At 68.1% G+C, this 48142-nt stretch carries 53 protein-coding genes and 2 pseudogenes; 12 read left to right on the top strand and 43 right to left on the bottom strand.

Annotated features, from left to right (window positions below):
* Both ACWEK3_RS34905 and ACWEK3_RS34900 read left to right on the top strand, forming a co-directional pair.
* On the top strand, positions 1-638 hold a 638-nt coding region (locus tag ACWEK3_RS34905; protein WP_453251523.1), incomplete at its 5' end, for an SRPBCC family protein.
* On the top strand, positions 635-1021 hold the full coding sequence (locus tag ACWEK3_RS34900; RefSeq protein ID WP_376550150.1) for a gas vesicle protein: 387 nt from the start codon (positions 635-637) through the stop codon (positions 1019-1021). The genes ACWEK3_RS34905 and ACWEK3_RS34900, both read left to right, overlap by 4 nt.
* A gap of 293 nt (positions 1022-1314) precedes the next feature.
* Here ACWEK3_RS34900 and ACWEK3_RS34895 read toward each other — a convergent pair whose 3' ends face one another.
* The 21 genes from ACWEK3_RS34895 to ACWEK3_RS34795 form a co-directional block, all read right to left on the bottom strand.
* Complete coding sequence (locus ACWEK3_RS34895; protein ID WP_453251522.1) at positions 1315-2901, bottom strand: Na+/H+ antiporter; 1587 nt, start codon at positions 2899-2901, stop codon at positions 1315-1317.
* A 283-nt stretch (positions 2902-3184) separates the two neighbouring features.
* Positions 3185-3538 carry a Tn3 family transposase gene (locus ACWEK3_RS34890; RefSeq protein ID WP_453251521.1) on the bottom strand — a complete coding sequence of 118 codons (354 nt, stop codon included), beginning with the start codon at positions 3536-3538 and terminating at the stop codon, positions 3185-3187.
* Between the two features lie 94 nt (positions 3539-3632).
* A complete protein-coding gene (locus ACWEK3_RS34885; RefSeq protein ID WP_453251520.1) occupies positions 3633-3878 on the bottom strand; it encodes a hypothetical protein in 246 nt (81 codons plus the stop codon).
* Positions 3879-3882: 4 nt separating this feature from the next.
* Positions 3883-4101, bottom strand: a complete 219-nt coding sequence (locus ACWEK3_RS34880; protein WP_453251519.1) for an Acb2/Tad1 domain-containing protein — start codon at positions 4099-4101, stop codon at positions 3883-3885.
* A gap of 7 nt (positions 4102-4108) precedes the next feature.
* Positions 4109-4993 (bottom strand): glycoside hydrolase family 25 protein, encoded by an 885-nt coding sequence (locus ACWEK3_RS34875; protein WP_453251518.1) that lies wholly within the window; start codon positions 4991-4993, stop codon positions 4109-4111.
* Positions 4994-5054: 61 nt separating this feature from the next.
* Positions 5055-5417 (bottom strand): hypothetical protein, encoded by a 363-nt coding sequence (locus tag ACWEK3_RS34870; RefSeq protein WP_453251517.1) that lies wholly within the window; start codon positions 5415-5417, stop codon positions 5055-5057.
* Positions 5418-5512: 95 nt separating this feature from the next.
* The gene (locus ACWEK3_RS34865) at positions 5513-5686 is read right to left on the bottom strand and encodes a hypothetical protein (protein ID WP_453251516.1); all 174 of its coding nucleotides are present in this window, start codon (positions 5684-5686) and stop codon (positions 5513-5515) included.
* 2 nt (positions 5687-5688) lie between these two features.
* Positions 5689-8076, bottom strand: coding sequence for a hypothetical protein (locus tag ACWEK3_RS34860; protein ID WP_453251515.1), 2388 nt, complete (start codon positions 8074-8076; stop codon positions 5689-5691).
* Between the two features lie 6 nt (positions 8077-8082).
* Complete coding sequence (locus tag ACWEK3_RS34855; protein ID WP_453251514.1) at positions 8083-9171, bottom strand: hypothetical protein; 1089 nt, start codon at positions 9169-9171, stop codon at positions 8083-8085.
* A 1-nt stretch (position 9172) separates the two neighbouring features.
* Entirely contained in the window at positions 9173-10114 is a 942-nt protein-coding gene (locus ACWEK3_RS34850) for a hypothetical protein (RefSeq protein ID WP_453251513.1), read from the bottom strand.
* A gap of 10 nt (positions 10115-10124) precedes the next feature.
* Entirely contained in the window at positions 10125-11024 is a 900-nt protein-coding gene (locus ACWEK3_RS34845) for a phage distal tail protein (RefSeq protein WP_453251512.1), read from the bottom strand.
* Positions 11021-15838 carry a phage tail tape measure protein gene (locus tag ACWEK3_RS34840; protein WP_453251511.1) on the bottom strand — a complete coding sequence of 1606 codons (4818 nt, stop codon included), beginning with the start codon at positions 15836-15838 and terminating at the stop codon, positions 11021-11023. Before ACWEK3_RS34840 ends, ACWEK3_RS34845 begins: the two co-directional genes overlap by 4 nt.
* Positions 15839-16144: a hypothetical protein gene (locus tag ACWEK3_RS34835; protein WP_453251510.1), complete on the bottom strand. Its 306-nt coding sequence runs from the start codon at positions 16142-16144 to the stop codon at positions 15839-15841.
* A 26-nt stretch (positions 16145-16170) separates the two neighbouring features.
* Positions 16171-16776, bottom strand: a complete 606-nt coding sequence (locus tag ACWEK3_RS34830; RefSeq protein ID WP_453251509.1) for a hypothetical protein — start codon at positions 16774-16776, stop codon at positions 16171-16173.
* Between the two features lie 17 nt (positions 16777-16793).
* Complete coding sequence (locus tag ACWEK3_RS34825; RefSeq protein ID WP_453251508.1) at positions 16794-17288, bottom strand: phage tail tube protein; 495 nt, start codon at positions 17286-17288, stop codon at positions 16794-16796.
* 127 nt (positions 17289-17415) lie between these two features.
* Positions 17416-17859 (bottom strand): hypothetical protein, encoded by a 444-nt coding sequence (locus ACWEK3_RS34820; protein WP_453251507.1) that lies wholly within the window; start codon positions 17857-17859, stop codon positions 17416-17418.
* A complete protein-coding gene (locus ACWEK3_RS34815) occupies positions 17860-18108 on the bottom strand; it encodes a hypothetical protein (RefSeq protein WP_453251506.1) in 249 nt (82 codons plus the stop codon).
* Positions 18105-18512, bottom strand: a complete 408-nt coding sequence (locus ACWEK3_RS34810; protein WP_453251505.1) for an HK97 gp10 family phage protein — start codon at positions 18510-18512, stop codon at positions 18105-18107. Before ACWEK3_RS34810 ends, ACWEK3_RS34815 begins: the two co-directional genes overlap by 4 nt.
* Positions 18512-18898 carry a hypothetical protein gene (locus tag ACWEK3_RS34805; RefSeq protein ID WP_453251504.1) on the bottom strand — a complete coding sequence of 129 codons (387 nt, stop codon included), beginning with the start codon at positions 18896-18898 and terminating at the stop codon, positions 18512-18514. The genes ACWEK3_RS34810 and ACWEK3_RS34805 overlap by 1 nt, the downstream gene beginning before the upstream one ends.
* Before the next feature lie 34 nt (positions 18899-18932).
* Entirely contained in the window at positions 18933-19349 is a 417-nt protein-coding gene (locus tag ACWEK3_RS34800) for a DUF6093 family protein (RefSeq protein WP_453251503.1), read from the bottom strand.
* A gap of 3 nt (positions 19350-19352) precedes the next feature.
* The gene (locus ACWEK3_RS34795) at positions 19353-19775 is read right to left on the bottom strand and encodes a DUF6093 family protein (RefSeq protein ID WP_453251502.1); all 423 of its coding nucleotides are present in this window, start codon (positions 19773-19775) and stop codon (positions 19353-19355) included.
* Between the two features lie 67 nt (positions 19776-19842).
* On the opposite strand from ACWEK3_RS34795, the gene ACWEK3_RS34790 reads away from it, so the two are divergent.
* Positions 19843-20304 (top strand): hypothetical protein, encoded by a 462-nt coding sequence (locus tag ACWEK3_RS34790; protein WP_453251501.1) that lies wholly within the window; start codon positions 19843-19845, stop codon positions 20302-20304.
* Complete coding sequence (locus ACWEK3_RS34785; protein ID WP_453251500.1) at positions 20301-21203, top strand: YceI family protein; 903 nt, start codon at positions 20301-20303, stop codon at positions 21201-21203. The genes ACWEK3_RS34790 and ACWEK3_RS34785 overlap by 4 nt, the downstream gene beginning before the upstream one ends.
* 512 nt (positions 21204-21715) lie before the next feature.
* On the opposite strand, the gene ACWEK3_RS34780 is transcribed toward ACWEK3_RS34785, so the two are convergent.
* On the bottom strand, positions 21716-24382 hold the full coding sequence (locus ACWEK3_RS34780; RefSeq protein ID WP_453251524.1) for an ABC transporter substrate-binding protein: 2667 nt from the start codon (positions 24380-24382) through the stop codon (positions 21716-21718).
* Positions 24383-25146: 764 nt separating this feature from the next.
* Here ACWEK3_RS34780 and ACWEK3_RS34775 point away from each other — a divergent pair.
* A pseudogene (locus ACWEK3_RS34775) lies at positions 25147-25297 on the top strand (IS701 family transposase); the annotation flags it as partial.
* Between the two features lie 163 nt (positions 25298-25460).
* On the opposite strand, the gene ACWEK3_RS34770 reads toward ACWEK3_RS34775, so the two are convergent.
* The 10 genes from ACWEK3_RS34770 to ACWEK3_RS34725 all read right to left on the bottom strand — a co-directional run bounded on the left by ACWEK3_RS34770 (position 25461) and on the right by ACWEK3_RS34725 (position 32243).
* On the bottom strand, positions 25461-26012 hold the full coding sequence (locus tag ACWEK3_RS34770) for a PadR family transcriptional regulator (protein ID WP_453251499.1): 552 nt from the start codon (positions 26010-26012) through the stop codon (positions 25461-25463).
* A gap of 47 nt (positions 26013-26059) precedes the next feature.
* Entirely contained in the window at positions 26060-26539 is a 480-nt protein-coding gene (locus tag ACWEK3_RS34765; RefSeq protein ID WP_453251498.1) for a hypothetical protein, read from the bottom strand.
* A 1112-nt stretch (positions 26540-27651) separates the two neighbouring features.
* Entirely contained in the window at positions 27652-27837 is a 186-nt protein-coding gene (locus ACWEK3_RS34760; RefSeq protein ID WP_453251497.1) for a hypothetical protein, read from the bottom strand.
* 67 nt (positions 27838-27904) lie between these two features.
* Positions 27905-28120, bottom strand: coding sequence for a hypothetical protein (locus tag ACWEK3_RS34755; RefSeq protein WP_453251496.1), 216 nt, complete (start codon positions 28118-28120; stop codon positions 27905-27907).
* A 77-nt stretch (positions 28121-28197) separates the two neighbouring features.
* Positions 28198-29340, bottom strand: coding sequence for an ATP-grasp peptide maturase system methyltransferase (tgmC, locus tag ACWEK3_RS34750; RefSeq protein ID WP_453251495.1), 1143 nt, complete (start codon positions 29338-29340; stop codon positions 28198-28200).
* Positions 29337-30308, bottom strand: a complete 972-nt coding sequence (tgmB, locus tag ACWEK3_RS34745; RefSeq protein WP_453251494.1) for an ATP-grasp ribosomal peptide maturase — start codon at positions 30306-30308, stop codon at positions 29337-29339. The genes tgmC and tgmB overlap by 4 nt, the downstream gene beginning before the upstream one ends.
* Before the next feature lie 11 nt (positions 30309-30319).
* Positions 30320-30595, bottom strand: a complete 276-nt coding sequence (gene tgmA, locus ACWEK3_RS34740) for a putative ATP-grasp-modified RiPP (RefSeq protein ID WP_453251493.1) — start codon at positions 30593-30595, stop codon at positions 30320-30322.
* Between the two features lie 214 nt (positions 30596-30809).
* On the bottom strand, positions 30810-31433 hold the full coding sequence (locus ACWEK3_RS34735; RefSeq protein WP_453251492.1) for a hypothetical protein: 624 nt from the start codon (positions 31431-31433) through the stop codon (positions 30810-30812).
* A 76-nt stretch (positions 31434-31509) separates the two neighbouring features.
* Positions 31510-31695: a hypothetical protein gene (locus tag ACWEK3_RS34730; RefSeq protein WP_453251491.1), complete on the bottom strand. Its 186-nt coding sequence runs from the start codon at positions 31693-31695 to the stop codon at positions 31510-31512.
* A complete protein-coding gene (locus ACWEK3_RS34725; protein ID WP_453251490.1) occupies positions 31692-32243 on the bottom strand; it encodes a hypothetical protein in 552 nt (183 codons plus the stop codon). The genes ACWEK3_RS34730 and ACWEK3_RS34725 overlap by 4 nt, the downstream gene beginning before the upstream one ends.
* Before the next feature lie 286 nt (positions 32244-32529).
* Here ACWEK3_RS34725 and ACWEK3_RS34720 point away from each other — a divergent pair, with 286 nt between their 5' ends.
* Positions 32530-33777: a helix-turn-helix domain-containing protein gene (locus ACWEK3_RS34720; protein WP_453251489.1), complete on the top strand. Its 1248-nt coding sequence runs from the start codon at positions 32530-32532 to the stop codon at positions 33775-33777.
* Positions 33778-33790: 13 nt separating this feature from the next.
* Entirely contained in the window at positions 33791-34267 is a 477-nt protein-coding gene (locus tag ACWEK3_RS34715) for a hypothetical protein (protein ID WP_453251488.1), read from the top strand.
* 102 nt (positions 34268-34369) lie between these two features.
* On the opposite strand, the gene ACWEK3_RS34710 is transcribed toward ACWEK3_RS34715, so the two are convergent.
* The 8 genes from ACWEK3_RS34710 to ACWEK3_RS34675 all read right to left on the bottom strand — a co-directional run bounded on the left by ACWEK3_RS34710 (position 34370) and on the right by ACWEK3_RS34675 (position 40122).
* Entirely contained in the window at positions 34370-34900 is a 531-nt protein-coding gene (locus ACWEK3_RS34710; RefSeq protein ID WP_453251487.1) for a RipA family octameric membrane protein, read from the bottom strand.
* Positions 34897-36195 carry a hypothetical protein gene (locus ACWEK3_RS34705; protein WP_453251486.1) on the bottom strand — a complete coding sequence of 433 codons (1299 nt, stop codon included), beginning with the start codon at positions 36193-36195 and terminating at the stop codon, positions 34897-34899. Before ACWEK3_RS34705 ends, ACWEK3_RS34710 begins: the two co-directional genes overlap by 4 nt.
* A 123-nt stretch (positions 36196-36318) precedes the next feature.
* On the bottom strand, positions 36319-37137 hold the full coding sequence (locus tag ACWEK3_RS34700; protein WP_453251485.1) for a hypothetical protein: 819 nt from the start codon (positions 37135-37137) through the stop codon (positions 36319-36321).
* Positions 37137-37457, bottom strand: coding sequence for a hypothetical protein (locus ACWEK3_RS34695; protein WP_453251484.1), 321 nt, complete (start codon positions 37455-37457; stop codon positions 37137-37139). The genes ACWEK3_RS34700 and ACWEK3_RS34695 overlap by 1 nt, the downstream gene beginning before the upstream one ends.
* Before the next feature lie 74 nt (positions 37458-37531).
* On the bottom strand, positions 37532-37843 hold the full coding sequence (locus ACWEK3_RS34690; protein ID WP_453251483.1) for a hypothetical protein: 312 nt from the start codon (positions 37841-37843) through the stop codon (positions 37532-37534).
* A gap of 1 nt (position 37844) precedes the next feature.
* Positions 37845-38894, bottom strand: a complete 1050-nt coding sequence (locus tag ACWEK3_RS34685; RefSeq protein WP_453251482.1) for a major capsid protein — start codon at positions 38892-38894, stop codon at positions 37845-37847.
* Positions 38895-38907: 13 nt separating this feature from the next.
* The gene (locus ACWEK3_RS34680) at positions 38908-39318 is read right to left on the bottom strand and encodes a head decoration protein (protein ID WP_453251481.1); all 411 of its coding nucleotides are present in this window, start codon (positions 39316-39318) and stop codon (positions 38908-38910) included.
* A 114-nt stretch (positions 39319-39432) separates the two neighbouring features.
* Positions 39433-40122, bottom strand: coding sequence for a hypothetical protein (locus ACWEK3_RS34675; RefSeq protein WP_453251480.1), 690 nt, complete (start codon positions 40120-40122; stop codon positions 39433-39435).
* Positions 40123-40304: 182 nt separating this feature from the next.
* On the opposite strand from ACWEK3_RS34675, the gene ACWEK3_RS34670 reads away from it, so the two are divergent.
* The 4 genes from ACWEK3_RS34670 (at position 40305) to ACWEK3_RS34655 (ending at position 43633) form a co-directional block, all read left to right on the top strand.
* Entirely contained in the window at positions 40305-40994 is a 690-nt protein-coding gene (locus ACWEK3_RS34670; RefSeq protein WP_453251479.1) for a hypothetical protein, read from the top strand.
* Between the two features lie 40 nt (positions 40995-41034).
* A complete protein-coding gene (locus tag ACWEK3_RS34665; RefSeq protein ID WP_453251478.1) occupies positions 41035-42132 on the top strand; it encodes a helix-turn-helix domain-containing protein in 1098 nt (365 codons plus the stop codon).
* A 497-nt stretch (positions 42133-42629) separates the two neighbouring features.
* Positions 42630-42797 (top strand): hypothetical protein, encoded by a 168-nt coding sequence (locus ACWEK3_RS34660; protein WP_453251477.1) that lies wholly within the window; start codon positions 42630-42632, stop codon positions 42795-42797.
* Positions 42794-43633 (top strand): serine/threonine-protein kinase, encoded by an 840-nt coding sequence (locus ACWEK3_RS34655; RefSeq protein WP_453251476.1) that lies wholly within the window; start codon positions 42794-42796, stop codon positions 43631-43633. The genes ACWEK3_RS34660 and ACWEK3_RS34655 overlap by 4 nt, the downstream gene beginning before the upstream one ends.
* A 651-nt stretch (positions 43634-44284) precedes the next feature.
* Here the strand turns inward: ACWEK3_RS34655 and ACWEK3_RS34650 are convergent.
* From ACWEK3_RS34650 to ACWEK3_RS34640, 3 genes are all read right to left on the bottom strand, one after another.
* Entirely contained in the window at positions 44285-46144 is a 1860-nt protein-coding gene (locus ACWEK3_RS34650; RefSeq protein ID WP_453251475.1) for a hypothetical protein, read from the bottom strand.
* A 64-nt stretch (positions 46145-46208) separates the two neighbouring features.
* Positions 46209-46529: a hypothetical protein gene (locus ACWEK3_RS34645; protein WP_453251474.1), complete on the bottom strand. Its 321-nt coding sequence runs from the start codon at positions 46527-46529 to the stop codon at positions 46209-46211.
* Positions 46530-46731: 202 nt separating this feature from the next.
* Entirely contained in the window at positions 46732-47082 is a 351-nt protein-coding gene (locus ACWEK3_RS34640) for a MerR family transcriptional regulator (protein WP_453251473.1), read from the bottom strand.
* Between the two features lie 522 nt (positions 47083-47604).
* On the opposite strand from ACWEK3_RS34640, the pseudogene ACWEK3_RS34635 reads away from it, so the two are divergent.
* Positions 47605-47977, top strand: a pseudogene (locus tag ACWEK3_RS34635) (hypothetical protein).
* Positions 47978-48142 lie beyond the last annotated feature (165 nt).

The following is a 48142-nucleotide window of genomic DNA, read 5'->3' as shown; positions in this document are numbered from 1 at the left end:
CCTACGACCAGTGGACCCAGTTCCAGGACTTCAGCACCTTCGCCAAGGGCGTCAAGAGCGCGAGCCGCGCCGACGACACCTCCTCCGACTGGCAGTTGAAGGTGTTCTGGTCCAGCCGAAGCTGGAAGGCCCACACCACCGAGCAGGTGGCCGACCAGCGCATCCAGTGGACGTCGGAGGGAGCGAAGGGCACCACGAAGGGCGTCGTCTCCTTCCACCGCCTCGAGGAGAACCTCACCCGGGTCCTGCTGGTCATGGAGTACTACCCGAGCGGCTTCTTCGAGAAGACCGGCAACATCTGGCGGGCCCAGGGCCGCCGCGCCCGGCTGGACCTGAAGAACTACGTCCGCTTCGTCACCCTCAAGGGAGAGGCCGACGAGGGCTGGCGCGGCGAGATCCGCGACGGCGAGGTCGTCCGCAGCCACGAGGACGCGGTCGCCCAGGAGCAGCAGGAGGCCGCCGAGGGCGAGGAGGAGCCGTACGCCGAGGAGGAGAACGCCGAGTACGAGGCCGAGGAGGAAGAACCCGAGGAGGAACTTGAGGAAGAGGCCGAGGAGGAGCCTGAGGAAGAGTACGAGCCCGAGGAAGAAGAGGAAGCGCCCGGGTACGAGTACGCCGAGGGCGGGAGCCGCCGATGACGACGCCCGGCCGACTGCCCGAACCGTACGGTCCGAGCAGCGGCGCCAACCTCGCCGACATCCTCGAGCGCGTGCTCGACAAGGGCATCGTCATCGCGGGCGACATCCGCATCAACCTGCTCGACATCGAACTGCTCACCATCAAAATCCGGCTCATCGTCGCCTCGGTCGACAAGGCCAAGGAAATGGGCATCGACTGGTGGGAGAGCGACCCTGCGCTCTCCTCCCGCGCCCGCCGCGACGAACTCGCCCGCGAGAACGCCAAGCTGCATGAGCGGCTGGCGCGACTGGGGGAACTGGAGCTGGACCGCGGCCGACCGGAGCCGGACCGCCTGGCCCGGGGCCGCGTGGACCAGGACCGTGCCCGCAAGGAGGCACCATGACCGGACTGCGGTACGTCTACGCCGTCTGCCGCCCCGTCGGCGTGCCCCTGGGCATCCGCTGGGGCGGCAGACCAGCCCTCGCCTCGTGATCGAACAACTCGGCGAATGTTGTCGGGCACGCTGTCACGCTTGGCGGAGCGACGAGAGGAACGCGCACCGGGTCGGGCTTGGCACTTCGCCGGGCGTGATCGGCAGGCTTGATCCACTCTGGGGAAGCCGTCCGGGGCCGACCACAGCCGTTCCGGCGAACGTCCCCGGTCAGAGAAGTAGCTAGGGATTACCGGGACTGCTGGTCAGCCGCGGGCGCGGAGGCTGGCTTCTTCGAGGTCGAGTTCCCGCTGGATCCGGCGCCGGGTGGCATTGCTGATCTTGTTCGCTTTGTAGAGGCGCTGGAGCTCGGCCGCTTCGATTGCGATGAGTGTCCGACGTACCTCGCGGTAGGCGTCGGCAGGACGGGCGTCCGGGTCGCTGTGGTGGGCATCTTCGGCCTGGTGGATGCGCGCCTCCAATTGGCGACGGGCCTGTCTCAAGGCGGTCTCGGCGGCGGCACCCAGATCCGCGAGCTGATCCAGATCGCCAAGCTGTTTGAGCTCTTCGAGAGCGGCCTTCGCAATGTGTCGGCGGGTCCGGACCTCCTCGCGCACGGAGTGCTCCGGCTCCAGAGCGATGCCGGAGAGGCGTACGACAGGGGCGAGGGTGAACCCCTGGAAGATGAGGGTGAGCGCGACGGTCCCGGTGGTGAGCATGAGGATGAGGGCCCGGTGCGGCAGCGGCGCCCCTGTGTGGGTGGTCAGAGGGATGGAGAGTGCGGCGGCCAGCGGCATGACACCTCGGGTGCCTGCCCAGGACAGGACGGCCGGAACGCGCCAGGAGAGGCGACTTTCGCCCTCTCTGTGCCGGTATTGGATCAGGGCGGAGAGCGGGAAGATCCACAGCAGGCGGATCGTGAGCAGAGTGAAGACGATCACCGGGACCCACAGCGGCCAGCCGTGCTCGTCGTGCGCGAGCTGACGGACGAGAGAGGGGAGTTCGAGGCCGATGAGAGCGAAGACGACGCTCTCCAGCAGGAAGGTCACGGTGTCGTAGACGGCGTGGACCTGGAGGCGGATGGGGGCGCTGCTGAGTTTGTGGCCGGCGCTGCCGAGGACGACCCCGGACACAATGACGGCAGTCACTCCGGAGGTGTGCGAATCGTCCGCGATGACGTACGAGGCGTACGGGGTGACCAATGCGATCACGGTCTCCAACATGGGGTCCTCGGTCCGTCTGCGGATGAGAGTCACCACTGCGGCGACAGCCGCGCCGATGAGGGCTCCTCCGCCCGCGAGGATCAGAAACTGTCCGACGGTTCCGGACACGGTGACGGCGCTGCTGGAAACCGCGGTGGCCACGGCGACCTTGTACAGGACCAGGGACGTGGCATCGTTGAACAGGCTTTCCGCCTGCACCATCACCTGCACACGGGGTGGGAGGGAAAGGCGCCGACCGAGCGCGGAGACCGCCACGGGGTCGGTGCTGGCCAGGACAGATCCGAGGATGAATGCGGACGCCGTGGTGAGCGGTGTGATCGCTCGCGCGACGTACCCGACAGCGATGGCTGAGGCGAGAACCAGGCCGAAGACCAAGCCGGTCACAGGCCGCCACACGGTGCGCAGGTCACGGACAGAGATTTCCCCGGCCGAGGCGAAGAGTAGTGGCGGCAGCACCAACACACTGATCACGTGCGGCGGCAGGCGGACCCCGGGGACCCAGGGCATCAACCCAACGATCAGACCGGCAACCACCAGGAGCGAAGGGGCGGGCATACGCCAGCGCCGAGCACCGGTCGTCACGGCTGTGGCCAGGACCACGAGCAGCAGGATGACGGTCAGGCCGGTCATGGAACGTCCCCGGTGGGTTACGGCTTGTTACCCCCTCTGACCAGGTGCTTTATCAACGTAACCGACCTCGGGCCATGATGCAGCTCACATGGAGCCGCGACCGTCCAGGGTGCGGCAGTCGTTACGGCGGCGCACCGCCGGCTTCCGTCCGGCGAGGCACCGGTTCAGCGCCGTGGTGCCGTCGGCCCTTTCGCTGCCCGGCCTTGGGCCAAGGCCCGATGCCCACCGACTTCCACTCGACGTGCCAGTAGATCACCACACCCGGGCCGCGGTAGCGCTGGTGTCACTCGGCCATCAGGTTCGAGGACCAGAAGTCGAACCTGCCGCTGGCGGAGACGCACGCCGTGCCGCTGCCCCACCACATCTCGTCCCGGGCAGCGAAGGTGGCGTTCACCAGCTTCACCAGCGCGGCACGCATGTTGGCCCGGTTGGCAAACATGTGCCGCACCCGCCGCAGCGTCGCCTCGCTCTCTCCGTGCTTGCCGGTCACCGCGACCACGCTCGATGCCCATGTTGGTGCCCAGTCCGAACAGACCGGGGTGACGGCGTCCCGGCCAAGCCGCTCCACCACCACGGCCTGGTCGCCGTCATCAGCGAGGTGCCGGAACGGGACTTCGTCGAGGAGCCGCTGCGACAAGGGGACGCCGGTTCCGGCACTGCTACGCTGGAGCCCTCCAAGAGGTCGAGGCCCCCGCTGGGAAGCGGGGGCCTTGGTCATGTCCGGGGCCGGATCAGTCCTGCGGGCTCTTGTACTCAGGCGGTGCCGCCCAGCCCAGCAGCCACCCGAAGCGACGGCTGATGTGGATCTCCGCCAGACGGAACACCGCGTAGTAGGCGATGGCGAACCCGGCCGTCATCAGCGACACCAGCTTCGGCCCGTCCAGGGGCACACCCAGGCGCAGCGCCTGCGTGATCAGCCACCCGGCGACGACCGGCCCGAACGTCCGCACCAGCGACAGCAGAAACGCGTACAGCACCTTCTCACTCCCTGGGTTGGCGGGCGATCGACGCGTTCGCCCAGAACATGACTTCCTCGAGGCGGAACATCGCCGACTGCTTCTCCGCGCCAGCGGGCAGCTCGTTGTGCAGCATCAGCGCCAGCTCCAGGCACGCGGACCGGATGTCCTCGTGGGCCTGGCGGCGCTCGGCGGTGTCGGCCGGATGGAACGTGAACCGGCGGATGACGTCAGCAGCGTCCACCACGGCCTCACTTACGGCCGTAGGCGAGGGTGAACAGGAAGTTCCAGCCCTTCGGCCCGATCGCCACATCGTTCGGCTTGCCCTTGGTGCGGAACTGCGGGTGCGCGGCGAAGAACCGGCCCACACCGCCCTGCGTGCGCGGCCCGTACGTGGCCGACAGGTCTCCGTCGCTGATCTTCAGGAACCCGGCCGCGCGCAGCGCCTTCTGCAGCGGCTTCGCCGACGGCTTCGACTTCCCCGGCGCCAGACCGGCCGGGAACGCCGGCGGCACGTAGGGCTTCGACGCGGGCGGCCCCGGCACCGGGCGCTGCGCCGGCGGCTCCTCCACCGGCGCGGGCACGCCCGCCCAGTCCTTCCACGCCTGCACCGTGGCGAAGTTGACCACGTTGACGTCGGTGTTGTTCCGGATGCCGTACTGGTGGATCAGCCACGGGTGCTGCACGCGCGGCTTGCCCGCCGCGGCACCCGGGTCGGCGATCCACAGGCCGTCACCGCACTGCGAGGTGGTGTCGCGCCGCTTCCAGTAGTCCAGGTTGCAGTATAGGATGACCCGCAGCTTGGGCCGCAGCTTCTTCACCGCGGCGAGGAACGCGTCCTTGTCCGCGCACGACGGCACGGTGTTCGAGGTCGTCGTCTCCCAGTCACACGCCAGGACGTCGCCGGGCTTGGGGTCGGCGCACTTGATGAAGTACTCGGCCTGCGCCTGGATGTTGTCCGGCCACAGGAAGTGGTACCAGGCGACCAGCTTGCCCGCCTGCCGGGCGGCCTTCTCCTGGTCGCGCCGCAGCGGGTTGGCGTAGGTGCGGCCCTCGGACGCCTTGATGATGACGAGGTCCACACCGTCCAGCTTTGGGTGCGGCTGCAGACTGCTGATGTCGATGGCGTTGAGCATCGGTCTTCCCTTTCGGCCCCCGCGCCGATGAACAAGCTCTGATGCTGTAGGCGGACGCCAGCTACGGGCCGCCGCCCTGCCTGCTGGTCAGCCACAGCTGGACCAGCATCAGCAGCAGCGGCGAAATGAACGCCGACACCACCCACTTGCGGGTGGCGGCCGCATGCTGCCGGTCGGTGTCGCGGGCCTGAATCGCCGTCTTGTGCCCGTCCTCCAGAGCTTTCAGCCGCTGGGCCACCAGCCGCTGATCGGCCTGGTAGACCTCCTTGGTGACGGTCTCCTCGAAGCGGGCGCTCATCGCGGCCAGGTCGCCGCGCAGATCGTCACGGAGCTGCTTGATGCCGTCGCTCTGGTCTTCCCGCAACAGCTGAAGTGTGCGGTGCAGCTCCCACAGGGTGGGCTCGGCACTCGGCGGCTGTGTCACCGCGCACTCCTCAACTCGGCGTGCCCCGCGCCACGCAAGAGTCTACGGGCACGGGGCGACGCCGTGTCAGGCAGCGGAGCGGAGACCGCGCATGCTTACGCCGGCACCAGGTCGGCGACCGTCTGCCCGCACTGCCCGCAGACGGCGCGGAACGTCGGAGGGCTGGCGTTGGGGCACATGGGCTCGGTGAACGTCTCCTCTGCTACCGGACACCCCACGGTGTGGCAGGTGATCTTCATCATCACCGGTTCGACTTCATCTTCGTCCATGATCATCTCCCGTAGACGGCCCAACCGACCGTCGTAGCAGCTGTATTCGACCGTGTGACCCACACGATCAGCGAAGTGCCCGACACGGATGACACTCCGACACCGGCCAGGGTCGTACCGGGCACGGTGGTAACGGGGGTGGCGAATCCGGTGAAGGACTTGCCGCGCACATTGAGACCGCTCACGGTCACGGATGTCGGAGTGTTGGCCACCGGGGTGATGGTGACCCGCCCCCACTCCATGTTCCGCGGCAGCAGGATGCCGGACACGTCCACCACCATGTCCGCGTTCTTGGGCCCACTACTGCCGTCCCACAGCAGGGCGATGTACGGTGCGCCGTCGCCGGCGGCGAGCGGGCTGTCTCCGCTCGCCAGGATGATGTGCGCCTGCGCACCGCCCGAGATCACGCCGGACTGAAGGTGCAGGGTCCCGCCGGACGCCTCGCCGGTCATGCCGGTCGGCAGGAGCTGGTTGACACCCTTCGCGCCGAACGTGACCTCCCCGGACTGCATCTGGGCGTACGTCTGGCCGTCGGCTGACGAGGTCCGGAAACCCGCCCCCCCATCGCCGACATCCGGCGCCATGACCGCGGCCACCGAGCCGTCGGGACGGACAGCCCGGACGACGGCGCCCGTGATCGTCTGCCCGTCGATGGCCCCTGCCCTGATGTTGCTCGCAGTGATGCCGCCGGACTCGACGACCTCGATGGCGAACATGTCCACCTCGGCCGTGCCATTGCCGCCCTGGTAGTTCAGGTACAGGATCGGCGTCAGGTAGCGGACGTTCGCATGGATCGCGGCAGGCGCGTTCGCGTTCGGCCTGACCGAACCCGTCGGCGTCGCCGACGTGCCCTTGATGTAGCCGGTGTACGTCACCCAGCCCGCCCCGGCCACCACGTCCTGGGCGTTGGCCGCCACGTAGAACTGGCTGCTGATGGCGTTCGCCCCGCTGACGTTGACGAAGGTGACACCGTCCGCGGCGAGGCCGGCCACGCCCGCATACAGCTTCTGGTTCGTACCCGGCGTGGAGTTGGCGACGGTCTGCCGCACCCGGACACTGACCCGGTACGTCACCGACGGGTCGAAGGGGATCTTCACATCGGGCCGGTACGCGCCCGCTACGTACCCGGCGCACCGCATCACGCTGCCACCGGACTGCGCGTCCGCGACAGCGACCGTCGCCATCGTGCCGCCACCCGTCGGGTTCAGCCACTTGGACGCCGAGTCGCCGAAGTCGTACCACTTCTGCCCGACCTGCCCGGCCAGACCGGCCGACAGGCGGTCCACGGAGATCGTCCCCGCCTTGATGGCGGCCGCATCCAGCGTGCCGGTCAGTATCGAGCCGCCGTTGATGGTGGTGGTCTGCGGTATCTGCCCCGAACCCAGCTGGGTGGGCGGCAGGGTCACCCCGGAGCCGATCGACCCGGTGACCGTGTCCGCGCTGCCCGCCGTGGCCGCCGAGGCGACCGTGCCGTTGACGTTCGCGGCCGAGACCACCAGGTTCGTCGCGTCGATCTGCGACGCCTTGATCTTCCCCACGCTGATCACCGCGGCGTCGATGGAGGAGATCACCCCGGACGCCGCGGTGATCGTCCCCACGGCGAGCTGGTCAGCGGTGACCGTGTTGAACTCCAGCCGGTCACCGGTGAGGCTCAGTGCCTTGATCTGCGCGGCGGTGATGCTGGCCGCAACGAGCCGGTCGGCGTTGACTGTCCCGGCTGCGAGGACCAGGCCGTCGATCTCCCCGGCGACGAGCTTCGGCGTGGTGACCGCGCCGTCGGCCAGGACCGTACCGTCCACCGCGCCCGCTTCGAGCTTCGCCCGGGTGACCGCACCGTCGGCCAGCGACAGCTCGTTGACGATGCCGTCCAGCACTTCCTGCGCGACCACTGGCAGCGGCCCGGCCGGGCCCGCCACCTGCGACGGCTCGGACTCGACGCCCGACGTCGACACGCACACCAGGCGCACCCACAGCGGCCTGCTGGCGGGCACGGTCATCGTGCCGCCAGCGGCCGAGTAGAACGCGGCGTACAGCTTGTCGTCGCCGAAGTCGGCAGTGGCGGAGAAGTGGACCTCCACGTAGGCGAGGTCGGCCGGGGCCTCGCTGCCGTCGGCGAACGACCCGTCCCAGGTGACGGCGACGCCCCCCAGGACGGGGGTGATGGTGGGCGTGCTCGGTATGGGCGGGGGCGGCCCGTTGACGGCCGCCATGCCGAACGTGCCATCGCCCAGTAGGCCCCAGCTGCCGCGCAGCAGGCCCAGGTCGTCGTACCAGGTCAGGGCGCCGTTCTCGATCGAGGAGTTCGCCAGGCGGCTGGAGCGTGCCAGGTCACGCACCAGACGTTCCAGGGCGGCGATCCTGCCCGCCAGATCAGCGACTGTGTCAGCCACAGCGGTTCAGCCTCCGTAAATGAAGGAGTCGGCGCGCGCGAGGCTCACCGTCATCCGTTCCTGCTGGTCCCTCTGCGCCGGCGTGAGTGTCCATCCGGTCACCCGCGCCCAACCGTCGTAGTCGGTCCACTCGTCGTGGACCTGCACCCACACGTCGTCGCCGACAGCGAACGAGCCGAACCGGGCGGCCGGATGGTCGATGAGTTCGACCTGCTCGATCGCGCCGCGCGTCTGGCTTGCGATACGCGCTGTGCGGGCCTTGGACGCCAACTGGTCCTGCCCCTTCACGGTGGGCAGGTCCAACACGTTCTCCAGGCGCAGCCGCCCGTCACGTACCGCGTCGATGGCACGCAGCCGGGCCCGCCCCTCCCCGGAGCCCAATGCGACCACGACCTGCGCGTTGGAGTCGCCGTCGTAGGTGACCGGCTGCTGGGAGGCTATGTTCACGCCGGTCGTGAACGACACATCTGTGCGGCGGGTGCCCAGGCGCGGCCAGCCGAGCCGGATGCGCCGCTCTGGCCTGTCGCCCACCCACGCCACCTGCTCGGTCCACTCCGGGCCGCCGAACACGCCGACCGCATCGGCGACGATGTCCGCGAGCGAGCGGGTCTCCCACCACGTCGACGCGTACGGTTCGGCCGGCGTGCCGATCGTCGCCTTGGAGGTGGTGGAGTCGACGACGACGCCGAGGCTGCCGTCCGGCTGCGCCTGGCAGTACGCCCACACGTCGCGGATCAGCTTGCACGGGTCGGCGTTCGTGTAGGGGCCGCGCCCCGCGAGGTTGCCGTGGGTGTCGTTCCGCTTGGCCAGGTAGGAGCCGAAGCCGGCCGCCTCGATCGGGTACTTCCCGCCCACCGGATCGGCCCGCCAGATCAGGCCGCCCCACATCAGCTTCGAGTCCCGCTCGGCGAAGATCAGCGTGTTGCCCGGGTCGACCATGCTGGGCAGGACGTGCGCCAGGTGCGGTTCCAGCGTGGCCTGCATCTGCCCCGGCCCATTCAGCTCCGGCCCGTAGGCCACGTCTGACAGCGGCAGATCCCACGCCCGGACCTGCCCGGACACCGCATCGCACGTCAGGTAGCGGTAGGAGGTCACGTCAGTACACGCCCTCCTGGAACTCCACGTCCGCGATCGCGGTCGTGGCCGTGTCCGCCTGGAGGTAGCCCGCTTCCTTGGCGGCCAGGGAGACCATGGCTTGCAGGACCTGGTTGGTGCCGCGCATCGCCGCGGGCACCGTCATGGTGTCGGCGGAGATCAGGTTGACGCGCTGGGACTTGTCGCCGCCGACGAACGCGCCCGTGTCGTAGTTGATGCTCTGGCCCTGAACCGTGCCCAGCTTGAACGTGGCACGGCCCCACACGTTGCCGCTGATGACCTGTACGGCGGCGACCGTGAAGATGATGCGGGCCTTCACCGCCCACACCGGCACGGGGATTGTCCACTTCGCAGTCGCAGGCCACTGAACGAACGTGCCGTCCTTGTTGCCCGACCAGTTCTGGTCCCCGGAGGGCGAAGCGACGTAGATCTCCCGGTCCTTGCGCGGGTTCGCGATCGACCGCAGGTCGGTGATCATCGCGTTGGTGACGGTGGCACAGTTCGCCGGCTGCGTGATGCGCGCGAGCGGTATCGCCGTCATGCCCGCAGGGGGCTGCGTCGCCGACGCCGACACATTCGACACCACGTCGAAGTAGCCGACGTTGTCCTTCGCCGGGTTCAGGCCGCCCTCGTACTCGGGGTCCAGGATCCGCAGCACGACCATGTCGGTGCGGCCCTGCGCCCCGGTAGGGGCGACGGGCACCAGGGCGGTGCCCACGTTGTACTGGGTGTACGAGCCCTGCCCCCAGGCATTGCCCCGCACGATCCCGGAACCGTCGGACACCTGCACGCCGGCACCCGGCGTGGTCTGCTGGGTCACCTTCAGGTCGTTGTACTCGGTCACGCCCTGCGATCCGCGCGACAGGTCACGGATCATCATCCGCATGGTGCGGGCGGGATGGGTGCCCCCGTTGATCATCATGGGCGGCTGGATCAGCGTCATCGTTGTGTCCTCACAGGGCCTTGTAGGCGTCGCGCCACGACACAGTCAGGCGGCAGGTGTTCGTGTAGTCGGTGGCCGTCCACCGGATCTCGCTCCGCTTCGGCGGGATCTGGAACAGGTCGAGGCGAGAACCAGCAGTCAGTGCCGGCGCCGCGTTACCGGACCCGTTGCGCAGCACCCAGCGGGTACCGGGCCGGGTCTCGATCTCGATCCACTCCCCGACCGCCAAAGTGGTGTTCAGCTGCAGGTAGCGGCCGGTCTCCACCACCCATACCTTCGGATTGGTGACCGGGCCGTCGATGCGCACCGTCGGCCACGCGGACGCGTTGCCGTTGTTGAGGACCCAGCCGGGCCGCTGCGAGGGGCTGGACACCCCGGTCGTGATCGGCGCGACCACGGGGGCTTTGAACCCCTGGGAGTCGTCGGAGATGTCCAGCGGCAGCGTCAGGGCCTGCGATTCGTCGGCGTGCCAGCGCGGGTCCGTCGCCGCGAACTCCAGCGTCAACGGGATCCACCCGTAGACGGCCTGCGACATGGAGATGGCCTCCACGCGCCGCCACCTGCCGTACACGCGCTTGACTGGCCGGCCGGGCATCTTGGCGCGCAGCACCGCGAGGGCGCCCGCCGTCTTGCGGACCTTGTCGTCTCCGGTGACCTCCTCCAGCTGGGCGAGCAGGTCGAGCGCCTTGGCCGGATCGGCGGGGCTGCGGATACCCGCCTCGATGGACAGCGTCCGCGTCCCGAACAGGTCCACACCCGGGAAGCCGCCGTCGTCGGTCGGGTTGTCGACGTCGGCGGTGCGCTGGCCGGGGGCGCCTATCCCGTTGAGGTCGCCGACCGGCACCAGCGTGCCCGTCCCGATCACCACGCCGCCGACGTCGAACTGCCAGTCGCCAAGAGCGGTCGTCACAGCTTGCCTCCTCGCTGCGCGGCACGCAGGCGCCGCATCACCTCCGCACCGATGTGCTGCGCCGTCGAGCGGCCGTCCCCGCTGCCGCTGACGGTCACCGGCATGTGGCCGATCAGCGGCCGTTCCGTCTCCTTCACCACCACGACCTGCACCGCGCCGGCCGGGTGGGCGTCCATCCGCGCGGGGCCGGTCACCCCGTGCTTGGTGAGCGTGTAGCCGAAGCGGTGGGCGACGTCCTCGAGCACCTGTGTGGCAGCCGGCCGCCTCGCCGCCCCGAGCGGGATGTACGCCTCGCCCCCGGTGCTGGGCTCGGCAAACCTGACTAGGCCGTTGCTCGTTGCGTACAGGCCGGGCGTCAGCACGCCACCGAACTCGTACGACAGGCCCTTGTTCGCCTTCGCCAGGTCGGCGAGGAACCGGGCGGCACGCTTGCCCAGGGCCTTCTGCAGCCGGGACTTGCCCGCGTTGGCGACCTCGATGATGCGGTCCTCGCCGAGCTCGGTGGCCTCGGCGACCTGGTGGATGCCCGTCTTCGACGTCTTGATCGCGCCGATGATCGTCAGCAGGTCCGCCAGGTCCTCATCGGACAGCGTCGCCGAGGCCTTCTTGGAGGCCTTGTTGGCCTTCGCGGCCTTCTTCTTGTTCTTCACGGCTTCCGCCGCGAGGTCCTGGGCGGCCTGGTCGCCCTGTGCGGCCAGCCTGGACGCCAGATCCCCGTAACCCTGCGCGGCGAGCGTCGTCAGGTTCTTCTGGAACTCGGCGGTCTGCTTCGTGGCCAGGCCGAGCTGGCTGGTGTAGTCGCTCAGGGTGGCCTTCGCTGTGGCGGCGAGCTTCTTCAGATCCGCCGACATGCTCTTGACGTACTTCGAGCTGCCGGTGGCCATCTTGCGTGTCAGGGCGACACCCTCGGCGCCCATCGCCTCCAACGCGTCGGCGACGTCCTGGCCGGCGCGGCGGGCCACCGTCCTCAGGTCCGCACGCCACCGCTGCGCGCGCTCCACCGACTTGTGCAAGTTCTTGGCGAACTTGTCGAGGTCGATGACGTCGCCCTTCTTCTTCATCGAGTCCGACGCGATCGACGACAGCGTGTACAGCTCCGGGCCGGCCGTCGGCGAATACGTCCAGTTCGAGAGGCCGCCCTGCGCGTGGTACCTGATGGACCCCCCGAACCGGTGCGCCACCTCCTCCAAGATCTGCCTGGACCGGTGCCGCTTCGACGGGGCCAGCGGGATGTACGCCTCCCCCGGGTAGGTCTCCGGCTCGGCCCACACCCGCCACGACCCGGCAGGCGCGATCTGCGCGACATGCTGCTCACGGCGCACACCGCCGTCGGCATAGAAGCTGAGCAGGCCGCCGTCCGCCTGCGGCACCGGCTTGTTCGCCCACGGCACCTTCGAGCCGGGCGCCACACGCGGGATGACCGTCACCGTCACCGGCGCCGGCGGGGTCACGGAGACGGTGATCTGCTTCGTGTTGGGGATCTCCCGCACGCTCGCGCCGATCGCATCGAGCTGCGTCTCCACGGCCGCCATGTCGCCCGACAGCAGCGCGGCGGTGAGGGCCTGCGCGGCTGCGGTGCCCTTCTGGGCGGACACCTGCTGGATCAGCTCCAGCATCGCCGACCACTCACCCTTGGCGTTGCTGCCCGCTGTTTTGAACGCGGCCACGACACCGGCCAGGTCGCTATCGGTGAGCGGCGGGTTCGCCCCCCAGATCGCATGCAGCTGGTCCATAGCTGTCGTCACATCACCCGACAGCAGGGCCCCCTGCAGGGCGGTCGCCGCAGCCGCGCCCTTCTCCTCAGCGACCTGCGCCAGCAGACCCATGCCGCGCGACAGCTGCGTCTTGGCGGCCGAGCTGCCCGCCTTCACCGCCTTCGTCATGTCATGGACGGCCATCTTCTGCATGACCCTGGCGAACTTGCCCGCGTCGTTGGTCTCGGCGGCCTCCGCGAACTCGGCGGCGATCTTCTTGCCGTAGCGGGCGGCGATCGCCGGAAGCTGCGCCAGGCCCGCACGGAACGCGTTCTGCGAGCGGGACGACGACTCGGTGACGATCGCCGCCAGCTCGTCGGCGACCTTCGTCTTGCCCTTGCCGAGCTGTGCGACCAGCTCATACAGGATCGGCGCCGAGGACACACCGAGCTTGGCGAAGTGGTCGGTGAGGTCCCCGTATCCGGCCATGGCCAGCTTGGTCAGGTTGCCCTGGAAGCCGCGCTGCGCCCGCACCTGGCCGCGCAGCTCCTTGAGATAGTCCTTCAGGCTCGCTGTGGCCTTCTTGTTGGCTTTGGCGACCTTGTCCTGCGCGGTCTGCCACGCCTTGGCCGGGTCGACGATGGCGCCAAGGGCCTGCGCCATCGCCTTCATGTCGTCGGTGTACTTCGGCAGGCCGTCATCACCGGGCGGCACCAGCAGGTCCAGCGTCCACGCCTTGCCCGCCTGGTACTTGGCCTGCAGCACCTTCGCGTTGATGATCTCCATCTGGGCGGCGAGGGCAGCCTCGTCCTTCAACGCCTTCGACCAGCGGCCGTGCGCGTCCCCCAGCGCCTTCGCCGCGTCGTCCCACTTCCCCGCGAACTCCTGGTTGCCGGGCGCCTTGCCCGACAGGACCTTCTGCTTGTACTCGATGCTCTGCGACTGCAGCTGGAGCAGCAGGCCCTGCATCTTCGACCCGCCGTTGGCGACCGCATCCACCGCATCGGTGATGTCCACACCGGCAGCGCGCATCTTCGCGGCGAAGTCACCGGAGGTCAGCTGCTCGGTCAGCTTGCGGATACCGGCCCCGCTGTCGCCCTGCTCCCGCTCAGAGCGCAGCGCCGACACCAGTTCGTCGGTGGCCTGCTTCGCCTTCACCTTCGACGCCGAGTACGCCGCGTAGGCGAGGACACCCACCGTCAGCAGCGCGGTCAGCCCCGACACGGCCAGGCCTGCGCCCTTGAGCGCGACCGGCAGCATCGATCCGCCCGCACGGGCCGCGGTCTGCGCCGCCCGGAACTCCTGCCACTGCCTCGTGAGCCTGGTCACCCCGGCCAGGGCGAACATGCTCGTCGCCGTCAGCGCCAGCAGCCCGGCGCCGATCTCCTTCAACGGGCCCGGCGCGTCCGCGAGGGCGCCCGCGAACGTCGACAGGGCGTTGCCGAGGGTCTGCATCACCGGCAGCAGCGCCCGGCCGAGGTCGATACCCAGGGCCTTGGAGCGGTTGACGAACATCTGCCACTGGCCGGCGGTGGTGTTCATCTGCAGGTCGAACGCCTTCTGCGTGGCGCCCGCCCGCTCCACCTGAATGGCGATGCCCTGGTAGGTGTCGGCGTAGTTCTTGCCGTCGTTGGCGGCCAGCGCCAGCAGAGCGCGCGTGGCCCGGATGTCGTGCATCAGGCCGGTGATGGCCTCGGCGGAGCCACCCGTCACCTTGTTGATCTTGTTGACGACGACGTACAGGCCGTCCTGCTGCACAGCCGTCGCCGTCGACTCATAGCCGAGCTTGTGGATCAGGTTGGTCAGCTCGGTGGTGGGCTGCATCAGCCGGGTCATCAGCATGTTCAGGCCGGTCGCGGACTCCGCCGCCGGAACAGCCGCCAGCGTGATCCCCGCGTACGCGGCACTCAGCTCGTCGAAGCTGATGCCGGCCGCGGCAGCCATCGGCACGATGTCGCCCAGATGCAGGGCCAGCTGCTCGAAGCTGATGACACCCTTGTTGACCGTCTGGAACATGATGTCCATGACGTCGGAGGCCTTCGATGCGGGCATGCCGTACGCCTTCAGCACACCCAGCAGGGCCGTCGCGGAGATCTCCGTCGTCGTCATGCCGGCGCTGGCGCCCCGCGCAGCGGCGCCGAGGATCGTCATCGCTTCCGCGCCGTCGAAACCGGTCGACACGACCTGGTACAGGCCCTCGGCGAGCTGGCTGGAGGACTGCGTCAGGCCCTTCGACATGTCGACGACCTGATCGGTGAAGCGGCCGACGTTCTCCGGGAGGATCTGCTCGGAGATCGTCATGACGTCCGCCATGTGCCGCTCCAGCTTCACCGCCCCCAGGACACCGGCCGCGAGGACCGCCGACAGCACCACACCGGTGCGCAGGTAGCCGTCGATGCGGGCCTGCGACGCCGCCGTGGCCTCCGCGGTGGCAGCGGCCTGCGCCTGCCGCAGCGCGGCAGCGTTCGCCGCAGCACGCTGCGCCGCGGCGGCCTCGGCCTGATTCCGTGCGGCCAACGTCTGCGCGGCCCGCGCATCGGCCGCCTGCCGGGTCTGCGAGGCCCGCGCCGCCAGCCCCGAGGCCCGCGCGGCAGCGGACTGCGCGGCAGCCGCCCGCTCCTCCTGCAGTGCCTGCGCCTGCGCCGCGCGCGTCGCCGCGGCGGCGGCAGCGTTCGCGGTGGCCTGCGCGGCAGCCGCACCCCTGCCCGTCGCGGCCTGGGCGCGAGTGGCCATGTTCTGCGCGAGGGCCTGCGCGCGCAGGGTGCGTTCGCCGGCGGCGACCGCCGCCGCCCGCTCCGCCTCCGCCCGGGCCGCCAGCCTCGCCGACAGTGCCTGCGCCCTGCCTGAACGCTCGGCCGCCGCGGCGGCAGCCCTCTGCGCGGCCACGGTACGGTTCACGGCCGCGGTGACACGCGTCTGGCCGATGACCGCGTCAGCCGACGCCGACGCCTGCAGCCGGGCGAGCCGCTGCGTCGCGGTACCCGTCTCCGCCAGCGTCCGGTTGACCTGCTGCAACTGCCCGTCGAACTGCCGCAACTGGCCAGCGGACTGCCGCAGACCGCCGGTCAGTCCGGCAGTCTGGGCCTGCAGATTGACGTACAGGTTGTAGGCGCTGCTCACCTACTGCTCCCGTCTGGGCTTGAGCCCGATCTTGACCCCGCGCCCATCCGGACCGTCCGGCACCTGCTCCCGCTCCATCGCCAGCAGCTCGCACCCCAGACAGGTGCTCGCCTCGGCGACATAGGCGAACCGGTCCCCGCCCAGGTCCGGCCGCCACTCATCCGCCCTCGTGCCACACCCGGAGCACACCGCCCGCGTGTACGCCAGCCACGCCAGGGCCTTGGCCCTGTCCAGTGCCGTCCACCGCCCGTCACCAGCCCTCGTGAACTGGCTGTGCGGTATTCCATAGATGTGGCACAGCTCCATCTCCGCCCGGAAGGAAGGGTCGGAGATCAGCCTTTTCCCAGGTCCGCGCGCAGCGTCTGGTTGACGACCAGGGCCGCCGTGAACAGGGCCTTGGCCTCCGCATCCGGCCAGGAGTCAAGCAGCTCCTGCGCGTCAGCGACGCTCATGCCCTCAAGCTCCGCCCCCTCCTCGCCGCGCTCGACATGGCAGGCGGAGATCAGAGCGGCCGGGAACGTCTCGACGTTGTACTCCATGCCCTGGTCGGCCTGCGCCTCCGTCGGCGCGTGCTCGCGCAGCAGCTGCTCCCACACCGGCCGGGGGAGCGCCCGGAACGTCAACCGCAACGTCGCCTCATCCAGGCCCTCCTGAGCGCCGGTCAGGGCCCCATCGGCAGCGACGACCTGCGGACTGGACGCCACCCAGGCGTCACGCTGATCCTCGCGGATCCCCTGCTCGGCGCACTCCGCCAACGCCTCGGCCCGGGCCTTCGCCAGCCCCAGCGCCGCCTCGCCGACAGCCCTCTTGGCGTCCTCGTTGTCGCAGATCGACAGGGTGTGCTCGGGCAGCTTCCTCGCCCGCAGCTTGGCCATCTTCGCGGCCCAGTGCGCGTCCTTGGCGACAGCGGCGGCCGGCGGTTCAATGGTGGTGGTCATGCGGCATCCCCCTCGGATCAGTCGGCCGCGGCCGGAATGGCGGCGTCGAGCGTCGGCTGGTCGCTGATGGCGTACGTCACCGTGAACTTCGCCGGATCCGAGCCCGTCGAGTACGCGGGGGCACGGCCCGCGACACGCACCGGGAAGACGTCCATCGACTTGCTCTGCGGGACGTCGCCCTTGCGCAGGATGACCACGAAGCCTTCGACGCCCTTGGACAGCAGGCTCTCGATGGTCTCGGACGCCTTGTCCTCGTAGAAGGTGAGCGTGGAGGCGTCCGCCTTGTCCTCACCCGGGATCGACGTCGTCAGCGTCGAACCGAGATCGGGAGTGTCGACGGGCGAGTTGGCCAGCGACCAGCCGGCGATGTCGGCGATCGCACCGGACAGGTCGGTGGCGTTGGCCGCCGCGAGCTCGGAACGGGTCGGCACGTTGTCGGCGGCGGCGATCGTCTTCAGGAAGAAGAACTTCGTGACGCCGCGGCGCATGAACCGCTGCTGGGTGGTACCCAAGGGGGATCTCACTCTCCGGGGACCCGGCCCCAGAGACACGGAGGCCCGTCCCCAACAGGTGGGGTCAGCCCGTGCCGTGTGGCCGGACGTCCGCGAAATGGGCCTCCGCGGTGAGGTTGCGTTCCGTTCAGGTGTTCGGCATCGACACCGTCAGTACGAAACGCTGCACGTAAGTGTAGGTGGAGCTGACGACACTGGTCCCGTCCTCACGGTCCAGCTCCCGACCGATCACCGTCCCGCCCACGACGCTGATCGCGTTGAGGTACAGCCCGCTGCCCGGCACTCGCTGCAGGAACGCCTGCCGCACCTTGTCGGCGTGCAGTGACGCCTGCTCGGCGGTGGTGCCCACCGACGACACCTGCAGCAGCACGCGGGCGTCCGCGTCGGCGTCCCCGAGCGAGGGGCCGATCCCGGACGTCTGCCCCAGCTCGTACAGCACGCTGTACGGGATCGTGTTGCCCGTCGGCAGCGACGTCGTCGTGGGCGCAGTGCCGTACCCGCACGAGCGGCCAGTCGCCGTCTGCAGCATCGTCTGTACTGCGAGCGCCACTTGGCGCCCCGACACACTCATCTACTCATCCTCCCTAGTGCCCGCCACCCTGGACGTGGTGACAAGCGCATCAATGTCGGTGACCGCATAGGCGTGCAGGCCCAGCTCGGACCACACCGGCATGTCGCCGGGGCACGACCCGCGCAGCAGCCCCAGCTCGCCGTTGTCGTCGACGAGTTCCGCCACGAACACCAGCCGCGACACCATGCCGAAGCCGTGGGCGCGCATCACATCGGAGACCGCCTGGTGCAGGTCCTCCGACATGCTCACGGCAGCCTCCCGTCGACAACCCGGCCGAAAGCCTCAACGAACAGCGGTCGTACGGTCTCCACGGCCGGGCCGACGTGCGCCCTGGGCGGCTGGTGGAAGACACGACCCAAACTGTCCGGGCCGACGTACCCGTACTCCAGACGGCGCCCCTGCGGCTTGCTGGTGCCGACAACGCCGGTCACCACGTCGCCCTCCACATGCACCTCGTGCGTCCACGAGCGCCGGTAGTCACCCGTGATCACGTTAGGGCCCGGCCGGCCGCTCGCGTTCGCTTTGACCCGGGTCTCCAGCAGCATCGCGTAGTGCCGCACCACCGACACCGTCTGCGGCAGCACCCGTTCGGCACGCGCCTGCAGGGCGGCAGCGACCTGCGCGGCGTTGCTGTACGCGCGACCCTCAGCCACTAGCCGCCCACCCCCTGCGGCTGCCACCCGCCGGACGCCCACTCCTGCAGGAGCCGCAGCATCGCCCGCGTCAGCTCGTGCGGGCCGCCGTCCATCAGGTCGTGCCGGGACAGCACATGCTTCTCCAGCTCGCCCGCATCGATGGCGGAGAGGAACGCCGCGGCGGCCGGGCCCGGGTCCGGGGGCACGCCGACGACGACGCGGGCCAGGCCCTCGAAGTCGTCCTTGGCACGCGCGTTCAGGAACAGCAACAGTTCCGCCGGCTTCCCGGCCTGCTGGCTGAGCGAGTAGCCGGACACCACGTTGGAGATGTCGCGGCCGTCGAGAGCCACCGAGCCGGTGGCGTGGTCGGCGGTGATCTGCACCTGGTGTAGCTGATCATCCATGCCGATCAGCCTACGGACGGGCGCGGACAGCCCCTCAGATCGCGGCAGCGGCCCAGGTGATCCGCTCCGTGAGCCTGGTCGTGCGGCAGATCTCCACCGTCGACGCCTCGGTGGCGTCCTCGGCCAGCCAAGTGCGGCCTGTCCGGCCGTCCGCACCAACGGTGATGACCTCGACCAGGTCCCCCGGCATGGCGACCGGCGCCCCCACAGGAGTCACCAGCCGGTACCAGGCAGCGCCCTCCGACAGCCAGTCGAAGCCGAGGATTTGAGAGACCACGATCTGCCCATGCGAGGACAGCACCGCGCCCGGCCCCTCATACACGACACTCGTCGGCGTCGCGCCGGGCTCCCCCGTCACCGGATCAAGCTCGGGCTGACCGGCCGTGCGGAAGACCCGCACCGTGTCCGTCATCAGCGCCTCAAGGTCGTTGCGTGCCTGCCCGATATCCACTGCTCAAGCTCCCGTCGACTGCGTGGACTCGTCCATCCACGTGGTGCGGACAACCCCCAACGTGTTCGCGTCAGAGAGGTCCAGAACCCGCCACACCCGGTTGAGCAGCCCCTGATCCAGGGTTGCGGCGATAACCCGCACACTGTCCTCGCGGGACGCCAGCGGAGCGTCCAACGGCGTCAGCAGCCGGTACCGGTCGCGGGTGTCGTCCGCGTACACCTGACCCGCCAGGGACAGCACCATGCCGGGCCCGCCGGCGGAGAACACCGCACCCAGCCCCTCGTACACGACGAAGTCCGGGCCCGGTATGTACACGCCAGATTCCGGGTCCAGTACCTCCGGGCCGGGCCGGAAGATCTGCACGGTATCCACCATGATCCGCGACATGATCGGCGCGAGGGCGGCCAGCGAGATGGGACTGCTCATACGTTCGAGCGTAAGCGTTCACACGGACACCCAGGCGGCCAGAAGGAAGTGATATCTCGTAGGGAAGGTGGAGCGTCTCTCAGCGAAGGCTGGTGGCCGGCAGTTCTTCTACGACACCTACCGCCGAGACCTGCGCGACCTGGGCACTCGCCCCGTCATCGCCCGCCGCGGCGTCGAGCACGGCTCCGGCCTGGGCGTCCACCGCTGGGTCGTCGAAGCGGCGTTCGCCCTCCTGCGCTGGTTCCGCCGCCTACGTATCCGCTGGGAGGTCCGCGACAATATTCACGAAGCGTTCCTCACCCTCGACATGGCCGTCATCTCCTGGCAACGCCTGAAGACCTCATTTTCACAGGACTCCTTAACAATTTCACAGGAATTCTTAACCACAGCTGAGGCCAGAGCCTCCACCCGCCTGTACGTTTACCTCGAACAGGCAAGAATCAAATGCATATCCGTCATGGGTCGCCAGCCGACGTCGCGCTGTGCGCGGCCCGCGGAGCGCGACCGCATAGGGGCACGCACACCATGATCAGCCGCCTTCTCAGCCGACGGAAGGCCTCTCATCGGAGGGGAAACCCACTCACCGGACTCACCGTGCCGCCCGGCGCAGGTCTCCTCATCTGCCGAGTCCTCGACCCCGTGGGCGAGCCCGTGGGCCAAGCTGAGTTCACGGTGAACGACAGCCACGGTCGCAAGGTAGTGCGTGGTGAGGCCGATCCCTACGGCCTGGTCGTGGCGATGGTTCCATGCGGGGAATACCGGCTGGTCGTCTCCGCCGAGGGTTTCGCCCCTTACCGGGGCAGCATTCCGGTCACCAATGACGGGGGGCCGGCCGGCCTCGGAGACATCACGCTCCAGATGGCCCCATCGCTTCCGGTGCCCGACCCCGGCGAATGGGAGATCGAACAGGCCCACACCCGGATCGGGTTCTCCGCACGTCACATCGGCCTCGCCCAGGTCTACGGCCGCTTCAACAACTTCGCTGGCGCGATCCGGATCGGCAACACCATCGAGGACTCGGCGATGCATGTCGTCATCGACGCCGCTTCGATCGATACCAATGTTCAGATGCGCGACGACCATCTGCGGTCCGCGGACTTCCTCGACGTGGAGCACTACCCCACTATGGAGTTCTACAGCGACCACTTCGTGCACCGCGGCGGAAACAACTGGGCGATCACCGGCGGGTTCACGCTGCACGGCGTCACCCGCACGGTGACCCTCGACGCCACCTATGGCGGTATGCGCACCGGCATGGAGGGTGAGACTCGCTTGGCCGTCAGAGCCACCACCGAGTTGCACCGTGAGGACTACACCATCAACTGGAAGACCATGCTGGCCCGTGGCATCGCAGTGGTTGGCTCCAACATCAAGGTTGGACTCGATATCCAGATCGTGCCCAATGGAACGCAGTTGAAGTTCAAGTAACGGCAATGCGGTCCGTGAACGATGTGAGACACCTGCTCGCGTGCGCGGCTTGTTTAGGCCTTGTCCGCAGATCAGCGACGGATCGCCAGAACGACAGGCGTTGCCGCCTTCTCGACGCCTGGTCTGCCGGGCATGCCGGTCACCAGCGTGGTCGCACTCGCCGCGGGCACCGGCTACCGGGTCTACAGTAATCGCCGCGCATCGGGCTTTGGCCCGGTAGAGCGACTCTGAGAAGGCTGTGGCTCTTCTGAAGTGAAGGTCGTGGATCACAGAACTGTCGGCTGGAACTCCTGGACCTCACGGGTGCGCGGCGACCAGTTGTGATGGGGCGTCGTCGCCGACCAGGGTGATGAGTTGCCTGAAGAGAGTGTCGAGTTCGCGGCCGACGTCGGCGATCCGTGGACCCGCCACTTCTCGGTCAGTCCGCCCCCTTGCGGATACCGCATGCAATCGGCATCCCGCAGGATTCATAGGCCCCCCGCCGACACCACGCCTTAAAGGTCAGTAATTTCCTATTTTACGCCCAACGACACATAGTCATAGCGGCCATAATAGGAGTCGGCGGTGTATGTGTTGGTCAATCGGGGGCCGCGCCACATCATGATCTTCTCATAAGTGATGGGCATGTATGCTGCATTCTCGGAGACTTTGCGGTTGATCTGTTGGTAGATTCTTCCCGCCTTGACCGGATCCCGTTCGGCAATTGCATCGTCGAACAGGGCGTTGATCTCCGGATCGTTGAGCTCGCTGTAGTTGATGTTACCCGCCTCCAGGATGAATCGCCCGTCAACCAGAGATCGCAAGAAACCCTGACCGGTTGGAAAATCTGCAGCGAAACCCTCAAGGATGATGCCGTACCCTCTATCTTTCACCCCCTTGGGTGACTTAAATAGTCCAAAGGTCGCTGCGCCGTCGATCCGGTCGATCGTGGTGGTGATATTAACTTTCTTCAGTTCCTTCTGCAGGGCCGCAGCGGTGTCCAGCTCGGCTGGTATGTTTTTACGCACGGCAATGGTCGTGGAGAAACCGTTCGGCTTGCCGCATGCCTGGAGTTCCCTCCTGGCTCTTTCAAGGTTCTGCTTGCCGTTGTTGTCGAGCACGCCGTAAAGATCGTAGGTCCGGTCGGATCCTGCAATGGATGGAGGGAGCATATTCGGAGCGATATCGCCACCGACGATTGGCCCACCTCGGGCCATTTGGAGCGCCTTATGGTCGGCGGCGAAGATGATGGCCTTGCGACAGTGAATATTATCCAGCGGCTTGACTGATTTCGGAAAGGCTGCGTATCTGATGTAGCCGGTCCTCGGATTGTCCAGATGCTCCTTGAGGTCAGCGTTCCCCAGCGCCTTGGAGATGGCGGCCTGACTGAGTCCTGTCCCGTTCAAGTCGAGATCAAATTCACCGCTGAGGAGACGGTTGTCCATATCGTTCGCATCGGTGACGAAAGTGACCTCAATGCGGTCGGGTAGCGCCGGACGGATCGGATCGGATTCCTTGTTCCACTGTTCGTTGCGGACCAGGACCAGCTTGCGGTGCGGGTCATATGCGGCGAACTTGTATGGACCCGATGAAAAAGGTTTCAGTTCGTATAGGCGGCCAGTGTCACGCTCGCGTTTGAACGGGGACGCCGTCGGCAGAGCAAGCATCTGCTCGAAGTCGCCGTTTGGCTCGGGCAGATGGAAGACGATCGTCTTCTCGTCAGGGGTCTCGATGGCCTGCAGGCCCAGCTTCTGTGGATCCTTGTCGTTATATGGCCCCTTGTAGGTTTTGTTCGGGTCGAGGGCCTTCTGGAGGTGGGCGGGGCCGCCGGAGATGACATCGTCTGCCCAGCCCCGCTCAATGCCGTACTTGATGTCCTGGGAAGTGATTCGCGAACCGTCTTCCCAGGTGATGCCGTCACGTAGTGCGTAGGTGTACGTCGTGCCACTGTCCGAGACCTTGGCCAGGCCGGCGGCAAGGTCAGGCACCAGGGCGGTGCTCTTGCGCCCTGGCTGCGGGGCGAAGGTGACCAAATTGCGGGTGTAGTAGCGGGCGAAGTCCCACACGAACCCGTAGTAGGTGCGCTGAGGGTCCCAGGAGTCGGCCTCCTGGGCGGAGACAAACCGCAGCGTACCGCCCTTGGTCTCCGATGCGTTGGCGATGCCTTTGGTGGCGGCGTTGTACCCGGCGCCGGAGTCGGCTGTCCGCTGGGCTGACTCGTGTCGCCAGTTCAGCACGACTGGAATCCCCACGGCCAGCAGACTGATGGCTGCGAGCCCAGACGTGAGAGCGCGTGTGAAACCGTGCTTGCTGCGACGCCTGTACCGCACGCTCGCCGCACCCTGGTCCGTCGGGTCCTGCGCAGTAATGGTGGCGCGGCGAGAGTGCACCACGGTAAGCAACTCATCCGGGGTGGGCCGACGGGTCGGGTTCTTGTCCAGGCACTTTTCGATGATGGGCCGCAGCGGATCAGGTAGGGCGCTCAGGTCGGGGTCGTGATGGACGATCTGGTAGGCGGTCACATATGGATGATCCGCGTCGAAGGGTCCGCGGCCGGTGGCCGCGTAGACCAAGAGCGAGCCGAGCGCAAAGACATCGGCGGCCGGACTGATTGCCGGCGGTACCTGCCACTGCTCAGGGGCCATGAACGGCGGAGTTCCGATTACTTGGCCGGTTTTGGTGTGCACTTCGCTGGCGCTGCAGTCGATGGCTTTGGCGATACCGAAATCGATGACCCGTGGCCCGTCATCGGTAATGAGTACATTGCTAGGTTTCAGGTCCCGGTGGATCACCTGGGCACGGTGGATGTCGCGCAGAGCCTCGGCTAATCCGGCAAAGAGTTGCCACAGTTCGTCCACAGGCATGGGGCCATTTTCCTGGATATGCCTCGAGAGGGTCGGGGCAGGCACATAAACCGTGGCCATCCAGGGTTGCTGGGCGTCCGGGTCGGCGTCTACCACTGGGGCGGTAAAGGCCCCACTGACTCGCCGGGCGGCCGCCACCTCTTGACGAAACCGAGCCCGGAACAGGGGATCCTCCACCAGTTGTGAGTGCACCACCTTGACGGCCACACGGCGACCCGAGGGGGAGTGGGCCAGGTAGACCTCACCCATGCCACCCGCACCGAGTCGGGAAGTCAGTCGATAGATGCCGATTGACCGATTTTCAATTCCTTCGGCGTCATTGCCTAGAATTGACATATCCTCCCCCTGCCCCACGCTTGCCGTCGGACAGAGTACGGTGCCCGCGTACCCCCAGGAGCCCGATCACCCAGGCGTGGACAGTACCGTTACAGAAAAGCGGGATCGTGCTGCACGTAGCCTGTCGCTGAACCCGAATCCACCGGTTTGATTCCGGTGATCGTTTGGGGGTTGCCTGTGGCGGTGGTCGACATGATCCGGCCGTTCGGGCAGGGAGTATCCGCTGGCCTGCCCAGCTCTTTCACTGTTCGGCGGTCTCGGGCCCTTGCGCGGGGTGGTCAGGGCTTTTCAGGCGGTGGGAGGTGGTCCGTGCATCAGGTCGAAGAACTGCGTGAAGTCGTTGGTCCAGGGCCAGTGTTGGGCTCTGCCTGAGGCCGGCCAGCTCCTCACCTGCGCCGATGGTCCGCAGGCGTCCGCGCTCGTCCGCTGTCGTACGTCGGCGTTGTCACACAGTATCGGGCTGCCGTACCGATGAATAGAGGTACTGGCCCCTCCCCAGGGGGTGCTTCACATGTGGCTCGCAGGGAGGCAGGGGACTCGATGCGCCGGGGTGGCCCCACCGGGGTCCGGCTGCCGGCCAACGTCTACTGGTCTAGTGGCCACCGTGGTCGGGGTCTGGCGGGGGTTGCGCAGGCTGTGGTCGGGTCCATGGTCGGGCGGTGCGCAGCCACGGAGTGGTGTGTGGGTATGGGTACGGCCACCGTGATCATGAACGTTTGTGAAGACGTGTCAGAACCAGATGGCCGTGGAGGCCACGATAGCCCTGCTTCGCGCGGTGTGAGGCACGTGCGGCGGCGGCAAAGATGATCACGGCGCTGTTGGCGGAGGTGGACACGCGCAACTGCTGGACCCTGGCCGAGGCGCTGGGTCATCCGGGTCCGCACCCGGCTGCAGCCCCTGCTCACCCGTGCGCGCCCCGTGCCAGCGTCTCTCCCTGCTGGGCGAGCGTTGCGGTGCTCGTCCTGGACGCGGGAGAGCCTCCACGGTTGCCGGTCGCGGATGCTCAGTGGTGGTGGGTGCGGACATGGGAGCCGTAGCCTCCCCCGCGTCAGGAAGCATGGCTAGCGCTAGCTGTGATTCAGGGGCTATCGGTCGCGTTGGCCCGGCCCAGTAGTGACGGAAGCTCTTCGAACCAGCTCAGGATGGCCTGCTCGTACTTCAGGCCGAATGCCAATGTGGCTGTCAGGTGGGGTTCCGTCTCGCCGGCGGCATGCAGTTCCTCCCAGCGCATCTTGTACTGCGCCATCCGGTTCATGTGAACCTCGCGGTGGGTGCGCAGGGAGTCGGCGAGCTGATCTGCGGGGAGGTGAGCGGAGAACAACACCGTCAGCAGCAGGGGAAACCGGATCGTCTCGGGGCCCGGCTCACTTGAAACCCACTCGCGGAATGCGGCGCGGCCCTCCTCGCTGATCGCGTACGGCCGCCGGTCGCGGCGCCCTGGCTCGCCGGCCTCCACCAGCTTGGCTTTGGCCATGCTCGCGAGTTCCCGGTATACCTGACTCGGCGTCAGAGACCAGAAACCGCCGATCTGTTGTTGTGCGATCGCCACCAGGTCCCAGCCACTCATCGGTCCCTGATGGAGGAAGCCGAGCAGCGACGCTGCGGTGGCATTGATGCGGCGGTCCGTCATCGTCCCTTCTCGTAACGCGATACTTCTGACACGGACACTCCATCGTGTCAGGTTGGTGAAATCATAGCTACCGGCCTTCGTTTCGCGGCTTTCACGGCCTGGATGCCCCCTGCGACCCCGATGACGCCGAGAACCGCGACCAGCCAGACCGGAGCGGTCACATCGATGGCGCCAACGATTACGAAGCCGTCGAACAGCGCGATGACGGTGAACCCGACATGGTCCCGGTACGCGGACGGCCAGTCGACGGTCCGCCGCCGTACAGCCTGCCGTGCCTGATGCGCACGCCGGGCCGTGTAGAGCGCAAGGATGACGAGAGCCCCGAAAGCTGGCCGCTGGACGGCCCCAAGACGCTGCCAGTCGTAGCCGACCGCAGCGATCACGAAGGCGACCATCGCCACGATCGACCAGTAATAGGAGCGGAACCAACCAGAGGTGTGATCTCGCGGATTCAAGAGCACGACGACCCCGGTACACAAGCCCACCGCCCCGGACACCGCGTGCAGGATGATCAAGAAGTTGTGCATGGCAACTCCTGTGTGGTCGTGGTTCAGGGGGTGCCGGTCGTGTCGGCGCCCGACCGAATAGGGAAGAGCTCCTCGAACCAGGTCCCGGTGGCCTGCTCACGGCTTAGGCCGAACGCCGGCCGTCAGGTGGGGATCCGGCTTGTCGACAACGTGCAGTTCATCACGGCGCAGGGCGGACCGACACTCCATTGTGTCAGGTCGGTGAAGGGGTCGCTACCGTGTCGGCACTGCTTCGCCGTTCACGACTCTTTCAGGCAACTTCCCGGAGTCTGATTCGAGCGTCAGCCGTTACTGAGCGTGCGCGCATCACGGAAAGCGAGCCAGAACCGGAACTCATGAAGAGAACCATCAGACCTCGCCGGATGCCGATGACTGCGGCAAAGGGCGTCCTGTCAGCAACCGTTGAGCGTGTGCCATCCAAGACTGAGAGCACACTGCGGACCGTCCGTGGTTCCAGCTACGCTCGCGCGCATAGCGTGCACGATGAGGGGACCAGCATGATGGAGTTCATCACCACCCCAGACCTACTCCACGCCGCAACGAGTTCCGCGCCCGTCGGCTCAAGCAGCTTCTTGCCGACCGGGAAACCTATGAACGGCAGCGTAGACAGGTAGCGCAGGCCAGCTACGAGCGGTGCATCGCGCATGAGGCAGAGGCCGACCGTTGTCGTTTCGAAGACCCAGGAGAGTCTCAACGGATCCGAGGTCTAGCCCGTGTGGACTTCGCAACCGTTCTCGACCCGCTCCCACGTGAACGTGAGCTCTCGAAGCACGCGAGGCTGCCCTACGGGCTCACTGGGACGAACCGATTGTCTGGACCAGGACCACTCCCGGCGCCCGTCTCAAGATCTACCACTACACCACAGCATGCGGCCGTGTCTCCGGAGCTGGCCGGCAGCCGGACTCGTTCCCCGCCCAGTTCGAGTCCGAAGCAGCGGCCCGCCGATTGACCCCTTGCCGCGTCGACCTATGCCGCTGGGCGCGTGAAGAGTTCGACCGCTTGCACATACACGCGAGAGCCTGACTACAGGCGGCCCGTGCTTCGCTGCGGCGAGCGAGGAGGCCCCGCCTCCCGGGACGGGGGTACCGGGGGCGGGGCAGCAGGAGGGGCGGTCAGGCCTCAAGGTAGGCCACGATGACGACCGACCCGAGGACGGTGACGTGGTAGATGATGCGGGCGGAGCCTTCGATGTACTCCCTCAGCGGCACGTGACCCGCACGTGACGCCCTCTCTTGCCCGATCCACGGGTCCAGAGAGATGGCCACCAGCGCGCGATCCAGGCGCACCAGCTCAGCCACGCTCAGCTTACGCAGAACAGGCTCGCATTCGGGAGTGAAGGCGATCTGCGCCCGCCGCGGCGAGTGCTTAGGCGACACGGGCATCCCCGCCATCACCGGTGACGTCGATGCCCTGCGCGGCGTACAGCTCCACGCGCAGCGTCTCCCAGTCCCGGCTCAGGTCCACGCCGTTGTCGACCATCCCGCGAAGGGAGTCGGCCAGCATCGGCTTGCCTGCCTCGTCGGCCTCCGTGGCCTGCTCCAGGATCGCGGGCTTCTCGTCCTCGTCGAACTGCAGCCGCATGGGTGTCCCCTTCCGCGCTCTCGCCGTGCTACCCGTACGGTACGCCGCCTGGCCGGGGTGTGTCCGCTCCTCCCCGCTCATACCGGCAGCCGCCACGACGGGCCTCCTTCGTCCCCGATCCACACCGTCTGCGCCTCCGGTGTGATCGTCACGCCGAAGCCGGACTGGTGGGGGGCGCCGGCCGCCTCCCATTCCGACAGGGCGTCCGTCACCCGATCCCACAGCGGGAGCGGGCCGCGCTGCGTGACCTGCGTGCGCCCGTCCTCGTCCGCACCAAAGTAGGCCAGGGAGCCCGTAGCGACGTCGGACAGCACCTGAAACTCCCCACCGCCGAGCCGCTCGGCGGAGGGCGCGGCAAGCTGCGCCACCCACCGGCCCGTCCAGTCATCAAGGCGCACGGGCGGCACCTCCGTGGTCGTGGTCCGGCCGGGCAGCAGCACCAGCGGCGGCCGCGGGGGCCTGCCGTGCGGGCGGGCAATCATGAACTGGGTGGTGCCGGGCAGGAACCGCCCCGAGGCGTGCCCGCGCCCGGTGACCGTCAGCTTCACCAGGCCGTACGCGCCCATCCACCCGCCGAGGGTGACCAGCACGGTCCCGCCGTCACCAACCTGGTCCAGCCAGCCGTACGGGATGTGCCGCACCGCGCACGTGGCGATCAGCGCGTCGTAGTCGCCGTCGATGACCGTCGCATCCAGGCCGTCACCGACGAGCAGGGTGGGCGCGTAGCCCAGCTGCTTGAGCGAGGCGGCGGCCCGCTCGGCGTTGTCGGCGTCGACCTCGACCGAGGTGACGTTGGCGTCGCCGAGCCGGTGGCAGGCCAGCGCGGTGGAGTAGCCGGTGCCGGTGCCGATCTCCAGCACCCGCTGCCCGCCGGCCACGCCGAGCTGCTGCCACATGCGCAGCACCAGCGACGGCAGCGTGGACGACGATGTGGGGTCGCCGCCCGTGGGCGCGGTCACGTTGACCGCGCGCACGTGCCCGTCGAGCTGGGTGATCAGGGTGGCGTCGTCGTACACGCCCTCCAGCCAGCCCTCGTCGGCCGGTGTGACCGGCTCGTACAGGGTGGGCTGGGTGCCGGGCAGGGCCCGCATGAACCCGTCGCAGACGAACGCCTCACGGGGCACGCCCCGAGCGGCGCGCTCCCACGCCGGGTCGTCGAGATCGCCGGACGCCTTGAGCCGGTCGGCCAAGGCGTCCCGCAGGGCTTGTGATGAAGTCACGAGAGACCTTTCTGCAGTTGGTCGGCCAGGGCCTGCGCGATCGGATCGCGGATCTCCTCGGGGAACCACGCCCACTGGCCGTTGGCGTTGCACTCAATGAACGTCCACTGGCCGTCGCCTGTGACAGCGAAGTCGAACGCCCCGTAGGTCAGGCCGAACTCGCGCAGGTACGCGCGGATGCCGCCCGCCACGTCGGCGGGCACAGGCACGGCCGCGTAGTGGAGCTTGGAGTAGTCCTTGCGCCAGTCCAGGTGGCTGCCGTCGATGTCGATGCGCACCGCGAACAGCTTGTCACCGACGGCGGTGAGCCGGACGTCGAACTCCTTGGGAACCTTCGCCTGGAACAGGTGCGGGCACACCGACACGGCGTCGGTGATGTCGCCGGGGTCGACGGCGGACACCCACACCGTCCGTGCCTGGCCTTCCGCGTCCGGGTACGGGCTGGTCCACAGCGGCTTGTAGATCGCACCGTCGCGCTGCGCGGTGCAGAACTCCCTGGCCTGCTGCGGGTCGGTGGTGATCAGAGTGGCCGGCGTGGACAGGCCGACCCGGCTGGCCACCGCGAGCTGCGACGGCTTGTACTCGGCGGTCCGGTTGCGCAAGGGATGGTTCAAGTACAGGCAGCGGGGCAGGGCGGCGAGGACGCCGCCCATGCCCCACCGGAACTGGTGCACAGCCCACTCGCCCGCCGCACCGTCCAGGTTGGCGGGCGGGCTGTAGGCCGTGGGGCGACGCCAGTACACGGAGCGCACGTCGCCCAGTTCGATGCGGCGGGTCACGGTGGTGATGTGACCCTGCATCCCGTCAGGCCCGAGCGTGGCCGCGAGGGCGCCGCCCTCGCGGAGGTCCACGCCCGGGTCGAGCCGCGCCACCGGCACCGCGCGGGCGTTCAGGACGCGGATCACCACATCAGCGGTCTCGTCCAGAAGGTTCGTCACGACCAGCACGGGCCGGTGGCGCTTGCTCACGTCAGCTCACCTCAGTCCTGGTCGTTCGCCGGGACGGAGTCGCTGTCGCTGCTGCCCGGCTGGGAGCCGTCGCCGGACGTGGACGTGGGCGTGCTGGTGCTGGTGCTGGTGCCGTGCTTACCCATCTCCACGGTCCGGCCGTTCTCGTCGACCAGGACGGTGGTCTGCGTCTCCGGGTCGAGGACCGCGGTGAACGCCGGCACCGGCGCCGTCTCGGTGTAGTGGCCCAGACGGCTGGCGCCCCAGGGCTCGTTGGTGGTGCCGGTCTGTGTCAGCTCAGCTGCCACGGTGGTCTCCCATCAAGGGTTGGTGTGCCGGTCAGCCGGGCGGCCGACCGGTGGCCTCGGGGGCTCCCACCCCCTCCGACCTGCTCTTATTTTACTGCGTTCCGGGTCAGGGGTCAAGAATTCTTTCTACAAAACCGCAGGTCAGAGGGGGTGTACCGGTCCGGTGGCGCATCGGGGCGTAGACCACCGGACCGGCGCTATCAACCGGCGTCACTCACGCCGGAACCTCGGCACGCAGCTCAGGCAGATCCACCACCGTCGCCCCCAACAGCGACGCGGCCAACTGGGTACCGAGCATCCACCGCACGGCCGGGTCGGACTTCAGGACGACATCCGCCGGCCTCGGACGCAAGATCGCCCGCTGGGGTACGTACCGCTGCCCGTACACCGCATCGACGACGGGCCGGGCGACACGCACAGCCACAACCTTCCCCTGCAGGTGCGGGCACAGCCGGGCAGCCACACCCGCACAGGGACGGCACACCGGCGGATGCGTGGTCACCTGGCCCTCCGGCCAGCCCCGCTCGCCCCGGCCGTCCTCCAACAGCCACAGCACGCCCTGCCCGTCACGGTCCGCAGGCTGCCCGCACACCTGGCACAGCAGCCGCCGCATGCACCGCCGCTGCCGGGGCCCGTGCACCGTGCCGTACTCGGGGCGGCCAACACCCTGACGGATCCCAATCGGCTTCCACAGGACGCCGTCTACGTCACGGGCGTGCCCGACCAGGCCAAGACCAGCCGGTGCGGCGCACACGCGCGGCAGCGGAACGATCTCGCTGCTCCAGGCGGCGACGTACGGGACGGGGTGGCCCTTGTAGGTGAGGGGAGCAGCAGTCATGTCTCTCTCACGGCAGCGAGGCGGAAAGTGGAAGGCGCTGGCCGTACGACGGGGAGCGCGCACGGCCAGCGCCGGTCTATGCGTCGCCCGGTGTGGGCGGCGGGTCGGGCTGAGTCAACGGCAGGTCCGGCACGGCCACCGCCGCGCTGGCAGACCCGACGTGCTCGAAGACGGTGACGCCGAGGAGAGTGAAGGCGGCGATGTGCCCGGCCGTCCATAACGTCGTCAGCGCGGCACCTACCGGGTCGAGGGGCTTCTTCACACGATCACCTCGGGTAAGCCCGCCGGGGCGTCACGCAGCGGCGTCGACTCCTCTATGCGCGCCTGGAGCACCTGGAACAGATGCCGCGGGTTGGTGAACCGGGAGCTGCCGTCCGGGAGCGTCACCCAGTGCGGGCCGGGAGGCTGGAGCCGGTCGACGCGAGGCACCCCCACGTAGTGGACGTACGGCCGGGTGCCGCCCAGGCACTCCACGCCGGCCGGGCCGAGCGTGAGCGGCCACTGCTCGTCCGTGCCGGGCGGCACGAGGATGTACAGGAACGGCCGGTAGGGGTCGCAGAAGGCCGGGCCGGACAGCTCCAGCTCCTCCATCCGGCCCCGCAGCGCCTCCGTTTCGTTGTCCTGCTCAGGGTCCACACCGAGGGCGCCGTACGGAATCCGTACGGCGTCCCAGATGACACCTGCGGTCAGCAGCGCGACACCCTGGTGTGTCCACTCGCCTTCCGCCGTCTCCCGGGACGGGGCCGCCCGATACAGCCACTCCTGCGCCGTCATGAAGCGATCCCAGTCGCCCTTGCGCAGCACACGCATCGGAACCAGTGGGGCCGGGCATCGTCCACGGGGCTCGGTGCTGCTCCCTCGACCGCGGCTGGTGTTGTGGTTCACAGGTGCAGCTTCCCCTCCATGGGGCCTCAGCGCCCCGGTCGGGAATTCCAAGAGGTCAGCGGGCCTGACTGGCAGTCAGACCCTGTCTGTAGGAAACCGGTTAATGGGAGGGCTGACCATCTCCGATGCGGCCCCCGCATACGGTTATGCGCACCCCGCATGCGAAGCGGGTACATCCTGGACCGCGGTACGTAGCGTGGAGGGGAAGCGGATGGATTGGTCTGCGAACAAGGCTTTACGAGAGGCTGCACGGGATGGCGACTATGGACTCGTCATCAGGCACGCACGTAAGGCCATCGGCCTGACGCAACGCCAGCTCGGGGAAGCCTGCGGCCTGTCCCAGTCCGCGATGTCCCGCCTCGAAGACCGCGGCGTCGGCACCTACAACATGAACCTCCTGGCGAGCGCGGCCAGCCACCTCGGTATCCCTCCGAACCTGGTCGGCCTCGCCGACTACGACCGGAACGGGAACAGCACGGTGGAACGTCGTGAATTCCTCGCCGGCGTCGCCGCCATCGCCGCGACGCCCGCCATGCCGCAGCACCAGGCACCTCCCCCCGACTGGGACAGCGGCCAAGCGGCGGCCCTGCGCGTCGCCACAGCCGCATTCCGACGCCTCGACGCCAACGTCGGATCCCGCGACCTGACGGACGCCGTACAAGCCCACCTGCGGCTCATCCAACGAGTCGCCTCCCAGGCCCCCGACGCCTCCCACAAAGCGCGCATGGCGGCCGTTGGCTCCGAAGCCGCTTCCCTGGTCGGCTGGCTCGCCTGGGACATGGCCGACCACGGCTCAGCACGCACCTGGTACGGCTCAGCCATCAAAGCCGCACGCACAGCCGGTGACCCGCTGCTGGCCGCCTACCAGACCGGCAGCCTCGCCCAGTTCGAGGTAGAGGCCGGTAACACCGCCGAAGGACTACGCCTGACCACCCGGGCCCGCCGCCAGCTCGGCCCCGACCTGCCCGCCATCGCCGCCGCCTGGCTCGCTTCCATCGAGGCCATCGCACACGCCACCACCGGCGACGAACGCGCCACCGAACGTGCCCTGCGCTCCTGCGAGCAGCACACCGCGCGCGTGCCCCGCGAAGACCCGCCGCCCTGGCCGTGGGTGTTCTCCTTCGACGAGCGGAAAGTAGCTTCCTGCCGCGTGGTGTGCGGGGCCCGCCTGGGCCGCTCCTGGTGGAAACTGACCTCCTCCGAGATCGCCACGGCGCTGTCCTCCGGCCACGAGAAGCAGCGGGCGCTGCTCACCCTCGACGTCGCCACCGGCCACCTCAGCACCGGCCGTATCGATTCCGCGTTCGCCCTCGCCACCCGCGCCGTCCACGACGGAGTGCGGCTGCGGTCCGGGCGCGTCGTCGAGCGCGCCCGCACCTTCCGCCGCACCTACACCTCGCCGACACCGCCCGGTATCGTCCGCGACTTCGACACCCTGCTGCACGACACCTACCTGTAAGGGAGAAGCCAGCATGCGCGTGGGCATCACGGGCCATCGGGGCCTGTCACCGAAGGTCGAAGCCCAAGTCCGAGCCGACCTCGCCAAGGTCGTCGAAGCCTTCAACGCCGAGGACCTGGTGGCCATCAGCTGTATCGCCGACGGCCCCGACTCCTGGTTCGCTGACGCCGTCCTCACGCACGGCGGCCGCCTGGAAGCCGTCATCCCCGCAGCCGAGTACCGAGACAGCCTGCCCGACTGGCACCACCCGGTGTACGACGACCTGATGGCACGCGCCGTCGACGTCCACCACACCGGTATGCGCGAATCCTCATCGCAAGCCCACCAGGCGGGCAGCGAGATCGTGGTGGGTCTGGCGGACGAGATGATCGCCGTGTGGGACGGGCAGCCGGCCCGAGGGTACGGCGGGACCGCCGATGTCGTGGCCTACGCACAGCGCGTCGGCGTGCCAGTCCGCATCATCTGGCCTGAAGGCGCCAGCCGCGACTGACCATCCTGCTAGCGAGACGAGTATCTGCCGGTGCCATCCATCGGCGCCCTCTGCCTGCCCCATCTGGTTCACGTGCCAGGTGGGCACTACGCGCTGTTCAAATCACCTCACGGCGATCGCCACGCTCACAGCGACCAGGTAGAGCCCGGCGAAGACTGCGGGAACCGCCAGCTCGACGTTCGTGAGCCGCACATACCTGTCCCACGATCCGCCCTCGCCCAACTCCTTCCACTCCGCTTCGCCATAGAGAAGTGCTGGCAGTCTCCTCTCCAGCTCTCCGATCACCTGATACTTCGCCTTGTTGAGCTGCTTGTACGAGCGAATGAGTAGTTGCCAGATGACGCATTGGACAAACGCCGCTAGAGCGGCAAGAGTGAGTCCCCAAATGGGAACGTCGTTCAGCGAAGCACGGAAAATGGTGCCAGCACCCGCTAGGAATGCGGTATTCACAGTCAGAAAGAACGTGTTCGTCAGACTCCGCCGCGCACTGACCCGATCGGCCATCTCGACGTAAAGCTTGTACTGCTCTAGGACCGCCGCCTGGTACTTCTCACCCCCCGGCGTCGAATAGTCATGCGACGTCACGGCTCCGTTCCAAAGCCGCTGAGGGAGACCCGTCGTTGGGTTGCTCACGCCGCTGGCTCCTCGTCCGGCTGCAAGGGCTCCTCTGGCAGCAGGTCGCGGACATCAACCTTCATTTGCCCAGGGCGTCTGGGGTCCGCTGACACACTGACAATTTGCACTGTCAAGCGTTCGCCTTTGAGTACCCGCTCGGAATGAAACCGTTCATTCAGGCCCTGGGTCATCTTTCGGAAGTGAAGCATCGCCGGTCGCGGCATGTTCGGGTAGTTGTCGAGGTCGACCAGGAGGAAGCCTTTATCCGACCGAACGTCTCGCACGGTGGCGTACAAGCGTTCCTGCTCCTCGGGGTAGACATCCGGGAGGGGAAGTGTCGTGGGTGGTGATTCAGTTCGTCTCACATCGATTCGATGCAGAACTCGGTCCACACGTGTGATTACGACAAGGACTTCATCGTCCCGATCGACCTCTTCACCCGGAAAGACGGTGAATCTGGACTTCCCGCCTCCGGGCAGGTCAATGAATGCGTCGCTGCCCACCACGTTGCTCACCCGTGCCGACACGGTGCTGTGCAACGGGTAGGCTTGCTCCCAGGCATCCCAGGGGTCATCTTCGATCTCTTTCTGAGAGAAGATGTAGACATCATCCCGGAGCAGGAAAGCGCCTCTCAGTTGCCCATTGACTTGAAATTTCTTGCCCTTGGGCATGCCCTGTTGCGGAAGCACTTCCATGTAGCTCACGTCGGACCGGAACAGCTCAGCCGAACGATCTGTATTACCTATATCTCGGACGCGCACCCGATCATCGAACACCGCCTCCACCTGCACCACTGTGGCCACCAGGGGGTTACGCGGCCTGAGGTCCATCTCACGCAGTGGCTGCTTCCGGAGCCTCTCGATCTCTGCCAGTAGGTTCTCACCGAGCTCTCCGAGCCCCTTGACACTGAAGTCGTACACAATGGGCCGCAGCCCCCGGAGATTGGTGGGAATGTCCTCCTCGCTCTGGGCGAGGACGATCATGCGCTTGTGTAGGCACATCGCCCAGCCAGCTTCAAGGGCCACGGACTCCGACTCTGCGGAGAAATCGACCACGACGATCCCAGCTCGATCAATGCCGTCCCATGCAATCGTCGACACCAGTTCCGCGCCTGGCGTTTCGTCAGCACGAAGAGGCCTCAAGCCCGCCTTAACCAGTGGTCGCTTGATCTGGTACTCGTAGAGATCGTTAAAGTTATGCCGCACATGGGGCTCACCGCGGCGAAGCGGCTTCATCCCGTATGGCATAGCGAAGAAGATCATGGTGTCATCGACCGGTTCAGACGAGCGTGTGGGCCGCAGCACAGCTGACATGAACGCTTTTTCCCCCTGTTGATGATGCGCGGCCTCCTAACATAACGCTCCGTCAGCAGAGGTGGAAGGTGTTCACAGGTTCTCAAGCAGTCTTCCGCGCAGCTCTCCACACTATCCATACAGTCATCCCGCCTCCGCGGCATCCGGCCTGGGGCTGAACGCGCGCATGCAGCGCGGGTGGGAGATCGGCCACTGAGCGGCCTCTTCCACCGTCCGCAGCGTGCCCCCGGCCTTGTCGGGGTCCTTGTGGCTGGTCCAGCCGCACCCGGAGCCGTCGAACACCTCCATGAACCGCACCCCCAGCTCACGGCACCGGTTCAGGGTGCCCGCGTTGTAGGCGACGGCGCTTTTGGCGAGCGTCGCTGCCTCCGCCCACACCTGCACCGGCATCCTCGCCCCGTTGCGGTAGATCACGTACGACAGCTGATGCTCAGCAGCCAGACGGTCCGCGAGGGCCTTCGCCGCCTGCAACGCCGTGGTGTGGCCTGCCGCCAGCTGCGGCACCTCCCGCCGCGAGGCCTCCCGCACCGCCCGGTAGAACGATGCCGCCATGCGCTGCTGCTCCTCCGAGCGGCGCAGGAAGTCGACGTAGGAGTCCGACGCCAGCGACTGCAGGGCCTCCCGGTGGATCAGCGACCACGTGAAGTGCCCGCCGGCCACGCGCGCCCCAGCACGCGCCCCCTCCTCGTACAGGTGGGGCAGCTGCCGGGACACGAACGCGAGGGCCTCCGCATCTACACGGCGCCGGAAGTCGACCATGGCGGCCTGGAACTGGGCGAGCCGGTCGGCCACCATCCGGGAACGTTCGTTGTCGCCGATCGCGGTAATCACGGCGGCCTGATGCGCGGCCAGGCGCTGCCAGGCATCCTCCAACACCGTGGCGACGCGCGCCGCCACGGTCTCGGCGTCGCCGGGCGTCAGTGGTGGGAACTCGTAGCCCACTACCGCCGCCAGCCGTGGGCACGCCGCACCGGGGCGACGACCAGGGTGTCCCCGCCGTTCGGCTCATCAGGCGCGGTCGCATCCTTCATGGAGGCGATCTGCCGTTCCAGGCCGGTGAGGTTGTTGGACTGGTCGAGGGTGGCGACACCGCTCACGGTCAGCTGCAGAGGCTCGGCGAGCAGCTTCGCCCGCCGCTCGGAGAGCACTTCCAGGGCGACAGCCTTGGCGGAGCCGAGCCGGGCGTAGCGGGTCTGCAGGTCGCTCTGGTCGGTGGCGGGGCCGAGCTGCCCCATGAGCCAGGCGAGGACAGCGGAGTCCACAGGCAGCACCTTTCGGGAAGAGAGAGCGGCCCGGCACCCCCCGCCGCAAGGGGTGCCGGACCGGGCCTGCTGGGTTACGCGTCGGCCTGCTTGCGGATCCGGGGCCGGGGCTTCGCCTCCGGCTCCTGGGCAGGCGTCGGCTCGGGCTCGGGCGTGGCTGCGGGCGAGGGCGCCGGATCCGTCACCCGCTGAGCAGCGGGCTCCCGGTCGCCGTCGTCGGCGCCCTCCCCGTTCTCGCCGGGTTCCCCCTCGTTGGGCTCCCACGCGTCCGGGTGGGTGATGGTCGCGGCCAGGTCCTCGTCCGGCTCGTCACCGGGCTGCAGGATCAGCCACTCGTTCGTCTGCGGGTGCTGCACGTGCACCGCTGCCGCCAGTCGCCGCCCCATGTCACAGCACCTTCGCAGTGATGTGGCAGTCCGGGGAGAACAGGACCGGCATGGCCACGGCCGCGCCCTTGGTCCAGATCTGCACCGGGTCATCCTTGCCGCCGCGGGTGATGATCAGGCCGGGGGCGTCCTCGCGGGTGATCGCGGGGTTGCCGCCCCGGGACAGCACCAGCGACTCCGCCGTGGTGCCGTACAGGGTCTGGCCCCACTTCGCCCGGTCTGGGGGCAGCATGATCCACCGGTCGTCCGGCAGGCACTTCGTAGCGGTGCCGTCCACACGGACCTGCCCCTTGTAGAGCGTGATCGGAGGCAGGCTGTAGTTGCCGCGCACCACGTCGACCTGCTGCGGCGTCAGCGTCGCCGTCGGCGTCGTCGACGGGTTCACCGACCCGTAATAGGCCGCCCTGTACGCGTTGTTGCCGCCCAGGTAGGAGTACACGCGCCGCGAGGTGAAGACACCCTCGGGCGTGGGCGCTCCGATGGAGTCGAGGTAGTCGATCCAGCGCAGTTCGTCCGCGATCATGTCCGCCGTGGGGTCCGACCACATCTTCGGCGCGGTCGGCATGTTCGCGGCCGGGACACCGTAGTCGACCTCCTGGGTGAGTCCGTTCTCGCCCTGCAGGGAGAACTTGCCGTCCGTGAGGACATCGCCGGCGGCCAGCTCCAGACGGGAGTTGATGGCCTCGACGTGCCGCTCCACATCGTCGTACAGCAGCTGCTCCAGGCGGGAGGCGTCCGCGCCTCGGGAGGCCTCCTGCAGCAGCAGCTCGACCTCACCCACCATCAGCTTCTGGCCGAGGGACGGCAGCATGCCCTGCGTGGACGTCTGCCACGCCTGCCGGTCCGCGAACGGCACCGAGGCGTCGAACGCCCGGTACTTCGCGGCGTTCACGTAGCGGCCGGTGTTCTTGATCCGCCACATGACGTCCTGCACGGACACCTTGGCGAACACGGTCTGCGTGAGCAGGAAGTCGGCCGGGGTGGGGATGTAGCGGGCGAACGTCGTCAGGTCCGCGACGCTGATGTCCTTGATCAGGTCCTGAACACTCATCGACAGGGCCTCCTTACACGAAGCGGATCTGGCAGCTGGCGGACGGGGCGACCGGGGTGACCGGGACCGGGAGCTTCGCTGTGCGCACCGAGCCGTGCCACAGCAGCGCGGCCGGGACCTTCGTCTGCGCCGGCCCGAACAGCACCTCGGCGAAGACGAACCCGGCGAGCTTCTCGCGGCCGTCGGTGGCATCGGTCTTGTAGAGGCCGTACAGGCCGCTGGCGGTGATCTTGCCGACGGGGATGCCGGACAGAACCCGGCTGTAGGGGATGCTCGTGTCGGTCGACGGCTTGTAGTGCGTGCCGGACACGAGGGTGGACATGTCGAGGGTGATCGTGTCGACCGAGTCGGTGCCGTGCAGGCTGTCCAGCCACGACCGGTCGGCTGTCAGGTTCAGGGTGGTAGTGACCGGCTGAATGGTCATGGGTCCTCCCGTGGACGCGACGAAGCGGGTGATCGTCCGCTCACCGGCTGGTGGCGTCGTCCACGAGGAGGGGCGTGGTCCCCGGATCCGGCCTTGACCCGCCGGTGGGAAATCTCAGTTGCCCGTCAGGAAGCCGCGCTGGCGGGCTATGTCCGCGCCGTGCTGGCCGGGCTTGGGCATATTGGCGCCGCGCGGCGGGGGCCCGCCTGCGGGGGAGCCTCCGGGCGCGGCAGGCGGCACCGGCGCCGAGCTGGCTCCGAACAGCTCGGGCCTGCGCGCCTTCAACGCCTCTGCAGCCTCGGTGAGGGCCTGCTCGTCGGCGTCGTCCTCGACGACCAGGAGCAGCTCGGCGTCCTTCAGGTCAGCGCCGGTCGCACCAAGCCCCACGAGGACGGTACGGCGTGCCGCTGCCCGCTCACGGGCCACAGCCTGCGCCTCACGCTGCACCGCGGCCGTCTCCTTGTCGGCGGCGGCCTGCTCACGCCGCTCCAGGTCGGACAGGGCCGCCGTCTGTGCGTCGCGCTGCTGCTGCACGAACGCGGTCAGGTCGTCGGCCTTGGTGAACCCCAGCTGCTCGACGAGCTCACGGACCCCGGTGCGTGCGCCCTGCTGCTTCTCGCGGGCCAGGAGCCGGTTCAGTGCCTCCTGGTCCAGCGTCGGCGTCGGAGGCGCGGCCGGGTTCGGGGCGGGCGGGAGTTGATGGTTGGACGGGTCAGTGGGGTCCGCGCCCAGGATGGAGAAGATGGGCCGGCCGTCACGCCGGTAGCCGACGGGCGTACGGGGGTCGGGCAGCAGCCTGTCCATGCGGATCCAGTCCTCCAGCAGCAGCGCCCCCGCGCCGTCGATCAGTGTAGTCCGAGGGAAACCGCGTGTCCCCTACGGATCGTCAACTACCGCTCTGTGCAGCCCTGGTGTCAGTCCCGCAGGCTACTCTTTAAAAAACCCGCCCTCATTTGAGGGGGGATACCTATAAGCGCGGAGGTCGCATGATCAGCAACAGCCTCATCCAGCCGGGCGGGGAGCCCGGAGGACACGAGAACCAGCTCGCGGCCCTCGGCCTCAAGGTGGAGCACTTCGAGCAGATTCTCCGCATGAGCGAGCAGGCGCGGCGGGCCGGCATGACGAAGGACGACGCCAAGAACGCGCCAGGGTCCCAGGACTACTTCACGCGCGTCCGTGAGCTCCGGTACACCCTTCGTACCGAGCTGGGCTGGCATCCCTACGACCCGCTGCAGGCTCCGCTCATTGTCAATGAGGACAAGACCGTGGGGATCGGTGTCCTCCTCGGAGACGCCCGCACCGGCCTCCCTGGCTTCCCCCACCCTCGCAGCAAGCGACCGGCCGGCGTGACCAAGGAGCAGGCCGTCGCCCGCAACCAGGACCTCCAGCTCACCTTCGAGGAGATCGAATTCGTTGAGCCTGACGGGTCACAGCCAGACGCCGATGAGTACGCGCAGATGGTGACCTGGTACCTGTTGACCTACCGCTACGAGGCCCGGCAGACGGGAGTCGTGACCGTGCGCAGTGAGTTGTCGCTCCCTGACCGGGTCGGCCCCGGAGGAAAAGTCGACAGCTACCAGCGTCGGATCCTCCTGCCCGACATCAAGTTCCCGAGCGTGAAGGACTACGCTGTCGAAACCACCGGTGACATCGTCGTTCCCGTCGAAGAGCGGTAGAAGGACAAGATCCGACAGACATCAAGGATGACGAGGAGACATGATCACATCCTCGCGCATCACCACTGCCCGGAAGCGACGCGGTCTCACGCTCGCCGAGCTTTCAGCGCGCGTCGGGGTGAGCGTGCAGAGCCTCTCCAACTATGAGCGAGGCCGTACCGAGCCCACCCCTGACACCCTCGCCCGGCTTGCAACCGCCCTCGACTTCCCCGAGTCATTCTTCTTCCAACCCGACCTCGAGCCAGTCCCGCTAGAGGCAGTGTCCTTCCGCGCCCGCAGCAAGCTGGCCGCAGGCCCTCGCGACGCTGCCCTCTGGGCCAGTCGCCTCGCGCTGGAACTTCACACCTGGATCGAAGACCGCTTCCGTCTGCCTCAGAACGAGATCCCCACCCTGGGCAGGCCGGACCCAGAAACCGCAGCCGATATGGTCCGTGCCCGCTGGGGCCTTGGCACAGCGCCGATCAGCAATATGGTGCACCTCCTGGAAGCTCACGGCGTACGCGTCTTCTCCCTCCCCCCTGAGTACGCCGACGTCGACGCCTTCGCCATGTGGCGCGACGGCACCCCCTTTGTCTTCCTCAACACGCTGAAGACCCCAGAACGGGGCCGCTTCGATGCAGCCCACGAGTTGGGACACCTCGTCCTGCACGGAGAAGACCGCTCCTTGGCTGGCCCCCAGGCAGAACAAGAAGCCAACGCCTTCGCCAGCGCGTTCCTCATGCCGCGCACGAGCGTCATGGAGCACATGCCGAAAACACCTCTGGTCCAGCAGATCCTTCACGGAAAGAAGATCTGGAAGGTGGCCGCACTCGCGCTCACCTACCGACTGCACGACCTGGACATGCTGTCGGACTGGCACTACCGCCGCGCCTGCATCGAACTGGGCAAACTCGGCTATCGGCGGTCGGAACCATCCGGCATGCCCAGCCGTGAGAACTCCCAGCTACTCGACAAGGTCTTCACCGCGATGAAGGCCAAGGGCGTCACGCTCCATGACATCGCCCGCGACCTGCATGTTTCCACCGAAGAACTCAGCAGCTGGGTCTTCGGCCTCATCGTCACCGCGCGCACCGGCAACAGCCGCACCAGCGCGGAACACGCAGATCGTGAACGACCACATCTCTCGCTCGTTCGGTAGCGCCCACAGCTAGGACTTGTCCGGCCGATCATGTTCGGAGCCGGCTGGCGAGGGCTGCTGCGATTGCCCCCTCCGTTACAGGGGCCATCCGATGCCCCTTGGACGCACGGCGCTGCCGGACGTCGAGGGCCTGTTGATCACTGCGGGCGACGGTGCGCTGCACCCGGGGGCTTGCAGCACGATGAGGCTGAGGACGGCATTTTTTCTCGCGAGCCATCCGAATCCGGCCCTGAGACGTATCTGTAGTGAAGAGACGTCCTCAATGAGGTTCAGGAGGATCAATGGCTATCTTCAGCAAACTCATGCCGGCACGAAGTGACGACTACCGCTCGTCGAGGCACCACAGCGGCCACCACGGCTCGCGTCACCGCAGCGGCCACCACCGCAGCGGCCACCGTTCGGGTCACCGCCGTAGCCGCCACTGACAGATCGAGTGCTGAGCGGGCCGGAGACTGGATGCCCTGGTCCGCTCCGCAGACCCCCGAGGTGCGCATCTCATGGTGCATGTACTGCGGCGTCTGCTGTCGGCGGAGGCTTCCGACGCCGTCGTTGCGGCAGCGCCCGCGATGGCGCTCGCCGAGCACGGCGCCCACGACGACCTGCCGGGCCGCGACGGCACGTACGCCCGGCCGCACCGGCTCAGCGCGGGCGCGGTGCTGTCATGACCGCCCCCGCACCCTGGGCCCCGGGCACGAAACCGGCGCCGGGCTACATGATCCTGGAGCATCTGACGCGCACCGGCTGGCTCGACGTCTACGACGCCTGGAGCCAGGAACGCGAATGCCGGTGCGTGATCAAGGTGGTGCGACCGGACCACCGCGGCGAGCAGCGGCTGGACGAGCGGCTGCTGCGCGAGGGGCGGTGGCTGCGGGACTTCGCCCATCCACATCTGGTCCGTGGCTACGAGATCTTCCAGTCGCCCGAGCCGCTCGTCGTCCTGGAGACGCTGACCGGTGAGACGCTGTCCCACCTCGTGCACCGGTTGCGGCGGAGGCCGGCCGCCGCCGATGTGGCGCTGCTCGGGGTGCAGATGTGTTCGGCGGTCCATTACCTCCACGGTCGGGGCCTGCTCCATCTGGATCTCAAGCCTGCCAACGTAGTGGTGGATCGCGGCCACGCCAAGGTACTGGACCTGAGTCTCGCCCGGCCTCCGGGGCCCGCGCCCGCGGGGCTGGGCACGTGCTGCTATCTCGCTCCGGAGCAGGCCCGGGGCGGGTCGCTCACGGCCGCCGCCGACGTGTGGGGCATCGGCATCACGCTGTTCGAAACGGCCTGCGGGGAGGAGCCGGTCGCCTGCGGGGCGAGCAAGGCAACGGCAGACGGCCATGACACCGATGACCGGTATTGGCAGCTTGAGGAGGCCGCCCCGCCGATCGGGTCCCGGCGGCGCCTGCCGCTTGCCCTCGCCGCCGCCGTCGACACCTGTCTGCGGGCCGATCCGTCGTCCCGGCCCACGGTCGCCGGACTGGCCTCCGCCCTGAAGGCGGCGCTGCCCGAGTGACGCTGCCCGGCCCGAGGGCCCATACCTGGCCGGCACAGGGCGGGTTTGCGGGTGAGCCACGGCGAGGACGGCCCCCGTCGGCGGACGCCGGAGAGCAGATCATCGGCCAGTTACTCACCAGTGCACCCAGCGGTGCGATAACTCCTCCGCGACGGCCGGGGACGGTTCCTGTGCGGGTGGCAGAAGTAGAGGGGAAGCAGGGCGGTGCCGGACTTCGGAGAAGGGTCTGCGCTGCGTCCCTGCACGGGAACGCGAGTATTGGTGCGGGCTTCGGTGACGGCGCGTTGTTCGCGGCCGCAGGCGGGCAGGGCGAGAACCCCGTGCCCGACGAAATCGGCGCCCACAACCGGCATCACCCTGATGCCCGGTCACTTCATGGCCCGTGGTGCACTGGCACCGTCCCTCACTGACAATCAGAAGGCTCCTCTGAACCAGGTGGTTTCAGCGCGTCCACTCGTACGACTCGGTGTCTTCCCATCCGACGTTGCGGTCGTCGTCGCTGAGCAGGTCGTTCACCGGCCTCGGTGAGTTCGCTCGCATCGCCCATGCCTCATGACGCCGAGCCAGCCGGATGGACGGTGCCGTCGGCCGCTCGACGCTGGCCGGGAACCTGCGTTCGACCGCCACCGCTCTAGAACGAAAAGACAACAACTACTCACCGAGAGCCGGCAGCTGGGACGGCGGCGCCGCGCTGCGGCTTGGCTGCTGGGCCGCGGAAATCAGGGGCACCGGCGGTATGGGGTCGGCTTCGGGCAGCTGCAAGTACTCCCGCACGGCCCCGTTGTCGCCAGTCGCGTCGGCAAGCCGGGCAGCCTGGTCGAAGGCCCGCTTCTGGATGCGTTCGATCTCCTTGGCGACGTCGTCGATCGGATACCCGGCCTCCTGCAGCATCCGCACCGCGGTCTCCAGGGAGAACACGCCCCCCACGTAGCCCGTCGTGACATCGTTGAGGACGGTGGTGCGGTCGGTGGGCGTGTGCGCCCCCCACACCAGGCGTGCGGGCAGCGACTCGCCGGCGGGCCACACCTGCCCGGCCTGGTGCAGGCGCTGCACCATGCGCAGCAGCAGCTGGTACTTGTGGTTGCGGGCCAGGCGCATCGCGCCAACAAGGGAGTCCAGCGGGCTCAACGCGAGCTGCAGTGCGTACCCGGACGGCACCTTCGCCGGGTCGAGACTGCCGAGCCCGGCCGTGGTCAGGCGGGTGTTGGAGGCGAGCCGGTCCATCAGGTGGTCGATGCGCTGGCGGAGCTCGGCGAGCTGCGCGGACGTGTCGAGGGTGTCCATGCGCCCGCTGTCGGACAGCTGCCACACCGATCCGGCCTCCACCCGCACGGGCAGTGGCTGCCCGGTAGTGCGGTCGATGGGCAGGCGTGCCCCGGCCAGTGCCACGATCGGTGTGCCGGTGGTCGCCGACGCGGACGCGCTGTCGGTGTCGGTGGCGGCCAGCTCGTCCAGCAGCTGCAGCGGGGTCGCCAGGGTGGACTTGCCCCAGTGCTCGCCGACATCCGGGATCGAGTTCGGGATGTGCACCACAGGGATGAAGTCCACCATCAGGTCCAGGCGGTCGAGGACCTGCCCGTCCGAGCGCACCCGGTAGGTGGCCTTGTCCGGCGGCAGGGAGAACACATCGTGGGCGCGCCCCAGGTCCTCCAGCAGCCATTCCGCATCGGTGAGGTAGCAGGTGATCGCGGACGGCTTGTCCGGCGCCCACGGGTAGGCGCGGGTCACCGTGCCGGTCGCCGCGTCGAGGGTGTCGCCGGCGGTGAGCACGGGTTCGCCGTCGCCGCCGACGACCAGCTCGCGCACGCTACGCCCGTCCACGGCGCCCGGCTGGGTCGCCCAGCTGATCGGGGCGAGTTCGTAGGTGATCCGCCGTACGCGCGCCTTGATGCCGCGTGCCGGGTCGGCGGCAAGGTCCCACGCGAAGTGCACACGGGTCGGGTACTCCTGCGCGTCCTGCTCACCCTCGTCCCACTCGGGGAAGTAGAAGCCGGGGTCGTAGGTGCGCAGCAGCACCCGCTGTTTGCTCGGCTCCCAGGCGAGGGTGTAGACGCCGTCCCCTGAGCGGACCGCGCACCGTTCGCACTGCTGGACGCGCAGCGGCAGCAGCTCCTTGTCCGCCCAGGCGCGCAGCCGCTCCTGCAGGTCGGCTGCGGCGACCGACTCGGGCGTCGGCTTGTCCTGGCCGGCGTGGTCGGCGCCGGGCACCACGATGTTCTGCTCCGCACCGAGCAGGTAGCCGAGGGTGGTGTCGATCAGCTTGGACGGATCACCGAGTTCGCGGCGCTCCACACCGTGGTCGTCGCCGGTGACGGAGGCGAGCTGCCCGGCCTGGTTGGAGTCGTACGCGGCGAGGAACTTGTACGCGGCCAGGCGGCGCAGGTCCTCGCCGGGCACCCACGAAGTGTTCAGCTCAGGGAACGCGTGCTGGCCGGGCCGGTTCGGATCGGCCATGGCCTGCTTGTAGTTGAGCCACGACCAGGCGTCGATTAGCAGTTCGCGCAGCCTCACGGGTGCCCCTCCAGGCGTACCAGGGCCCCGCGCCCGCGCCGACCAGAATACGCAGCGCCCCCGTTTACGGCTGGGGAGCGTGGGTGCAGCCGTACATCCACATCGCGTACCGCAGCTCCTTCTGGTTGGCGCGCGGCTTGCGGTCCCAGGTGGCCTGGCACGTCACGTCGTTGGGCTCCTGGTCGTCGTCCAGGAGCACCTGCCGGTAGGTGCGCCCCTCGTCCAGGGAGGCGTCCAGGCGGGCCTGCGCGGAGGCCTTGATCTGGGCGTCGGTGGGGGGCTTGGTGTCGTGGGGTGCGTCCGGGTGCGGCCACAGCCAGATCACGCCCGCCGTGACGGCCGCGCACGCCACGCCGGCGGCGCCGAGTATGCCCTTGATCGTCATGGGCGGTGACGCTAGCAGCCGGGGCGGACAGCGCTTATTGGCGTGGCGTGCAGGGCCGTTGGCCTTTATGGGGCCGTTTCTGGGGGTTATCGGCGTCCGCCGAGGCGGTCGTCGGGGATGTGTCCGGCGACGGCGGCGAGCTGGTCAGGGTCGGCTCCTCATCGGTCTGGTCGGGGTCCCGGATACTGCCCGCGCCCGCGATTCAGCCGGAGCCGGAGCCGGAACTGCCCGCCGATTCGCTGGCGGCACGGCGGTACTCGGCGTTGATGCGCTGCGCTTCCTCGAGCTGGTCCTCGAGGATGACGATGCGGCACGCAGCCTCGATCGGGGTCCCCTTGTCGACGAGCTCGCGGGCGCGGGCGGCGATCCGCAGTTGGTAGCGGGAGTACCGGCGATGTCCTCCCTCCGAGCGGAGCGGAGTGATCAGACGAGCCTCACCGATGGCTCGCAGGAAGCCTGCGGTGGTGCCGAGCATCTCGGCTGCCCGGCCCATCGAGTACGCGGGATAGTCGTCGTCGTCCAGACGATCATTCAGAGGGTTGTCCGATGTCATGTCACCTCGCTGTGCAACGCGTCGAGGGGCCCTGGTGCCGTACGGCACCAGGGCCCCGAAGGAATTGAACACCATCTGTCGGCCCTACTGCTGTGCCGACCTTCTGTTTCCGCTACCCGGCCCGGCAGGGCGGAGCGGGGGATCGCAGCTGCGTGACCGGGGACCACCATCCAATCCGGGGTCTTGCGGTACCCGGGCCGAGTGCTCCTCGGGCCGGGCGATCCTGATGGCGTCTGCTCCTCCGTTCCTCTCGGTACCAACCACTGAATGAACCGGTAATGCTGTTGGCGGCTCCTCGACGTGCGAGCCGCCCAGTGCGGCTCTCAGTCCGACCGCACTGACCTGCGTACTTCGTCTTCAGTCCACCCGCCAGTTCATGTCTGGCGGGTCTCATTCGACCCTGTCTATGCAATGAAGCATACTCACGCCGGAAGGAATGTCTACTCTGGCAAACGTAGATTTCATCCTTCCGGCGGAGGAGGAACCCTGCCGCCACGGGTGGGCCGAATAAGCTCTGCTGTCATGTCGAACCCTGATGAGCTGCTCGTCGCCGTCGCCGCCGCGGTGGAGTCCGAGCGAAGCAATCAGATGTCGCTGACGGTGGTCGTCCGGTGCCGTCATAACCGGTCGGCTGGCTCCTGAGGCCATGTGGCGGGAGCGGGTAGCGGAGGTCCTGAAGGGCTCGGACCGTCTCGGCCCGTTCTCGGACGTCTTCGCCCGCGGGCCGCGAGGCAACCGGCCCGGTCGCGGTGAGGCGCCCACGCATCTGCACTTTCATCTCGCCCGGATCCTGCAGGGCAGCCTCGGGATCCCGGAGACGGGCGGCATGTACCGAGTCGCGATCAAGGACGTCAGTGCATGGACCGTGGGGGATATCAACTACTTCGACCGGTGAGACGCTCTCGCGGCCCGTTGCCCAGCCAGCGGTTTCGGAGCGGACGACGGCACAGCGGTGGGGGCCCTGCCCCCGCACCCCTCGCTCACCAGAGCCCGGCCCCAGCCTGCTCCTGCCCTGAGAGCTGACAACGCCGTCCGCACCCAGCCCGCCCTCGCGCCACCG

This window comes from Streptomyces sp. NPDC004721 (assembly GCF_053601495.1).
This window is presented reverse-complemented; position numbering and strand designations above follow the sequence as displayed.

Coding starts and splice junctions, on each gene's coding strand:
- ACWEK3_RS34900 (WP_376550150.1), top strand. CDS start 635: ATGACGACGCCCGGCCGACTGCCCGAACCGTACGGTCCGAGCAGCGGC.
- ACWEK3_RS34895 (WP_453251522.1), bottom strand. CDS start 2,901: ATGACCGGCCTGACCGTCATCCTGCTGCTCGTGGTCCTGGCCACAGCC.
- ACWEK3_RS34875 (WP_453251518.1), bottom strand. CDS start 4,993: ATGCTCAACGCCATCGACATCAGCAGTCTGCAGCCGCACCCAAAGCTG.
- ACWEK3_RS34865 (WP_453251516.1), bottom strand. CDS start 5,686: ATGGACGAAGATGAAGTCGAACCGGTGATGATGAAGATCACCTGCCAC.
- ACWEK3_RS34850 (WP_453251513.1), bottom strand. CDS start 10,114: ATGACGCTGATCCAGCCGCCCATGATGATCAACGGGGGCACCCATCCC.
- ACWEK3_RS34835 (WP_453251510.1), bottom strand. CDS start 16,144: ATGGAGCTGTGCCACATCTATGGAATACCGCACAGCCAGTTCACGAGG.
- ACWEK3_RS34830 (WP_453251509.1), bottom strand. CDS start 16,776: ATGACCACCACCATTGAACCGCCGGCCGCCGCTGTCGCCAAGGACGCG.
- ACWEK3_RS34820 (WP_453251507.1), bottom strand. CDS start 17,859: ATGAGTGTGTCGGGGCGCCAAGTGGCGCTCGCAGTACAGACGATGCTG.
- ACWEK3_RS34805 (WP_453251504.1), bottom strand. CDS start 18,898: ATGGATGATCAGCTACACCAGGTGCAGATCACCGCCGACCACGCCACC.
- ACWEK3_RS34795 (WP_453251502.1), bottom strand. CDS start 19,775: ATGAGCAGTCCCATCTCGCTGGCCGCCCTCGCGCCGATCATGTCGCGG.
- ACWEK3_RS34785 (WP_453251500.1), top strand. CDS start 20,301: ATGATCAGCCGCCTTCTCAGCCGACGGAAGGCCTCTCATCGGAGGGGA.
- ACWEK3_RS34780 (WP_453251524.1), bottom strand. CDS start 24,382: ATGTCAATTCTAGGCAATGACGCCGAAGGAATTGAAAATCGGTCAATC.
- ACWEK3_RS34770 (WP_453251499.1), bottom strand. CDS start 26,012: ATGACGGACCGCCGCATCAATGCCACCGCAGCGTCGCTGCTCGGCTTC.
- ACWEK3_RS34765 (WP_453251498.1), bottom strand. CDS start 26,539: ATGCACAACTTCTTGATCATCCTGCACGCGGTGTCCGGGGCGGTGGGC.
- ACWEK3_RS34755 (WP_453251496.1), bottom strand. CDS start 28,120: ATGCGGCTGCAGTTCGACGAGGACGAGAAGCCCGCGATCCTGGAGCAG.
- ACWEK3_RS34735 (WP_453251492.1), bottom strand. CDS start 31,433: ATGACTGCTGCTCCCCTCACCTACAAGGGCCACCCCGTCCCGTACGTC.
- ACWEK3_RS34725 (WP_453251490.1), bottom strand. CDS start 32,243: ATGCGTGTGCTGCGCAAGGGCGACTGGGATCGCTTCATGACGGCGCAG.
- ACWEK3_RS34720 (WP_453251489.1), top strand. CDS start 32,530: ATGGATTGGTCTGCGAACAAGGCTTTACGAGAGGCTGCACGGGATGGC.
- ACWEK3_RS34715 (WP_453251488.1), top strand. CDS start 33,791: ATGCGCGTGGGCATCACGGGCCATCGGGGCCTGTCACCGAAGGTCGAA.
- ACWEK3_RS34705 (WP_453251486.1), bottom strand. CDS start 36,195: ATGTCAGCTGTGCTGCGGCCCACACGCTCGTCTGAACCGGTCGATGAC.
- ACWEK3_RS34690 (WP_453251483.1), bottom strand. CDS start 37,843: ATGGGGCGGCGACTGGCGGCAGCGGTGCACGTGCAGCACCCGCAGACG.
- ACWEK3_RS34685 (WP_453251482.1), bottom strand. CDS start 38,894: ATGAGTGTTCAGGACCTGATCAAGGACATCAGCGTCGCGGACCTGACG.
- ACWEK3_RS34680 (WP_453251481.1), bottom strand. CDS start 39,318: ATGACCATTCAGCCGGTCACTACCACCCTGAACCTGACAGCCGACCGG.
- ACWEK3_RS34675 (WP_453251480.1), bottom strand. CDS start 40,122: ATGGACAGGCTGCTGCCCGACCCCCGTACGCCCGTCGGCTACCGGCGT.
- ACWEK3_RS34670 (WP_453251479.1), top strand. CDS start 40,305: ATGATCAGCAACAGCCTCATCCAGCCGGGCGGGGAGCCCGGAGGACAC.
- ACWEK3_RS34665 (WP_453251478.1), top strand. CDS start 41,035: ATGATCACATCCTCGCGCATCACCACTGCCCGGAAGCGACGCGGTCTC.
- ACWEK3_RS34660 (WP_453251477.1), top strand. CDS start 42,630: ATGGTGCATGTACTGCGGCGTCTGCTGTCGGCGGAGGCTTCCGACGCC.
- ACWEK3_RS34655 (WP_453251476.1), top strand. CDS start 42,794: ATGACCGCCCCCGCACCCTGGGCCCCGGGCACGAAACCGGCGCCGGGC.
- ACWEK3_RS34645 (WP_453251474.1), bottom strand. CDS start 46,529: ATGACGATCAAGGGCATACTCGGCGCCGCCGGCGTGGCGTGCGCGGCC.
- ACWEK3_RS34640 (WP_453251473.1), bottom strand. CDS start 47,082: ATGACATCGGACAACCCTCTGAATGATCGTCTGGACGACGACGACTAT.